This window comes from Pseudonocardia sp. KRD291 (assembly GCF_019263595.1).
In the GTDB taxonomy this organism is placed as follows: Bacteria; Actinomycetota; Actinomycetes; order Mycobacteriales; family Pseudonocardiaceae; genus Pseudonocardia.
Genome location: NZ_JADQDD010000016.1, coordinates 1 through 42,300, shown reverse-complemented (window position 1 = coordinate 42,300; position 42,300 = coordinate 1). Strand labels below are relative to the sequence as shown.

At 73.5% G+C, this 42,300-nt stretch carries 39 protein-coding genes and 1 riboswitch; of the genes, 28 read left to right on the top strand and 11 right to left on the bottom strand.

The genetic code is table 11. The features are described from left to right. Positions 1 to 39: 39 nt before the first annotated feature. Positions 40 to 555, bottom strand: coding sequence for a GtrA family protein (locus I4I78_RS04615; RefSeq protein ID WP_218609915.1), 516 nt, complete (start codon positions 553 to 555; stop codon positions 40 to 42). Positions 556 to 743: 188 nt separating this feature from the next. Here I4I78_RS04615 and I4I78_RS04610 point away from each other — a divergent pair, with 188 nt between their 5' ends. Then, positions 744 to 1,949, top strand: a complete 1,206-nt coding sequence (locus tag I4I78_RS04610; protein ID WP_218609924.1) for a 5-(carboxyamino)imidazole ribonucleotide synthase — start codon at positions 744 to 746, stop codon at positions 1,947 to 1,949. Further along, positions 1,942 to 2,454 carry a 5-(carboxyamino)imidazole ribonucleotide mutase gene (gene purE / locus I4I78_RS04605; protein ID WP_308251897.1) on the top strand — a complete coding sequence of 171 codons (513 nt, stop codon included), beginning with the start codon at positions 1,942 to 1,944 and terminating at the stop codon, positions 2,452 to 2,454. Before I4I78_RS04610 ends, purE begins: the two co-directional genes overlap by 8 nt. Before the next feature lie 337 nt (positions 2,455 to 2,791). Here the strand turns inward: purE and I4I78_RS04600 are convergent, their stop codons facing one another. Beyond that, positions 2,792 to 3,502 (bottom strand): TetR family transcriptional regulator, encoded by a 711-nt coding sequence (locus tag I4I78_RS04600; RefSeq protein WP_218609914.1) that lies wholly within the window; start codon positions 3,500 to 3,502, stop codon positions 2,792 to 2,794. Between the two features lie 101 nt (positions 3,503 to 3,603). Between I4I78_RS04600 and I4I78_RS04595 the strand changes: the two genes are divergently transcribed. Beyond that, positions 3,604 to 4,758, top strand: a complete 1,155-nt coding sequence (locus tag I4I78_RS04595; RefSeq protein WP_218609913.1) for an acyl-CoA dehydrogenase family protein — start codon at positions 3,604 to 3,606, stop codon at positions 4,756 to 4,758. Positions 4,759 to 4,862: 104 nt separating this feature from the next. Here the strand turns inward: I4I78_RS04595 and ilvA are convergent, their stop codons facing one another. The 3 genes from ilvA to I4I78_RS04580 form a co-directional block, all read right to left on the bottom strand. Next, positions 4,863 to 6,098, bottom strand: a complete 1,236-nt coding sequence (gene ilvA, locus I4I78_RS04590; protein ID WP_218609922.1) for a threonine ammonia-lyase IlvA — start codon at positions 6,096 to 6,098, stop codon at positions 4,863 to 4,865. A gap of 75 nt (positions 6,099 to 6,173) precedes the next feature. Beyond that, entirely contained in the window at positions 6,174 to 6,896 is a 723-nt protein-coding gene (locus tag I4I78_RS04585) for a TIGR03089 family protein (protein WP_218609912.1), read from the bottom strand. Between the two features lie 30 nt (positions 6,897 to 6,926). Continuing rightward, positions 6,927 to 8,570 carry an LCP family protein gene (locus I4I78_RS04580; protein WP_218609911.1) on the bottom strand — a complete coding sequence of 548 codons (1,644 nt, stop codon included), beginning with the start codon at positions 8,568 to 8,570 and terminating at the stop codon, positions 6,927 to 6,929. Positions 8,571 to 8,881: 311 nt separating this feature from the next. Here I4I78_RS04580 and I4I78_RS04575 point away from each other — a divergent pair, with 311 nt between their 5' ends. The 6 genes from I4I78_RS04575 (at position 8,882) to I4I78_RS04550 (ending at position 14,867) form a co-directional block, all read left to right on the top strand. Further along, a complete protein-coding gene (locus tag I4I78_RS04575) occupies positions 8,882 to 9,775 on the top strand; it encodes a glycosyltransferase family 2 protein (RefSeq protein ID WP_308251896.1) in 894 nt (297 codons plus the stop codon). 82 nt (positions 9,776 to 9,857) lie between these two features. Continuing rightward, entirely contained in the window at positions 9,858 to 10,928 is a 1,071-nt protein-coding gene (locus I4I78_RS04570) for a sugar phosphate nucleotidyltransferase (RefSeq protein WP_218609910.1), read from the top strand. Then, positions 10,928 to 11,881, top strand: coding sequence for a DNA-3-methyladenine glycosylase (locus I4I78_RS04565; RefSeq protein WP_218609909.1), 954 nt, complete (start codon positions 10,928 to 10,930; stop codon positions 11,879 to 11,881). The genes I4I78_RS04570 and I4I78_RS04565 overlap by 1 nt, the downstream gene beginning before the upstream one ends. A 55-nt stretch (positions 11,882 to 11,936) precedes the next feature. Further along, complete coding sequence (gene cofD, locus I4I78_RS04560) at positions 11,937 to 12,941, top strand: 2-phospho-L-lactate transferase (protein WP_218609908.1); 1,005 nt, start codon at positions 11,937 to 11,939, stop codon at positions 12,939 to 12,941. Further along, on the top strand, positions 12,938 to 14,314 hold the full coding sequence (locus I4I78_RS04555; RefSeq protein ID WP_374225835.1) for a coenzyme F420-0:L-glutamate ligase: 1,377 nt from the start codon (positions 12,938 to 12,940) through the stop codon (positions 14,312 to 14,314). The genes cofD and I4I78_RS04555 overlap by 4 nt, the downstream gene beginning before the upstream one ends. Before the next feature lie 19 nt (positions 14,315 to 14,333). Further along, positions 14,334 to 14,867 carry an NUDIX hydrolase gene (locus tag I4I78_RS04550; protein ID WP_218609907.1) on the top strand — a complete coding sequence of 178 codons (534 nt, stop codon included), beginning with the start codon at positions 14,334 to 14,336 and terminating at the stop codon, positions 14,865 to 14,867. 1 nt (position 14,868) lies between these two features. On the opposite strand, the gene I4I78_RS04545 is transcribed toward I4I78_RS04550, so the two are convergent. After that, positions 14,869 to 15,630, bottom strand: coding sequence for a site-2 protease family protein (locus tag I4I78_RS04545; protein WP_218609906.1), 762 nt, complete (start codon positions 15,628 to 15,630; stop codon positions 14,869 to 14,871). Positions 15,631 to 15,830: 200 nt separating this feature from the next. Between I4I78_RS04545 and I4I78_RS04540 the strand changes: the two genes are divergently transcribed. After that, positions 15,831 to 16,127, top strand: coding sequence for a WhiB family transcriptional regulator (locus tag I4I78_RS04540; RefSeq protein WP_226379093.1), 297 nt, complete (start codon positions 15,831 to 15,833; stop codon positions 16,125 to 16,127). A gap of 102 nt (positions 16,128 to 16,229) precedes the next feature. On the opposite strand, the gene I4I78_RS04535 is transcribed toward I4I78_RS04540, so the two are convergent. Continuing rightward, positions 16,230 to 16,709 carry a metallopeptidase family protein gene (locus tag I4I78_RS04535; RefSeq protein WP_374225834.1) on the bottom strand — a complete coding sequence of 160 codons (480 nt, stop codon included), beginning with the start codon at positions 16,707 to 16,709 and terminating at the stop codon, positions 16,230 to 16,232. A 111-nt stretch (positions 16,710 to 16,820) separates the two neighbouring features. Here I4I78_RS04535 and I4I78_RS04530 point away from each other — a divergent pair, with 111 nt between their 5' ends. The 6 genes from I4I78_RS04530 (at position 16,821) to I4I78_RS04505 (ending at position 22,279) form a co-directional block, all read left to right on the top strand. Beyond that, entirely contained in the window at positions 16,821 to 17,174 is a 354-nt protein-coding gene (locus I4I78_RS04530; RefSeq protein ID WP_218609917.1) for a DUF3499 domain-containing protein, read from the top strand. Positions 17,175 to 17,217: 43 nt separating this feature from the next. Further along, positions 17,218 to 18,609, top strand: a complete 1,392-nt coding sequence (locus tag I4I78_RS04525) for a phosphomannomutase/phosphoglucomutase (RefSeq protein WP_218609905.1) — start codon at positions 17,218 to 17,220, stop codon at positions 18,607 to 18,609. Positions 18,610 to 18,754: 145 nt separating this feature from the next. Further along, positions 18,755 to 18,970, top strand: coding sequence for a Trm112 family protein (locus I4I78_RS04520; RefSeq protein WP_218609904.1), 216 nt, complete (start codon positions 18,755 to 18,757; stop codon positions 18,968 to 18,970). Between the two features lie 5 nt (positions 18,971 to 18,975). Next, positions 18,976 to 20,067, top strand: coding sequence for an SIS domain-containing protein (locus I4I78_RS04515; protein ID WP_218609903.1), 1,092 nt, complete (start codon positions 18,976 to 18,978; stop codon positions 20,065 to 20,067). 3 nt (positions 20,068 to 20,070) lie between these two features. After that, complete coding sequence (manA, locus tag I4I78_RS04510; protein WP_218609902.1) at positions 20,071 to 21,279, top strand: mannose-6-phosphate isomerase, class I; 1,209 nt, start codon at positions 20,071 to 20,073, stop codon at positions 21,277 to 21,279. A gap of 79 nt (positions 21,280 to 21,358) precedes the next feature. Continuing rightward, positions 21,359 to 22,279: a cation diffusion facilitator family transporter gene (locus I4I78_RS04505; protein ID WP_218609901.1), complete on the top strand. Its 921-nt coding sequence runs from the start codon at positions 21,359 to 21,361 to the stop codon at positions 22,277 to 22,279. A gap of 71 nt (positions 22,280 to 22,350) precedes the next feature. Here I4I78_RS04505 and I4I78_RS04500 read toward each other — a convergent pair whose 3' ends face one another. Next, positions 22,351 to 22,806, bottom strand: a complete 456-nt coding sequence (locus I4I78_RS04500; protein ID WP_308251895.1) for an Lrp/AsnC family transcriptional regulator — start codon at positions 22,804 to 22,806, stop codon at positions 22,351 to 22,353. A gap of 161 nt (positions 22,807 to 22,967) precedes the next feature. Here I4I78_RS04500 and ald point away from each other — a divergent pair, with 161 nt between their 5' ends. Both ald and I4I78_RS04490 read left to right on the top strand, forming a co-directional pair. Further along, the gene (gene ald / locus I4I78_RS04495) at positions 22,968 to 24,083 is read left to right on the top strand and encodes an alanine dehydrogenase (RefSeq protein ID WP_218609899.1); all 1,116 of its coding nucleotides are present in this window, start codon (positions 22,968 to 22,970) and stop codon (positions 24,081 to 24,083) included. A gap of 94 nt (positions 24,084 to 24,177) precedes the next feature. After that, the gene (locus I4I78_RS04490; protein ID WP_218609898.1) at positions 24,178 to 25,731 is read left to right on the top strand and encodes an amino acid permease; all 1,554 of its coding nucleotides are present in this window, start codon (positions 24,178 to 24,180) and stop codon (positions 25,729 to 25,731) included. 63 nt (positions 25,732 to 25,794) lie between these two features. Here I4I78_RS04490 and I4I78_RS04485 read toward each other — a convergent pair whose 3' ends face one another. Continuing rightward, positions 25,795 to 27,447: a long-chain fatty acid--CoA ligase gene (locus I4I78_RS04485; RefSeq protein ID WP_218609897.1), complete on the bottom strand. Its 1,653-nt coding sequence runs from the start codon at positions 27,445 to 27,447 to the stop codon at positions 25,795 to 25,797. Positions 27,448 to 27,678: 231 nt separating this feature from the next. Here I4I78_RS04485 and I4I78_RS04480 point away from each other — a divergent pair, with 231 nt between their 5' ends. Both I4I78_RS04480 and ahcY read left to right on the top strand, forming a co-directional pair. Next, complete coding sequence (locus tag I4I78_RS04480; protein WP_218609896.1) at positions 27,679 to 29,028, top strand: glutamate mutase L; 1,350 nt, start codon at positions 27,679 to 27,681, stop codon at positions 29,026 to 29,028. 64 nt (positions 29,029 to 29,092) lie between these two features. After that, positions 29,093 to 29,170: riboswitch (S-adenosyl-L-homocysteine riboswitch) on the top strand. 256 nt (positions 29,171 to 29,426) lie between these two features. Further along, positions 29,427 to 30,929: an adenosylhomocysteinase gene (ahcY, locus tag I4I78_RS04475; protein WP_218609895.1), complete on the top strand. Its 1,503-nt coding sequence runs from the start codon at positions 29,427 to 29,429 to the stop codon at positions 30,927 to 30,929. Between the two features lie 74 nt (positions 30,930 to 31,003). Here ahcY and I4I78_RS32580 read toward each other — a convergent pair whose 3' ends face one another. Together I4I78_RS32580 and I4I78_RS32575 are read right to left on the bottom strand one after the other, a co-directional pair. Continuing rightward, on the bottom strand, positions 31,004 to 31,603 hold the full coding sequence (locus I4I78_RS32580; RefSeq protein WP_226379082.1) for a DUF1330 domain-containing protein: 600 nt from the start codon (positions 31,601 to 31,603) through the stop codon (positions 31,004 to 31,006). After that, positions 31,600 to 31,845 carry a hypothetical protein gene (locus I4I78_RS32575; protein WP_226379103.1) on the bottom strand — a complete coding sequence of 82 codons (246 nt, stop codon included), beginning with the start codon at positions 31,843 to 31,845 and terminating at the stop codon, positions 31,600 to 31,602. The genes I4I78_RS32580 and I4I78_RS32575 overlap by 4 nt, the downstream gene beginning before the upstream one ends. Positions 31,846 to 31,890: 45 nt before the next feature. Between I4I78_RS32575 and I4I78_RS04460 the strand changes: the two genes are divergently transcribed. The 8 genes from I4I78_RS04460 (at position 31,891) to secA (ending at position 42,206) form a co-directional block, all read left to right on the top strand. Beyond that, positions 31,891 to 32,361 carry an NUDIX hydrolase gene (locus tag I4I78_RS04460; protein WP_308251894.1) on the top strand — a complete coding sequence of 157 codons (471 nt, stop codon included), beginning with the start codon at positions 31,891 to 31,893 and terminating at the stop codon, positions 32,359 to 32,361. A gap of 117 nt (positions 32,362 to 32,478) precedes the next feature. Continuing rightward, positions 32,479 to 33,120: a dTMP kinase gene (locus tag I4I78_RS04455; RefSeq protein WP_218609893.1), complete on the top strand. Its 642-nt coding sequence runs from the start codon at positions 32,479 to 32,481 to the stop codon at positions 33,118 to 33,120. Between the two features lie 26 nt (positions 33,121 to 33,146). Continuing rightward, the gene (mtrA, locus tag I4I78_RS04450; RefSeq protein WP_218609892.1) at positions 33,147 to 33,824 is read left to right on the top strand and encodes an MtrAB system response regulator MtrA; all 678 of its coding nucleotides are present in this window, start codon (positions 33,147 to 33,149) and stop codon (positions 33,822 to 33,824) included. A 19-nt stretch (positions 33,825 to 33,843) separates the two neighbouring features. Beyond that, a complete protein-coding gene (gene mtrB / locus I4I78_RS04445) occupies positions 33,844 to 35,616 on the top strand; it encodes an MtrAB system histidine kinase MtrB (protein ID WP_218609891.1) in 1,773 nt (590 codons plus the stop codon). Beyond that, positions 35,613 to 37,340 (top strand): LpqB family beta-propeller domain-containing protein, encoded by a 1,728-nt coding sequence (locus tag I4I78_RS04440; protein ID WP_218609890.1) that lies wholly within the window; start codon positions 35,613 to 35,615, stop codon positions 37,338 to 37,340. Before mtrB ends, I4I78_RS04440 begins: the two co-directional genes overlap by 4 nt. A gap of 85 nt (positions 37,341 to 37,425) precedes the next feature. Beyond that, positions 37,426 to 38,121 (top strand): ComF family protein, encoded by a 696-nt coding sequence (locus I4I78_RS04435; protein WP_218609889.1) that lies wholly within the window; start codon positions 37,426 to 37,428, stop codon positions 38,119 to 38,121. A 249-nt stretch (positions 38,122 to 38,370) separates the two neighbouring features. Continuing rightward, a complete protein-coding gene (hpf, locus tag I4I78_RS04430; protein ID WP_218609888.1) occupies positions 38,371 to 38,997 on the top strand; it encodes a ribosome hibernation-promoting factor, HPF/YfiA family in 627 nt (208 codons plus the stop codon). A 200-nt stretch (positions 38,998 to 39,197) separates the two neighbouring features. Next, positions 39,198 to 42,206: a preprotein translocase subunit SecA gene (secA, locus tag I4I78_RS04425; RefSeq protein WP_218609887.1), complete on the top strand. Its 3,009-nt coding sequence runs from the start codon at positions 39,198 to 39,200 to the stop codon at positions 42,204 to 42,206. Positions 42,207 to 42,300 lie beyond the last annotated feature (94 nt).

Genomic DNA, 42,300 nt, shown 5'->3' with positions numbered 1-42,300 from the left:
TCGCGTCAGGGCTCCACAACGCGGATGGTGGGGTGGGGGTCAGTCCGGTGGCGGTGGGATCTGGCGGCGGACGTTCTGGTCCGGGAAGACGTAGCGGCGGAACGCCCACCAGCGGAACGCCATCCCGACCAGCGTGCCCAGGATCTGGCCGGACAGGAAGTCCGCGACCTCCTGGGTGAACAGGCTGACGAACGGCTCCTGCAGATCGAACAGGTAGCGCGATGCGGCGAGCGGCGCGGTGTAGGCGGCCACCCCGAGACCGCTGATCACGAAGAACAGCAGCGCCTCGTGATGGCGCTCGCGACCACCGCGGGTCCGGAACGACCACTCGCGGTTGAGCACATAGGACACCATGGTCGCCACCAGCACCGCGATGATCTTCGCGGTGAGCGGCTTGGTGTCCAGTACGGTCGTCTTGAGCAGCACGAACACGACGGTGTCGATGATCCACGTGGTGCCACCGACGAACAGGAACTTGACGAGCTCGCGGTGCTTGATCGCGACGTCGCGGTACGGCTGAGGGATGCGCGCGAGCGCCGTCTCCACCACCGTCACCCGATCGATCGTGCCAGAGCGCCGGGCGCCGACCTCGCCCGACCCGGGGTCGGCCGGGTGCGCAGAGCGTGCTCGGCGCGGCGCACTAGGCTGGCCGTCTTGTGAGCAGCGTGAGTGGCAGCAGCCCGACGCCCGAGGGCGTTCCCGAGCCCCCCGGCGCACCGGGAGCGGTGCGCGATCCCGGCTCGATGCCGGTCGTCGGCATGGTCGGCGGCGGGCAGCTGGCCCGGATGACGGCCCAGGCGGCCGTCGCGCTCGGGCAGACGTTGCGGGTGCTGGCCGCGGGCCCGGGCGACCCGGCCGCGCGGGTCACCCCGGACGTCGTGTCCGGGGACCCCGACGACGTCGCCGCGCTGCGCCGGCTGGCCCGCGGCTGCTCGGCCGTCACGTTCGACCACGAGGGCGTCCCGCAGGCCGCGCTCGCCGCGCTCGAGGCGGCCGGGGTGCCGCTGCGGCCGTCGCCGTCGGCGCTCGAGCACGCCCAGGACAAGCTCGTGATGCGACGGCGCCTGGCCGCGATGGGGGTGCCGGTGCCGGCGTTCGCACCGGTGCAGGACCCGGCCGACGTCGAGGCGTTCGCGGCCGAGCAGGGCTGGCCGGTGGTGCTCAAGGCCGCCCGCGGCGGCTACGACGGCCGCGGCGTCTGGTTCCTGCGCGAGCCGGACCCGGACCTGGTGACGCGGCTGGTCGAGGCCGGCACGCCGCTGCTGGTCGAGCAGGCCGTGCCGATGCGCCGCGAGCTGGCCGCGCAGGTCGCCCGCTCGCCGTTCGGGCAGGCTGCGGTGTGGCCGGTGGTCGAGACGGTGCAGGTCGAGGGCCAGTGCGCGACCGTCCTGGCCCCGGCGCCGGGGCTCGACGAGGACACCGCACTGCAGGCGCAGGCGCTGGCGCTGCGGGTGGCCCGGGAGCTGGACGTGACGGGGCTGCTGACGGTCGAGCTGTTCGAGACCGACAGCGGTCTCTCGGTCAACGAGCTGGCGATGCGCCCGCACAACTCCGGGCACTGGACGATCGAGGGCGCCCGGACCTCGCAGTTCGAGCAGCACCTGCGCGCGGTGCTGGACTACCCGTTGGGCTCGACCGCCCCGACCGCCCCGGCCGTGGTGATGGCCAACGTGCTCGGGGCCGCGGCGGCGCCGTCGATGTCGATGGACGAGCGGCTGCACCACTGCTTCGCCCGCTTCCCGGACGCCCGGGTGCACCTCTACGACAAGGGCGAGCGCCCGGCCCGCAAGATCGGGCACGTGACCGTGCTGGGGACCGACCCCGCCACCGTGCGCACCCGCGCGGAGCTGGCCGCGACCTGGCTGGCCACCGCGACCTGGGCCGACGGCTGGTCGGTGCACGACGGCGATCTGCCCGGTGGAGACCCCGAGGAGGCCGACCGTGGCTGAGCGGAGCGCACCCCGGGTCGGGGTGATCATGGGCAGCGACTCGGACTGGCCGGTGATGGGTGCCGCCGCCGAGGCGCTGGACGAGTTCGGGGTGGCCTACGAGGTGGGCGTCTACTCCGCGCACCGCACGCCGCAGCGGATGCTCGACTACGCGAGCACGGCCGTGGACCGGGGCCTGTCGGTGATCGTGGCCGGGGCAGGCGGGGCGGCGCACCTGCCCGGCATGGTCGCCGCGGCCACGCCGCTGCCGGTGATCGGCGTGCCGGTCCCGCTGAAGACCCTCGACGGCCTGGACTCGCTGCTCTCGATCGTGCAGATGCCGGCCGGGGTGCCGGTGGCGACGGTCGCGGTCGGCGGCGCGCGCAACGCCGGTCTGCTGGCGGTGCGGATCCTCGCCGCGACCGAGCCGGCCCTGCGCGAACGGATGACGGCGTTCCAGGCCGAGCTCGAACGGTCGGTCCTGGAGAAGGACGCGGCGTTGCGCGACAAGGCTTCCGGCGCCTGACGCGGTGAGCGGATCGGCCGTTCCGGTGATCTCCGATCGGCGCCGGATTTCTCGTGGCGCGCACGCCGGATCCGGTCGTAGGCTGGCCGTACACAGGAGAGGAGGTGGTCCCGCGTTGAATAGCTGCAGGACGTGTGAGGTGGCTGTCCGCTAGCACCACGTTTGCTCCGGGGCCCTGCCGACGTACTGCGCAGCCCCGGCGACGGTCGTGGAAACCGGTGTGGTGCCGGTGAGTTCCAGGCGGTCACCCGTGATCCCCGGGTCCGAGCCCGTCCAGCTCGGTGACGCACCGATGGTGCGGCCCGGGGATCACGCATGTCCGGACCCGGTTGATCGCTCAGCCGGTCCGTCGCTCCGACCGGCCGTCCTGCCGGCCCTCCAGGGCGTTCGCCGCGCGCTCGAGCCGTCGGGTCACGTCCTCGAGCCCGGCGTCGTCGGGCTCGAGGGGCAGCATCGGCGCGACCCGGCGGAAGTGCCCCCGGCAGGCGTCGACGTCGGCCAGCCGGCCGCCGTCGGCCAGCCAGCGGCGCAGCGCCTGGTTGTGCGCGGCGACGATCGCCGCGGCGCTGACCGCGGCGCGCAGCTCCCCGTCCGGCACCCCGGCCAGGCGGGCCGTCAGCTCCCGGGTGAACAGCCGCCGGTAGTGGTGCACCGACGCGGCCTCCCGGTCGCGCAGCGCCGGGACGTCGCGGACCAGCCGGAACCGGCTCCGGGCGACCTCGACGTCGTCGAGGTAGAGGTCGAACACCGTCTCCGCGGCGCGCAGCACCAGCGGCAGCAGCGGCTCGGTGGGGTGCGCGCCGGCGAACACCTCGGCGATCCGGGCCAGGCCGAGCTCGTGGTCCGGGGAGAGCGCGTCCTCCTTGCCGCGGAAGTAGCGGAAGAACGTGCGGCGCCCGACGCCGGCCGCGGTCGCGATGTCGTCGACCGTCGTCTCGTCGTAGCCGTGGTCGGCGAACAACCCGGCCGCCGCCGCGACGAGCTCACGGCGCACCTCGGCGCGGCCCTCGGCGGACCGTCCCCGTCGCGTACCGGCCGCATCGGACATGGCACGCAGGGTAGCAAGTCGTCTTGCTTGTGGCACGCAGTGCCGTTACGGTGAACGCAGACGGACTACACGAGGTCAGCACCGATGAAGGAACAGGGCAGATGAACAGCGAGTTCGACAGCTACCGGCTCAGCGACGAGCACGAGGCCCTGCGCGAGGCCGTGCGTGACCTGGCGGAGAAGGACATCGCACCGCACGCGGCCGAGGTCGACGAGGAGGCCCGCTACCCCGTCGAGGCCCGCACCGCCCTGGTCAAGGCCGGTTTCCACGCCATCACGATCCCGGAGGAGTACGGCGGCGAGGGTGCCGACGAGCTCGCCGGCTGCATCGTGATCGAGGAGGTCGCCCGCGTCTGCGCGTCGTCCTCGCTGATCCCCGGCGTCAACGGCCTCGGGCTCACCCCGATCCTGCTCTCGGCCTCCCCGGAGCTGAAGAAGCAGGTGTTCCCGTCGATCGCCTCCGGCGAGTCGATGATCAGCTACGCGCTCTCGGAGCGGGAGGCGGGCTCGGACGCCGCCTCGATGAAGACCCGCGCCCGCCGCGACGGCGACGAGTGGGTCCTCGACGGCACCAAGTGCTGGATCACCAACGCCGGCGAGTCGGACTGGTACACGGTGATGGCCGTGACCGACCCGGAGAAGAAGGCCAGCGGCATCTCGGCGTTCGTCGTGCACAAGGACGACCCGGGCTTCGAGGTCGGGCCGAAGGAGCGCAAGCTCGGCATCCACGGCTCGCCGACCCGCGAGATCTACTTCCAGGGCTGCCGCATCCCGGAGGACCGCATCATCGGCGCCGAGGGCACCGGTTTCAAGACCGCCCTCGCGACGCTCGACCACACCCGCCCGACGATCGGCGCGCAGGCCGTCGGCATCGCCCAGGGCGCCCTCGACGTGGCGATCGACTACGTCAAGGAGCGCTCGCAGTTCGGCAAGAAGATCGCCGAGTTCCAGGGCCTGCAGTTCATGCTCGCCGACATGGCGATGAAGGTCGAGGCCGCGCGCCAGCTCGTCTACGTCGCCACCTCGCGCGCCGAGCGTGGTGAGAAGGACCTGGGCTTCATCTCCTCTGCCGCGAAGTGCCTCGCCTCGGACACCGCGATGAGCGTGACCACCGACGCCGTCCAGCTGCTCGGCGGCGCCGGCTACACCCGCGACTTCCCGGTCGAGCGGATGATGCGCGACGCGAAGATCACCCAGATCTACGAGGGCACCAACCAGATCCAGCGCATGGTGATGGCCCGCAGCCTGCTGAAGTAGCACGCCGCCCGGCCCGCCCGGCCTCGCACCGCCGCCGCGAGGGGGCCCTTCGGGACGATATGCGCCCCCAAGGGCCCCCTCGCGTTCGTCCGGGTGTCCCGGGCTCAGAGCAGGAAGCCGAACAGGGGGCTGTCCGGGGGGATGGGCTCGATGTGCGGCGGGGCCTCGTGCATGCGCTTGAGCAGGGCCGGGAGGTCGTCCGGCGACCCGAGCTCCACCCCGACCAGGGCCGGGCCGGTCTCGCGGTTGCTGCGCTTGACGTACTCGAACAGCGTGATGTCGTCGTCCGGGCCGAGGACGTCGTCGAGGAAGCGGCGCAGGGCACCGGGCTCCTGGGGGAACTCGACCAGGAAGTAGTGCTTTCGGCCTTCGTGCACCAAGGCGCGCTCGACGATGTCGGCGTATCGGCTGACGTCGTTGTTGCCGCCGGAGAGCAGGCATACCGTCGTCGCGTCGCGGGGGATGTCGAGGGCGTCCGCGGCCGCGGGGGACAGGGCCCCCGCGGGCTCGGCGATGATCCCGTCGGACTGGTAGAGCTCGAGCATCTCCACGCAGATCCGGCCCTCGGGCACCGAGACGATCTCGATGCCGGAGCCGTTCACCACGTCGAACGTGGCCCGGCCGACCTTGCGCACCGCGGCGCCGTCGACGAACGGGTCCAGCTTCTCCAGCTCCACCGGCTCCCCGGCGACCAGCGCCGCGGCCATGCTCGCCGCGCCGGCCGGCTCCACCCCGATCACCCGGACGCCCGGGGCGTGCTCGCCGAAGTACGTCAGCGCCCCGGCGAGCAGCCCTCCGCCGCCGACCGGGACGACGAGCACGTCCGGCGGGTCGGCCAGCTGGGAGAGGATCTCGCGGGCGATGGTGCCCTGGCCGGCGACGGTGCGCGGGTCGTCGAACGCCGGGACCTGGGTCGCGCCGGAGGACGCGGCGTGCTCGCGGGCCGCGGCGGCGGCCTCGTCGTAGGTGTTGCCGACCACCCGGACCTCGACGGCGTCGCCACCCAGGCGGGCCACCCGGTCACGCTTCTGGCGCGGCGTCGTGCCCGGCAGGTAGACCCGCCCGCGCACACCCAGGCGCTGGCAGGCGAACGCGACGCCCTGCGCGTGGTTGCCGGCGCTCGCGCAGACCACCCCGGCGGCGCGGTCGGCGTCGCCGAGCTGGGCGATCAGGTTGTAGGCCCCGCGGATCTTGTAGGAGCGGACCGGCTGCAGGTCCTCGCGCTTGACCCAGACCTGCCCGCCCAGCCGGTCGGAGAGCCGGGGGTTGAGCTGCAGCGGCGTCGGGCCGATCACGGTGCGCAGACGGCCGGCGGCCTCGTCGACGTCGCGGGCGGTCACCGTGTGCGGAGCGGGTGTAGCGGTCACGACCACTTACGGTGCCACGCGGCCTCGCGATGGCCACGACCAGGGGCGTCAGGCCGACAGGCGGAGTGTGCAACGTTCGGTCTCGGCCCGGTGGTCCAGGCGTGCAGGGTCGGGGTGGCGGCACTGCACCAGCGACGCCCCGGCCACGAGCACGGCGAGCAGCCCCTCGCGCAGGCCCTCCGGGGTGTTCCACTCCCGCGTCGAGAGCACCCGGTCGCCCGCGCCGATGTCGAGCACGCCTGCGGCCTCCCGGGCGGCGGTCAGCACGTCGTCGCCGGTCGCGCCGTCCCACACGAGGGCGTCGGTGGGCACCGGCTCCCACGGCACGAACTCGTCGCCGTGCAGGCGCACCTCGGTCGCGAAGTCGATGACGCCCGAAGGCAGGCCGGACAGAGCCTTGCCGAACGCGTCCAGCGACAGCGCCACCACCCCGCCCTCGGCCCCGGCGCCCATCGCGGTGTCGAGGTGCTCGGCGTCGGTGAGCACCCACTGTGCGGTGGCCGGGTCGGTGACCAGCTCGGCGCCGCAGGACCACAGCGCGAGCAGCACGCTGGCGGTCTGCCAGTGCGCGGGCAGCAGCACCGCGACCCGGGTGCCGGGCTCGACGTCGCACTCGTCGCGCAGCAGGTTGGCGGCCTTGGCCGCCCAGTTCGCCGTCGTGGTGCCGGAGAGCTCCATCCGCTCGCCGGTCGCGTCGTCGTAGTGGGTGAGCAGCGGCTTGGCGGCGTTCGCGCCGAGCGCGGGGGCCAGCAGGGCGTCGGTCAGGGACACGCGCCGCAGGCTACGTGCCCGTGACCCCGCTCAGTCGATGCAGGGCACCCCGCCCGCGGTGATCGGCGGGGCGACCGGTGCGGCGGCGGGCGCCGACGCCGCGGACGCTCCGGCCGACCCGGACGGCCCGGACGACGAGGCAGCGGTGGCACCGGCGCCCCCGTCGTCGAAGTCGGTGCCGATCAGCACCTGCACCCGGCCGGGCGCGACCCCGTCGGACTGCTCCACACCGATCCCGCCGAGCGCGCCGGCCACCTGGCGGGCGGCCGCGTCGCCGTCGGCCCCGGCGTAGCGCACCACCGAGGTGACCCGGTCCGGGGCGTTGCCGACCGTGCCCGGGGTGATCCCGTTCTGGCTCAGCGTGCCCGCGACCTGCGCGGCCAGGCCGGTCGTCCCGGACCCGTTGCCGACGTCGGCGGTCACCGGGGCCGGTGCCGGGGCGTCCGCGGGCTCGGGTTCGGGCTCCGGCTCGGTCTGGCGGGCGACGAAGTCGCGGACCTCGTTCTCGTCGATCGCGAGGACGTCGCCGCGGGCGTTGTCCTCGGTACCGCCGGTGGGGATGGTCAGGAAGTCCATCTTGCCGGCCGCGATGTCCGAGGCCTGCCGGGCGAACGAGAGCACGTCCCACCCGGAGTCGATCACGACCGACTGCTGCACGACGCCGACCAGCGCGGAGAGCTTGTCCGAGTCGGTGAGCGTGCCGCCGGAGAGGATCTTGTTCGCGACCGCGGCCATGAACACCTGCTGGCGCTTGATCCGCGACAGGTCGCCGCCTGCCAGCCCGTGGCGCTGGCGGACGAACGCCAGCGCGTCGGCGCCGGCGATCGTCTGCGGACCCGCGGCGAAGTCGGCGCCGGAGAGCGGGTCGTTCGCCGGGGCCTTGAGGCAGACGTCGACGCCGCCGATCGCGTTGGTCAGGTTGTAGAAGCCGAGCAGGTTGACCTCGGCGTAGTGGTCGACGCTGAGCCCGGTGAGGTCCTGGACGGTCCGGATCAGGGCGCTGCGCCCGGTCGCCGACGACTGCTGGTCGATCTGCTTCGGGTCCTTCACCCCGTCGGCGACGAGCTTCGACGCGGCCTCGGCCTTCGTCGCCGGGTACGCGGCGTTGATCTTGTCCTGGCGGTAGCCGGGGATGTTCACGTAACTGTCGCGCGGGATCGAGAACGCGGTCGCGCTGCCGCCGTCGGCGGGCACGTGCACCAGGATGATCGTGTCCGAGTTCAGCACCCCGGAGTCGGCGCCGCTGCGCAGCTGGGCCAGGACCTCCGGGGGCAGCGGGTTGCCCTGGGCGTCGGTCCGGCTGTCCACCCCGACGAGCAGGATGTTCTGGTCCCCGCCGGAGGAGCCCCCGGTGATCACGTTCGTGGTGGTGATCCCGCTGGTCACGTCGTGGTAGAGCGACCACACGGCACCGGTCACGGCGACGACGACGGCGGAGAGCACGGCGACGGCCACCCGCAGCCGCTGCGACCAGCGGTCCCAGCCCCGCCCGGTGCCGGTCCGCGGCGGCACCGGGGTGCGGCCGCGCGCCTCGCGGCGGGCGGCGGCCCGCGCGGCGGCGGGCCCGGTGGAGGCCGAGCGCGACGGTGCGGTCGGCGCGGCCCGGGGCGGAGCCGGTGAGCGGTCGGTCCAGCGATCGGTGGAGCGCAACCACGGGTCGCGGATGTCGGTCACGGCGGCATCCGCCCCCTCTGCTGCGTCGTGGTCCGGCCGGTCGCGTCCTCAGGGTGCAGCATCGGTGCGTGCCCCGTGGGCCGTCCGGTCCGCGTGTCGGGGCCACTCGCCCGGTCGCGGGAGTGGCCCGGGACTTGAGAGTGATCATCGGCGCCGGGCCCGCCGGCCGGATCTGCCCTGGTCACGGCCGGTGCGCGGCCGGACGTTCGAAGAACCCGACACGGATCGGTGTCACCGTGTGTGATCTTCACGAAGGTGATCGGCCACGGCCGCGGGGGGCCGCACGGCCGGCGTCGCTAGGGTCCCCGGACGTGAACCCCTCAGCCGTCGACGGCCCGGTGCGGACCTACGGCGACGAGCTCGCCGTCGTCACCGTCACCTACTCCCCGGGCAGGACCCTGGACGCGTTCCTGGACTCGCTGCCCGCCGCGACCGGCCGTCCGGTACGGGTCGTGCTGGCCGACAACGGTTCCGTCGACGGCGCCCCGGAACGCGCCGCGGAGTCCCGGGAGAACGTGACGCTGCTGCGGATCGGGGAGAACGTCGGCTACGGCGCCGGGGCCAACCGGGGCGTGGCCGAGCTCGGCCCGGAGGTCGGCTGGGTCGTCGTGGCCAACCCGGACCTGGAGTGGGGCCCCGGCTCGATCGACGCCCTGCTCGCCGCCGCCGCGCGGCACCCGCGGGCCGGTGCACTGGGCCCGCTGATCCGCGAGCCCTCCGGTGAGGTCTACCCGTCGGCCCGCGCGCTGCCCTCGCTCGGTGCCGGGGCCGGACACGCGGTGATCGGCGCGGTGTGGCCGGGCAACCCGTTCACCCGCGCCTACCGCCGGGCCGACGACGAGCCGACCGAGCGCACCGCCGGCTGGCTGTCCGGGTCCTGCCTGCTGCTGCGCCGCGCCGCGTTCGACTCGGTCGACGGGTTCGACCCGCGCTACTTCATGTACTTCGAGGACGTCGATCTGGGCGAACGGATCGCCACGGCCGGCTGGCACAACGTCTACGTGCCCTCGGCCGAGGTCGTGCACCTGGGCGGGGTCTCCACCGGCAAGCCGGAGGTGTCGGCGCGGATGCTGGCCGAGCACCACCGCAGCGCCTACCGCTACCTGGCCGACCGGCACCCCGGCCCGCGGTGGGCCCCGCTGCGGGCGGCACTGCGCGCGGGCCTCGAGGTGCGGTCCCGGCTGGCCACACGCTCGGCCGCCTGACACACCCGTCCGGGCGGGTAGGACAATCTGGGCACGAACACGTCACGGCCTGGAGCAGCCGGGCCGCCGGGAGGGGAACCGCGTGCAGGACGTCGAAGCGGTCGTGCTGGTCGGGGGCAAGGGAACGCGGCTACGGCCGCTGACGCTGTCCGCGCCGAAGCCGATGCTGCCCACCGCCGGGGTGCCGTTCCTGGCCCATCTGCTGTCCCGGATCCGGGAGGCCGGCATCCGCCGTGCGGTGCTGGGCACCTCCTACCTGGCCGAGACGTTCGAGAAGCACTTCGGGGACGGCTCCGCGCTCGGCCTGGAGCTGACCTACGTGGTCGAGGACGAGCCACTGGGCACCGGCGGCGGCATCCGCAACGTCGCCGAGCACCTGACCACCGAACACGTGATGATCTTCAACGGTGACGTGCTGGCGGGCACCGACCTGCGCGCGGTCGCCGACACCCACCGCGCGGCCGAGGCGGACGTGACGCTGCACCTGGTGCGGGTGCAGAACCCGCGCGCGTTCGGCTGTGTCCCGACCGACCGCGACGGCCGGGTGACGGAGTTCCTGGAGAAGACCGAGGATCCTCCCACGGACCAGATCAACGCCGGTTGCTACGTGTTCCGCCGCTCGGTGCTCGACACCATCCCGGCCGGTCGTCCGGTGTCGGTGGAACGGGAGACGTTCCCCGGCCTGCTCGAGGCCGGGGCCCGGGTGCAGGGCCACGTCGACGTCGCCTACTGGCGCGACATGGGCACCCCGGCCGATCTGGTGCACGGGTCGGCGGACCTGGTCCGCGGGGTGGCCCCGTCCGCGGCGCTGCCCGGGCCCTCGGGTGAGTACCTGCAGCTCGACGGGGCCGAGGTGGCGCACGACGCGTTCGTGTTCGGCGGCTCGACGGTCGGGGCCGGTGCGAAGGTCGGCTCCGGGGCCAAGATCGAGGGCTCGATGCTGTTCGACGGCGCGGTCGTGGCCGACGGCGCGGTCGTGGAGGACTCGGTGATCGGTGCGGGTGCGGTGGTCGAGGAGGGCGCACACGTGCGCGACGCCGTCGTCGGGGACCGCGCGGTGGTCGGCGCGCACTGCGAGCTGCGGCACGGCATGCGGATCTGGCCGGACGTGGCGCTGCCCCCGCACGGCGTGCGGTTCTCGCCGGACGTCTAGTGGCCGCGGTCGCCCACGGGCCGCCCTCGCCCGGCCCGGTCGAGCGCGAGTGGCTCCCGCCGTTCACCCTCGACCTGTACGGGGTGCTGTCCCCGCTGCGTCGCGGTCGCGGCGACCCGACCTGGCGCACGGTCGCCGACGGCGCCGCGATCTGGCGGGTCTGCACCACGCCCGAGGGTCCGGCGACGCTGGCGATCCGCCGCCGCGCCGACGGCACCGTGCGGGCCACCGGGTGGGGCCCCGGCGCGGCCCGGGAGATCGACGGCCTGCCGTCGCTGCTCGGCGCCGACGACGACCCGTCGGCGTTCACCGCGCACCACCCGCTGGTCGCCGACGCCCGGCGGCGGATGCCCGGCCTGCGGCTGGGCTCGACGCGGCGGGTCTGGGACACCCTGCTGCCCGCGATCCTGGAGCAGAAGGTCACCGGCACCGAGGCGCACCGCTCGTTCCGGGAGCTGTGCCGGCGCTTCGGTGCCCCGGCCCCCGGCCCCGAGGGTGTCGTCCCGGCGGGGATGCGGGTCCCGCCGACCCCCGCCCGGATCCGGGCGGTGCCGGAGTGGGAGTGGCACCGCGCCGGCGTCGACCACGCGCGGCGGCGCGCGATCCTGCACTGCGCCGTCGTCGCGCACCGCCTGGAACGGGCCGCGGAGCTGCGCGGCGAGGAGGGACGGCAGCTGCTGCGCCGGGTCCCGGGCATCGGGGTCTGGACCGCGGCCGAGGTCGCGCAGCGTGCCTGGGGCGACCCGGACGCCGTCAGCTTCGGCGACTTCCACGTCCCGAACACGGTCGGGCACGCCCTTCTCGGGCACGACCTCGACGACGTCGGGATGCTGGAGGTCCTCGCCCCCTACGCCGGGCAGCGCCAGCGCGCCGTGCGCTACATCGAGGCGTCCGGATTCCGGCGCCCGCGGTTCGGGCCGCGCTTGTCCCCGCGCGACTACCGCGACATGTGACCTGCACCGATGCCCTGCACGATGGCCTGCGGGGGATCGACGTAGGGTGCTGCGGGTGAAGGTCACCGTACTGGTCGGCGGGGTCGGCGGGGCCCGCTTCCTGATGGGCGTCAAGTCCGCGCTCGGCCTGCCCCCTGTGGGTGCCGGGCCCGCGGACCACCCGCACTCGGTCGACGCCGTGGTCAACGTCGGCGACGACATCTGGCTGCACGGCCTCCGGGTCTGCCCCGACCTCGACACCTGCATGTACACCCTCGGCGGCGGCATCGACACCGAGAAGGGCTGGGGCCGGTCGGGCGAGACGTGGTCGGTGAGCGAGGAGCTCGCCGCCTACGGCGCCGACCCGCAGTGGTTCGGGCTCGGCGACCGCGACGTCGCCACGCACCTGGTGCGGACCCGGATGCTGCGCGCCGGCTACCCGCTCTCCCAGGTCACCGAGGCCCTGTGTCACCGCTGGGAGCCCGGCGTGCGGCTGCTGCCGGCCACCGACGACCGGGTCGAGACGCACGTGGTGATCGACAACCCGGCGCCCGAGGATCCGGAGGCACCGCCGCAGGTCGCAATCCACTTCCAGGAGTGGTGGATCCGGCACAAGGCCGGCCCGCCCGCGCACCGGTTCGCCTCGGTCGGCGCGGACGCCGCGAACATCCTCCCGGATGCCCGCGCCGCCATCACCGACGCCGACGTCGTGCTCGTCGCGCCGTCCAACCCGGTCGTGTCGATCGGCACGATCATCGCCGTGCCGGGCGTGGCGCAGGCACTGGTCGCGACGCCCGCGAAGATCGTCGGGCTGTCGCCGATCGTCGGCGGGCGTCCGGTCCGCGGGATGGCCGACGCGTGCCTGTCCGCACTCGGTGTGGAGACCAGTGCGCAGGGCGTCGGGCGGCACTACGGCGGGCGCGGCGAGGGCGGCCTGCTCGACGGCTGGCTCGTGCACACCGGTGACACCGCCGAGGTCCCGGGCGCGCAGGTCCGCGAGGTGCCGCTGCTGATGACCGACACCGACGCGACCGCCGAGATGGCGCGACGCGCGTTCGAGCTGGCCGGGGTATCGGTGTGACCGAGCCGCCGGCTCCCGCCCCGCTCGACATCCCCGATCACGCCAGCACCGGCGGGTTGACGATCCTGCCCGTCCCCGGGCTGCCCGAGTTCCGCCCCGGCGACGACCTGGCCGCCGCCCTGGCCGAGGCGGCGCCCTGGCTCGCCGACGGTGACGTCCTCGTCGTCACCAGCAAGATCGTGTCCAAGGTGGAGGACCGTCTGGTCGTCGCGCCGGAGGACCCGGAGGAACGCGACGTCCTGCGCCGCAAGCTGGTCGACTCCGAGACCGAGCGGATCCTGGCCCGGCGGGGCAAGACGCTGATCGTGGCCGGCAAGCTCGGCATCGTGCAGGCCGCGGCCGGCATCGACGGCTCCAACGTGCGCCGCGACGAGTTGGCCCTGCTCCCCGAGAACCCCGACGCCAGCGCGTCGGCCCTGCGCGGGGCGCTGCGCGACCGGCTCGGGATCGACGTCGCGGTCGTCGTCACCGACACCATGGGCCGGACCTGGCGGATCGGGCAGACCGACATGGCGATCGGCTCGTCCGGCGTGCCGGTGCTGCACCGATACGGCGGTGCCGTCGACGCCCAGGGCAACGACCTGCTCGTCACCGAGATCGCCCTGGCCGACGAGCTGGCCGCGGCCGCGGACCTGGTCAAGGGCAAGCTCGGCGGCGTGCCGGTGGCCGTGGTGCGCGGCATGAACCCCGCCGACGACGGCTCCGGCGCGCGCGAGCTGGTCCGCCCGGTCGACGAGGACATGTTCTGGCTCGGGACCGAGGAGGCGATCGGGCGCGGCCGCCGGGAGGCGGTGCTGCTGCGCCGCAGCACCCGCGACTTCGACGCCGGGACCCCGGTCGACCCGGACGCGCTGCGCCGCGCCGTCGGCGTCGCGCTGACCGCGCCGGCTCCGCACCACTCGACGCCGTTCCGCTTCGTCTGGCTGCGCGACCCCGCGCGGCGAGCGGTGTTGCTGGACGCCATGCGCGAACGCTGGACGGCGGACCTGACCGCCGACGGTCGCCCCGCCGACGAGATCGAGCGCCGGCTGGCCCGCGGTGACCTCCTGCGCCGGGCCCCCGAGCTGGTGCTCGCGTTCCGCACCGGCGACGGCACCCACAACTACCCGGACGCGGCCCGCTCGGCCGCCGAGCGGGACATGTTCACCGTCGCCGGGGGAGCGGCCGTGCAGTCGCTGCTGGTCGCGCTCGCCGCGGAGGGCCTGGCGTCGTGCTGGGTCGGGTCGACGATCTTCGCCCCGGACCTCGTCCGGGAGGCGCTCGGCGTCGGCGACGACTGGCAGCCGCTCGGCGCCGTCGCCGTCGGGACGCCGGTGGATCCGCTCGTGCCCCGTCCGGCGCGGGATCCCGGCGACGGGCTGCTGGAGTGGTGACCGCAGAGGTGGCGTCGCCGTGGTAGCCCCGGGCACCGCGGCGGCCGAGCTGTCCGCCTGGCAGCCCGCCGGGGAGGCCCAGCTCGCCCTGCGCGAGGCGCTGCTCGCGTTCCTGGCCGCCCGCCCGGACGACGGCTGCGACCGCTCGTGCGTGCCCGGGCACCTGACCGCGTCGGCACTCGTGCTCGACGCGACCGGCGAGCACACACTGCTGACCCTGCACCCGCGCGTCGGGCGCTGGATCCAGCTCGGTGGGCACTGCGAGACCGGCGACGCGACGCTGCGCGACGCGGCCCTGCGCGAGGCCCGTGAGGAGTCCGGGATCCACGACCTGACGATCTCCGAGCACCCGCTGCACGTCGACGTGCACCCGGTGACGTGCTCGCTCGGAGTCCCGACCCGCCACCTCGACGTCCGGTACATGGTGCGGGCCCCGGCCGGGGCGCAGGCGACGATCAGCGACGAGTCGCTGGACCTGGCCTGGTGGCCCGTGGACGCCCTGCCCACCGACAGCGACACCGTCGCCGCCATGGTCGCCGCTGCCGGCGCATGAGTCAGCGCCAGAAGAACAGGGCGCTGTAGCCGGTCCCGGCGGACAGGGTGTCGCCGCCGACCGCGCCGAACACGCTCAGCGCTCCGGAGAAGAACGCCGAGCCCACGCCCGGCACCACCAGGATCAGCAGGAGCAACACGATCGGGGCCCACGGACGCACCTGCTGGCCCAGCTTCTGCGCTGCGGGTGGCAGGTAGGGCTCCAGCGCGCCGTACCCGTCGAGGCCGGGGATCGGCAGGATGTTCAACACGAACGCGATCACCTGGAACAGGGCCAGCGCGGAGAGCCCGGCCGCGAGCGCGATCGGCATCGGCACGGCGCCGACCAGGACCGTCAGCACGATCCCGAGCGCCAGGTTCATCGCCGGTCCGGCCACCGACATCGCCGAGCGCCAGGCCCGCGACCGGATCGCCCAGTGATTGATCCACACCGCGCCACCGGGCAGCGGGATGCCGCCGATCAGCAGGATGACCAACGGGAGCACGAACGAGTAGCCCACGTCGGTGTAGCGCCGGAAGTCGAGGGTGAGATATCCCTTCGCCGCGACCGAGGTGTCCCCACCCCGGTAGGCGACGATCGCGTGGCCGAACTCGTGCAGGCACAGCGACACGGCCCACCCGCCCAGCACCAGCAACACGATCCCGGTGATCGCCAGCGCCTCCGAGGTCAGGCTCGTGGCGACTACGCAGAGCACGCCGCCGATCACCGCAATGCCGACTAGCAGGAAGAACCAGGGGCTGACGCGACGTGTGAGGGCGGGCATGTACCCAGTCTGCCGAACGCCCTAAACACGTCGCGCCACCCCGTCACTCGTTCGGCAGAGCCGGCTTGCTTTCAGGGAACCTCAGCGCTGTACTTACAGCGGTGTCATTCGCCGGTGCGTTGCGGGGAGGTGGGCGAGTGGACGACGTCGAGCTGTTCATGCGGGGGCTCGGGCCGAGTGGGTCCGTCGGTCCGGCCGTCATGGACGAAGCGGCCCGGGACCAGGACGCGCAGGTGCTGCAGCTGCGCGATCTCCTGGACGACGCGTCGGGGGAGGAGATCCCGGACTGGCAGGAGCGTGCGCTCTGCGCCCAGACCGACCCCGAGGCGTTCTTCCCGGAGAAGGGTGGTTCCACCCGGGAGGCCAAGCGCATCTGCTCCGGTTGCGAGGTCCGGGCCGAGTGCCTGGAGTACGCGCTGGCGCAGGACGAGCGCTTCGGGATCTGGGGCGGGCTGTCCGAGCGGGAACGCCGCCGCCTGCGCCGCGCCGCCGTCTGAGCGGAGCGGGAGAAGAGAATCAGGTCCGGGCCGCCGTGCGGTCCGGACCTCGCCGTATCCGGCGGCGCCGGACGTCGCGGACCGTCCTGCGGGGCGGACGGGCTAGTCGCCGCCGCCGTCGACGGCGTCCGGCTCGATGTTGAGGTACTCGGCGACCTGCTCGACGAGCACCTCGTGCACCAGGTCGGCGAGGTCCTCGCCGTCGCGCGCCCGGGCCTCGAGCGGGCGGCGGTAGAGCACGATCCGGGCCCGCGTCGGCATCCCGGCGTGGTCCACGCCCGCCGGCACGAGATGCGCCAGTGGCACGCCGACGTCGGCCAGCACGCCCGAGCCCCACACGACCTCGTCCGGGGAGGTGTTCTCCACCGCGGGCACGTCGTCCACGGCGAGGTCGAGCTCGGTGAGCTCCGGGCCCCAGCGCGACTCGATCGGTTCGAGTGCCTCGAGCACCTTCGCGTCGAACCGCTCGGCCCTGGTCCGGAACGCCGGCGTGGTCACCGGGAACATCATTCCGCGGAGCCCCCGGCCGCGGCGATCCCGGCGACGAGGGGCACGGCGGAGCACGCGGTGCGCAGTGGACACCGGTCCAGTCTAGAGCGGTCCCCCGCGTGGTGGGTCGGCGCGCGCGGAACCACAGCGAGTCGCAGTGCGGTCCCGCGCCGTGCAGGGACTATCGTCGGGCGCGTGCTGAGTGTGCGGAGATGTTCACGGACGGGCTGCACCGAGCTCGCCGTCGCCACGCTCACCTATGTCTACGCCGACTCCACGGCCGTGGTCGGGCCTCTCGCCACGCAGGCCGAGCCGCACTCCTACGACCTCTGCACCCCGCACGCGCACAACCTGACCGCGCCGCGCGGCTGGGAGGTCGTCCGGTTCGAGGGCGAGTTCGCGCCGCCGCAGCACGCGGCCGAGGACCTCACCGCGCTCGCCGACGCCGTGCGCGAGGCGGGACGGGTGGACCGGCCGGTGGAGATCGTCGCCGGCGCCGGGGCGACCGGCCGGCGCGGGCACCTGCGGGTCCTGCCCACCCCGGCCGACGACCAGTAGCCCTCACCCGCCCGGGGTACGGCTACCGGTAGGGTTCGGCGCCGTGCCTGACCTGTCGGCGATCGTGAAGGCCTACGACATCCGTGGTGTCGTGGGCGAGCAGCTCGACGAGGCCACCGTGCGTGCGCTGGGTGGTGCGATGGCCCGCCTGGTGGCCGAGGACGACCCGGCCCCCCGGGCGGTCGTCGTCGGACGGGACATGCGCGACTCGTCCCCGTCGCTGGCCGCCGCGTTCTCCGAGGGCGTCACCGGGCAGGGTCTCGACGTCGTCGACATCGGCCTGGCCAGCACGGACATGCTCTACTACGCGGCCGGGTCGCTCGACCTGCCCGGCGCGATGTTCACCGCCAGCCACAACCCGGCGAAGTACAACGGGATCAAGCTCTGCCGCGCGGGCGCGACCCCGATCGGGCAGGACACCGGCCTGGTGACGATCCGGGAGGCCTGCGAGCGGGGCGTGCCGCAGGGCGCGGGCGGCGGCTCGGTCGAGAGCCGCGACATGCTCGCCGGTTACGCGGGGTACCTGCGGTCGCTGGTCGACCTGTCCGGGCTGCGCGACCTCACGGTCGTCGTCGACGCGGGCAACGGGATGGGCGGGCACACCGTGCCGACCGTGTTCGAGGGCCTACCGGTGCGCGTGGTCCCGCTGTACTTCGAGCTGGACGGCAACTTCCCGAACCACGAGGCCAACCCGCTGGACCCGGCGAACCTGGTGGACCTGCAGAAGGCCGTCGTGGCCGAGGGGGCCGACCTGGGTCTGGCCTTCGACGGCGACGCCGACCGCTGCTTCGTCGTCGACGAGCGCGGCGAGGCGGTGAGCCCGAGCGCGATCACCGGGCTGGTCGCCGCCCGTGAGCTGGCCCGGGTGGCCTCCGACGGCGAGCGCGACGTCGCGGTGATCCACAACCTGATCACCTCGCGGGCCGTGCCGGAGATCGTCGCCGAGCGCGGCGGGCGCGCGGTGCGCACCCGGGTCGGGCACTCGTTCATCAAGGCGACGATGGCCGAGACCGGCGCCGTGTTCGGCGGCGAGCACTCCGCGCACTACTACTTCCGCGACTTCTGGAAGGCCGACTCCGGGATGCTGGCCGCACTGCACGTGCTGGCCGCCCTGGGCGAGCACCGGGCCGACGACGCGTCGGCGCCGCTGTCGGGCCTGATGGCCGCCTACGAGCGCTACGCGGCCTCCGGCGAGATCAACTCGACGGTGGCCGACCAGGCGGGCCGGGTGGTCGAGATCGAGCGGGTGTTCGGTGCCCGCGACGGCGTCACCCTGGACACCCTGGACGGGCTGACGGTCTCGATGCCGGACGGCTCGTGGTTCAACCTGCGCGCCTCGAACACCGAGCCGCTGCTGCGGCTGAACGTGGAGGCACCCGACGCCGACGCCGTCGCCGCGCTGCGCGACGAGGTCCTGGCCGTCGTCCGGGCGTGAACCCACGCGCGAGTGAGCCCGCCCGGCGGTGCGCCGTGGTGCGCGGGATCCCCGAGCGCGGGTAGACAGGGCCGTACCCGGTCGGCTGCCGCGCGCCCGCGCGTGGCGGTGGCAGCATCGGGTGGAGCAACGAACGAGGAGAACCGTGGCCGTACAGCTCGACCCCCAGCTGCTCGAGATCCTGGCGTGTCCGTGTGACGAGCACGCCCCGCTGCGGGTGGGCAGTCCGGACGACCCGTCGGCGGACGTGCTGACCTGCACCTCGTGCGGGCTCCGCTTCCCGGTGGTGGACGGCATCCCGGTGCTGTTGCTCGAGGAGGCCCTGCCGGCAGGCGGCACGGCCTCCGGGAACCTCGGGTGAGCCCGGTGCTCGACGACACCCTGCTGGCCGATCCCGGAGAGCTGGCCTCGCGCGACACCACCGGTGTGCTGCGCGCCGCCGCGACGGCCGGGGCGCAGGTCCGCTCGACGGTGCACGCCGCCGCCGAGGCGGGGCTCGACGCGCTGCGCGGGCACCGTCCGCGCGCGCTGGTGCTGCTGCGCCGTCCGGGCGTCTCCGGTGCGGTCGCCGACCTGGTGACGGCGCTGCTCGGCCCGCGCTGCCCGGTGCCGGTCGTGCTGGCCGACGCCGTCCCGGGCTGGGTCGGCCCGCTGGACGTGGTCATCGCCCACACCGCATCCGACAGCGACCCCGAGCTCGCCGAGTCCGTCGCCGTGGCCGTGCGCCGGGGCGCCGAGGTGGTGCTCTCCGCGCCGGACACCGGCCCGGTCGCCGCGGCCGGGGCCGGGCGGGCCCGTCTGGTGCAGCCGCGGATCCCGGTGCCCGACGGGCTGGGGTTCGCCCACGTGCTGACCACGATGCTGGTCGCGGTGACCGAGATGGAGCTGCTGGAGCCGTCCCCGGCGGCCGGGCTGGAGGCCCTGGCCGACGCGATGGACGCCGAGGCGGAGCGCTGCCAGCCCGGGTACGAGCCGTTCGTGAACCCGGCGAAGTCGCTGGCCCTGCGGCTGGGCGAGCACACCCCTCTGCTGTGGGGCACCGACCCGGTGGCCACCGCGGTGGCGCGGCACGGCGCGGTCGCGCTGAGCACCCAGGCCGGCGTCGTCGCGCACGCGGCGGACCTGGTCCAGGCCGGTACGGAGAGCGGCCTGTGCCGTGCGGTCGACCTGGGCGAGGCCGGGCACGACGTGTTCCGCGACCCGTTCGACGACCCGGCGGGCGGCGAGGCCCCGCCCCCGCGGCTGGTGCTGCTGGGCACCGGCGAGGAGGACCCGCAGCAGGTCAGCACGCGTCGTCTGGGCCGGGGATGGCCCGGAGCCGATCTCGCGCACCCGATCGAGGAGGTGCCGCGCGGCACCCGGGACGCCCCGCTGCTGCGCGCCGCCGTGCTCGCGGCGCGCTTCGACATCGCCGCGGTGTATCTCGGCCTCGCCACGAACGCGACCGAACGGACCTGAGCCGTGGAACTGTTGGACAACCCGGTGCGGACCTACGCGTGGGGGTCGCGGACGGTGATCGCCGAGCTGCTCGGGCAGCCGGTGCCCTCGCCGCACCCGCAGGCCGAGCTGTGGCTCGGGGCGCACCCGGCCGCCTCGTCGACGGTGCGGCGGGACTCCGGGGACGGCGAACGGCTCAGTGACCTGGTCTCCGCCGACCCGGCCGGGGTGCTCGGCGCCGACCGCGACCGGCGCTGGTCGGGAAAGCTCCCGTTCCTGCTCAAGGTGCTGGCCGCGGAGGAGCCGTTGAGCCTGCAGGCCCATCCCAGCCTGGCCCAGGCCGTCGACGGCTACGCCCGCGAGGACGCCGCCGGGATCGCGGTCGACGCCGCCGACCGCAACTACCGCGACGCCAACCACAAGCCGGAGCTGATCTGCGCGCTCACCGAGTTCGCGGCGCTGGTCGGGTTCCGGGAGCCGGAGCGGACGCTGGAGCTGCTGCGCGCACTCGACGTGCCGGAACTGGCCGGTTACGCCGAGCTGCTGGACGGGCAGCCCTGCCCGGACGGGTTGCGGGCGTTGTTCACCACCTGGATCACCCTGCCGCAGTCGTTGCTGGACACGCTGGTTCCGGCGCTGCAGGACGGCGCGGTGCGCCTGGCGTCGTCGGACACGCCGTTCCGGGACGAGGCCCGGACCCTTCTCGAGCTCTCCGAGCGCTACCCGGGCGACGCAGGGGTGCTCGCCGCGCTGCTGCTCAACCGGGTGACCCTCGCCCCGGGCGAGGCGATGTACCTGCCGGCCGGGAACCTGCACGCCTACCTGTCCGGCGCCGGTATCGAGGTGATGGCGAACTCGGACAACGTGCTGCGCGGTGGGCTGACCCCCAAGCACGTCGACGTCCCGGAGCTCCTGCGGGTGCTGGACTTCGCGGCGCCCCCGCCCCCGGTCCGCTCCGGCGAGCCGGAGGGTGACTGGGTCCGCTACGACACCCCGGCCGAGGAGTTCCTGCTGCGCCGCTGGGAGGTGGGGGAGCGGGCGAAGGTCCCGGTGCCCGGCCGCGGGGCCCGGATCATGCTGTGCACGGCCGGCAGCGCCGTCGCGACGTCGCCGTCGGGCTCGCTGGCCCTGGACCGCGGGGGCGCGGTGTTCCTGGGCGACGCCGACACCGGCGTCGAGATCAGCGCGGGCGAGACCGGCGCGCACGTCTTCCTGGCCGGCGACGGGCTGTAGCCGCTGCGCCCGTCGGGCGTCACCCGGGCCGGTTCGGCGATAGTGTCACCGCGAAATCGGACGACGCGGGGAGATTCGGGTGTCGGCAGGCGGCGGAACCAAGGCGATCATCGCGGCGTTGCTGGCCAACGCCGGCATCGCGGTCGCGAAGTTCATCGGGTACCTGATCACCGGGGCCTCGTCGATGCTGGCCGAGGCGGTGCACTCGGTCGCCGACACGGCGAACCAGGGCCTGCTGCTGCTCGGTGGCAAGCGCGCCCGGCGGGAGGCCACCGAGGAGCACCCGTTCGGCTACGGTCGCGACCGCTACTTCTACTCGTTCGTCGTCGCGCTGATGCTGTTCACGCTCGGGTCGGCGTTCGCGATCTACGAGGGCATTCACAAGCTGGAGGAGCCCGAGCCGCTGACCAGCCCGATCGTCGCGGTCGTCATCCTGCTGGTGGCGATCGTGCTGGAGGGTTTCTCGTTCCGCACCGCGGTCGGCGAGTCGCGCCCGCTCAAGGGCTCGCGGAGCTGGTGGCAGTTCATCCGCCAGTCCAAGGTGCCGGAGCTGCCGGTGGTGCTGCTGGAGGACTTCGGCGCGCTGATCGGCCTGGTGCTCGCCCTCGGCGGCGTCGGCCTGACCGTACTCACCGACGACCCGGTCTGGGACGCGATCGGGACCCTGTGCATCGGCACCCTGCTCGGGATCATCGCGGTCATCCTGGTGGTCGAGATGAAGTCCCTGCTGATCGGCGAGGGCGCGCTGCGTCCGGTGATCGGCCGGATCGTCTCCGAGCTGGAGGCGGGCGACGACGTCGTGCGCTGCATCCACCTCAAGACCCAGTACCTGGGCCCGGAGGAGCTGCTGGTCGCGGCCAAGATCGCGTTCCGTCCGGCGCTGCCGCTGGAGCGCGTCGCGGTCGCGATCGACGAGGCCGAGGCCCGCGTCCGGGCCGCCGTCCCCGAGGCCCGAGTCATCTACCTGGAACCCGACCTGGACCGCACCCCCGTGGGCTGAGCCCGCTCCCGTCGCACGAGCGGAGCTCTGGTCCACCCCGGGCGCACGAGCGGAGCTCTCGTGCACCCCGCTCAGTAGGTGTGCGGCGGGCGATGGTGTTCGAAGATCAGGCTGGTGCGGGTGCCCGCGACGTCGCGGTGCTCGTTCAGGGTCGTGACCAGGTCGCGCAGGGATCCGGTGTCGGCCGTCGCCACACGGAGCAGGTAGTCGTCCTCGCCGGCCAGGAAGTAGACGTCGCGCACCTCGGGCAGCCGTCCCACCCGTTCCACGAACTCGCCGAGACGGCTGCGCGCGTCGGCCTGCAGCCGGACCGAGATCATCGCCTGCAGCGGGTGTCCGGTGGCCGCCGGCTCGACATCGGCGTGGTAGCCGCGGATCACCCCGCTCTCGCGCAGGGCCCGGACCCGGCCCGAGCAGGTCGACGGTGCGATGCCGACCTGCTCGGCCAGGGCGCTGTTCGGGGTGCGGGCGTCGCGTTCGAGCAGCCGCAGCAGGGCGCGGTCGGTGACGTCGAGGGGCGGTCGCACATCCTTCGGATCGACACCTCGTCGCTGCGTGGATCTCGCATCATCGTCGACCAATGCCGGTCTCCTGAGAATTTTCGACGGATCGGTTGGCTCAGACCGAGCATATCTTCATTCTGATAGGGCGGGAGAAGGTCGACGCGTCGCGAGAGTGGGGAGCGGTCATGCGGGTCTCGGTGCCGAAGGAGATCAAGGACAACGAGTTCCGGGTGGCGATCACCCCGGCCGGTGTCCACGAGCTGGTCGAGCGCGGTCACGAGGTCCTCGTCGAGCACGACGCCGGTGCCGGTTCGGCGATCTCCGACGCCGACTTCAAGGCCGCCGGTGCGCAGGTGCTCGGCGACCCGGCCGAGGTCTGGGCCTCGGCCGAGCTGCTGCTCAAGGTCAAGGAGCCGGTCGAGGCCGAGTACGGCTACCAGCGGCCCGACCTGACGCTGTTCACCTACCTGCACCTCGCGGCATCGCGGCCCTGCACCGACGCGCTGCTCGCCGGCGGCACCACCGCGATCGCCTACGAGACCGTGCGCACCGCGGACGGGCGTCTGCCGCTGCTGGCGCCGATGAGCGAGGTCGCCGGTCGGCTGGCCCCGCAGGCCGGCGCCTACCATCTGATGCGCAACGCCGGTGGGCGCGGGGTGCTGATGGGCGGGGTGCCCGGGACGCCGGGGGCCGACGTCGTCGTGCTGGGTGCCGGGGTCGCGGGACAGAACGCCGTCGCGATCGCGGCCGGGATGGCGGCCCAGGTCACGGTGCTCGACATCGACGTGGACAAGCTGCGGGCGATCGACGACCGCTACGCGGGCCGGGTCCGGACCGTCTACTCCACGACGCTCGCGGTGCGCGAGGCCGTCGAGCAGGCCGACCTGGTGGTCGGCGCCGTCCTGGTACCCGGTGCGAAGGCGCCGACGCTGGTCGGCAACGACCTGGTGGCGCGGATGCGCCCGGGCGCGGTGCTCGTCGACGTCGCGATCGACCAGGGCGGGTGCTTCGCCGACTCGCGCCCGACCACGCACGCCGACCCGACCTACCGGGTGCACGACACGGTCTTCTACTGCGTGGCCAACATGCCCGGCGCCGTACCGCACACCTCCACCCGTGCCCTGACCAACGCGACGCTGCCCTACGTGCTGCGCCTGGCCGACGCCGGCTGGCGCGACGCCCTGGCCGCCGACCCGGCCCTGGCGCACGGCCTCAACGCGCACCGCGGGGAGTTGTACTCGGCCGAGGTGGGCGCGGCGCACGGCCTGCCGCACACCGGGACCGCGACCACGGAGGGCTGAGAACGCGGTCCCGCGAGACCGAAACCTTATCGTTGGCTCAGTTCCGGCTCTGTGTCCTTCCGCACCGCCGGCGGGGGCCGTAGGTTTCCGAGCCATGACGGACACGCGCCGCAACAGCGGCATCTTCCGCACCAAGTCGGTGGAGCAGGCGATCCGGGACACCGAAGAACCGGAGTTCCAGCTCAAGAAAGCTCTCGGCCCGGTCCAGCTGACGGTGATGGGCATCGGTGTGCTCATCGGCACCGGCGTGTTCGTCCTGGCCGGTGAGGCCGCCGCCCTGTACTCGGGGCCCGCGGTCTCGCTGTCGTTCCTGATCAGCGGCGTGGTGTGTGCGCTCGCGGCGCTCTGCTACGCCGAGTTCGCCTCGACGGTCCCGGTCGCCGGTAGCGCCTACACGTTCTCCTACGCCTCGATGGGCGAGATCGTGGCCTGGATGATCGGCTGGGACCTGATCCTGGAGTTCACCCTGGGCGCCGCGACGGTGGCCAAGGGCTGGAGCGGCTACTTCGACAGCGTGCTGGGCAGCCTCGGGGTCACCGTCCCGGAGGCGATCTCCGGCGGTCCCGGCAGCGGCGGCATCATCGACCTGCCGGCGGTGTTCGTCTCGCTGCTGATGATGGTCGTCCTGATCATCGGGATCCGGCTCAGTGCCTGGGTGAACGCCACCATCACCTCGCTCAAGCTGCTGATCGTCGCGGCCATCATCGTGATCGGTGCGTTCTACGTGTCCGGGTCGAACTGGACGCCGTTCATCCCGCCGTCGCAGCCCGCCGACTACAGCACCGACGCCGGCGTGCCGCTGCTGCTGCAGATCTTCGGCATCGACACCGGGTTCGGGCTCACCGGCGTGTTCACCGGCGCGGCGATCGTGTTCTTCGCCTACCTCGGCTTCGACATCGTGGCGACGCTGTCCGAGGAGGTGAAGAACCCGCAGAAGACGATGCCGATCGGCATCCTGGCGTCGCTGACGATCGCCACCGTGCTCTACATCGTCGTCTCGCTGATCTACACCGGGATCCTGCCCTACGACCAGCTCGGCGTGGAGGCGCCCGCGGCCGCGGCGATGGCGGCCACCGGCATCCCGGCGGCCGAGCTCATCATCTCGTTCGGCATCCTGATCGGGCTCACCGTGGTGATCATGACGCTGATGCTGGGCCAGACCCGGGTCGCGTTCGCGATGAGCCGCGACCACCTGCTCCCGCCGGGACTGGCGAAGGTGCACCCGAAGTTCCGTACGCCCTACCGGCTCACGATCATCACCGGTGTGGTGGCCGCGGTGCTGGGTGGCTTCCTGGAGCTGACCGAGCTCAGCGCGCTGGTCAACATCGGCACGCTGGCCGCGTTCGTGCTCGTCTCGATCGGCGTGATCGTGCTGCGCCGTACCCGGCCGGACCTGCCCCGGGCGTTCCGGACCCCGTTCGTCCCGGTCCTGCCGATCGTCTCGGCGATCCTGTGCTTCGGGGTGGCCCTGTTCCTGCCCGCAGGCACCTGGATCCGGTTCATCGTCTGGATGCTGATCGGCGCCGTCGTCTACTACTTCTACGGTCGCCACCGCAGCCGTCTGGTGACCGGCGAGTCGGCCGGTGGCGTGGTCGGCGGCAGCGGTCAGACCACCGCGCGCCACCGCAGCGACGACACCGACGGCTGAGCAGCACCTCCGACGACGACAGGGCCCGGCGGGAGATCCGCCGGGCCCTGTCGTCGTGTGCTCTCAGCCGCCGTCGGGTGCGGCGACCTGGTAGCCGCCGAACTTCTCGCGCAGGGTCTTCTTGGAGAACTTGCCGACGCTGGTCTTGGGGACCTCGTCGATGAACTCCACGGCGTCGGGCAGCCACCACTTCGCGACCCGGGGCTCGAGGAAGTCCAGGATGTCCTGCGCGGTGACGCTGTGACCCTCCTTGACCACCACGCAGGCGATCGGGCGCTCCACCCACTTCTCGTGCGGGATCGCGATCACCGCGGCCTCGGCGACGGCCGGGTGCGCCATGATCTCGTTCTCCAGCTCCACCGAGCTGATCCACTCTCCGCCGGACTTCACCAGGTCCTTCGTGCGGTCCACCAGCCGGAACGAGCCGTACCGGTCGACCGTGGCGACGTCGCCGGTGCGCAGCCAGCCGTCGGCGGTGTACTGCTCGCCGCCGCCCTCGCCGCGGTAGTACTCCTTCGCGATCCACGGCCCGGCGGCCTGGATCTCGCCGGTCGCGGTGTCGTCCCAGGGCTGCTCCTGCCCGGTCTCCGGATCGGCGATGCGCAGCTCCACCAGCGGCGACGGGAAGCCCTGCCGTGCACGGGCGTCGGCCGTGGCGTCGTCGGACCAGTCGTCCATGTGCGAGTTGATCGACGAGACGGTCGCGATCGGCGAGGTCTCGGTCATGCCCCACGCCTGCAGCATCGGGACGCCGAGCTTCTCCCGGTAGGCCTCGGACAGCGACCTCGGGACCGCCGACCCGCCGCAGAGCACGGAGCGGATCGACGAGAGGTCGGTTCCCTCCGGGAAGGGCCCGTCCAGCAGCGGGATCATTCCCATCCAGATCGTCGGCACGCCGCCGGTGACGGTCACCCTGTGCTCGGCGAGCAGGTCCACGATCGCCTGCGGGGTCATGTTCGGGCCGGGGAACACGACGTCGGCCCCGGCCAGCAGGCAGCCGTAGGGCAGGCCCCAGGCGTTCGCGTGGAACATCGGCACCACCGGCAGCACCACGTCGCGCTCGGAGAGCCCGATCCCGTCGGTGACCAGCGTGATCAGCGAGTGCAGCAGCGCCGAGCGGTGGCTGTAGACCACGCCCTTCGGGTTCCCGGTGGTCCCGGACGTGTAGCACATGGCGGCGGCGCGGTTCTCGTCGTCGACGGAGAAACGCCCGGTGAACGGCTCGGCCGCGGCGAGGAGCTCCTCGTAGTCGTGGATCCGGGGGTCGTCCGGGATCTCGGCGGTGGCGCCGTCGTCGATCACGATGAAGTGCCGGACGGTCTCCATCTTCGCCACGTTCGGCCACAGCAGCGGCAGCAGCGAACGGTCGACGAACACGACCTCGTCCTCGGCGTGGTTGGCGATGTAGACGAGCTGCTCGGGGAAGAGCCGGATGTTGAGCGTGTGCAGCACCCGCCCGGTGCACGGTGCGGCGAGGTAGAGCTCGAGGTGGCGCGAGGTGTTCCAGCAGAACGTCGCGACGCGGCCCTCGGCGCCCACCCCGAGCGTGTCGAGCACGGTGGCCAGCCGGCGTACCCGGACCGCCCAGTCGGCGATCGTGATCGTGTCCTGACCGGTCGCGGTGGCGGTCACGATCTTCTTGTGCCCGAACAGCTGCTCGGCGCGGTGGAAGACGTGGGGCAGCGTGAGCGGCCGGTCCTGCATGAGGCCCAGCATGGGAGTACCTCCGAGCGAAGCGTGCGTGGCGAGGGTCGAGACCGGAGCGGGTCCACGACGTGTCGTGGATCACCGCGAAACTACCGTCTCGGGGCCCCGGAATCACCGCCCGAATCGCCCAGTTTGCGGCTCCCGGGCCTCCGTTGCGCTCCCGAGGCACCCGGGTGTGTCGCAGAACTGGCCGGCTCGGCTACTCACGGCGACGGCCCGGCGGCAGTACGCTCGCTGCCCATGACCGATCCGCGTCCGGCCGACCCGAGCGCCCCCGCGGTGTGCGTGGACGTCGGCTCGTGCTGGACGAAGGCCGTGCTGGTGCACCCGGACGGCTCCCTGGCCGGTTCCGCCGAACACCCGACGACCGCCGAGGACGTCCTGGCCGGCGTCGACGCCGCGGTGGCCGGGGCCGCCGCGGCGTCCGGGCGACCCGGGGCGCCCGCGCCGGAGGTGCTGGCCTGCTCGTCGGCAGGCGGCTCGCTGCGCCTGGCGGTGGTCGGGGTGGAGCGCCTGGCCGCGGTCGAGGCCGCGCACCAGGTCTGCCGTTCGGCCGGGGCGCGGGTCGTGCACGTGCACGCCGGACCGCTGGAGGGCGGCGCGGTGCGCGAGCTGCGCAGCAACCGCCCGGGCGTCGTGCTGCTCCTCGGCGGCTCGGACGGCGACGACCCCGAGGTGCTGCTGCACAACGCGAGCCGCCTGGCCCGGGCCCGGGGCCGCTACCCGGTCGTGCTGGCCGGCAACGCCGAGGCCCGCGACGACGCGCTGGGCCTGCTGCGCTCCACCGGTCGCACCGTCACCGCCTGCCCCAACGTGGCCCCGCGACCCGGCGAGATCGCCCCGGACGCGGCCCGCGCGGCGGTCGCCGAGCTGTACTCGAACCACGTGCTGGGCCTCGCCGTCGGTCCGGGCGGGCCCCGGTTCCGGCGGCTGGTGAGCACCCGTACCCCGGTCGCCGTCGGCGACGGTGTCGTGGCTCTGGCCCGTGCGGCCGGGACCCGGGTGGTCGTGGTCGACGTCGGGTCGGCCACCACCGACGTGCACTCCGCGGGGCCCTACGACGCGGTCGCGCTGGCGACCGTGGAGGGCGACCTCGGCGTGCGCTCGAGCGCCACCGGGGTGCTCGTGGAGGCCCAGACCGAGGGGGTGGTCGACCCGGTGGAGGCCGACCTGCTCGCCCCGTCGGTCGAGGCACTGGCCGCGTCCGGGCCGTCGGCGCCCGCGGACCGCGGCAGCGCGGCCGAGGACCGGCGCCTGGCCGCGCTCGCGTCGGTGGTGGCGCTGCGCAGGCACCTGCGCAGGCGGGACGCCGACGCCGGCTCCGGCAGCGGAAGGCCCTCCGGCGGGGGCTCCGGCGGGGGTGAGATCGGTCTCGTCGTGCTCACCGGCGGGGTGTTCCGTCAGCGCGATGCGGCGGGGCTGGCCGCCGTCGCCGAGACGGTCCGGCACGACCCGGTGCTGATGGGCCCGCTGGCCGGGGTACCGGTCCGGGTCGACAGCGGGTCCGTGCTGGCCCCGGCGGGGTTGCTGGCAGCACACGGGCGGGCCCCGGCGGCCGAGACGCTCCTGCGCGACCACCTGCTGGACTGAGCCCCGGCCCCGGTTGACAGCACCCGGCGCGTCTCGCGATCCTGGAGTGGCAATCGCGTAGTCGACGGTCGAGAGGCGCTGCAGCGGGCATCAGGTCCGCCACGCTCGACCGATGGCCATTGCACAAGGGCGCCTGACTCGAAGGAGGAGGCTGCCCTGTTCGTCCCGGGACCGTCGCCGGAGGCGATGACGGACGTGCGGCACCGCCGCGCGGACCCGCTCGCCGCGACGCTCTCCCGATCGATGTCCCGGCCGGCCGGTCCGCACCGGCCGCCGCCGCGGAACCAGGTACCGCCCCGGGGCACGCCCCCGGAGAGCGGGCCCGCTTCAGGGCCGGACGGGCACCGCACACGGTGCCGCCGGCCGACGTTTGCCCTACGAGGAGGCGCACCAACCCCATGACCGCATCCGAGACGACCACCCATCCGAAGCTGCAGCACGCGGGTGGTCTGGACTTCGCCGTCGCCGACCTGCTCGGCCACGAGGCCGGGCGCAAGGACATCCGCCTGGCCGAGAACGAGATGCCGGGCCTGATGGACCTGCGCCGCGAGTACGCCGAGGCCAAGCCGCTGCACGGCGCCCGGATCGCCGGTTCGCTGCACATGACCACGCAGACCGCCGTGCTGATCGAGACCCTGGTCAGCCTGGGCGCCCAGGTCCGCTGGGTCTCCTGCAACATCTTCTCGACGCAGGACGACTCGGCCGCCGCGGCCGTCGTCGGCCCGCACGGGACGCCCGAGGACCCGAAGGGCGTCCCGGTCTTCGCCTGGAAGGGCGAGACCCTCGAGGACTACTGGTGGTGCACCGAGCAGCTGTTCAAGTTCACCGACGACGCGGGCAACATCGTCGGGCCGAACATGATCCTCGACGACGGCGGTGACGCCACCCTGCTCGTGCACAAGGGTGTCGAGTTCGAGAAGGCCGGCGTCGTGCCGACCGTCGACGACGACGACCTGACCGTCCCGGACGAGGAGCGGGTCATCCTGGCCACGCTGCGCCGCAGCCTGGCCGAGGACCCCCGGCGCTGGACGACGATCAACTCCGACATCCGCGGTGTCACCGAGGAGACCACCACCGGCGTGAACCGCCTCTACCAGCTGGCCGAGCAGGGCAAGCTGCTGTTCCCGGCGATCAACGTCAACGACTCGGTCACCAAGTCGAAGTTCGACAACAAGTACGGCATCCGGCACTCGCTGCTCGACGGGCTCAACCGCGCCACCGACGTCCTGATCGGCGGCAAGGTCGCGGTCGTGGCCGGCTACGGCGACGTCGGCAAGGGCTGCGCCGAGGCGCTGGCCGGTCAGGGCGCCCGCGTCCTGGTCTCCGAGGTGGACCCGATCTGCGCCCTGCAGGCCATGCTCGAGGGCTTCCAGATCGCGCGGGTCGAGGATGTCATCGGTCAGGCGGACGTGGTCATCACCACGACCGGCAACAAGGACATCATCACCACCGAGCTGATGCAGAAGATGAAGCACCAGGCGATCCTGGCCAACGTCGGTCACTTCGACAACGAGATCGACATGGCCGGCCTGGGCCGCATCCAGGGCATCAAGAAGATCAACATCAAGCCGCAGGTCGACGAGTGGATCTTCCCGGACGGGCACACCATCCTGGTGCTCTCCGAGGGCCGCCTGATGAACCTGGGCAACGCGACCGGCCACCCGTCGTTCGTGATGAGCAACAGCTTCGCGAACCAGACGATCGCGCAGATCGAGCTGTTCACCAAGCACGACGAGTACAACAACGAGGTCTACCGCCTGCCCAAGCACCTCGACGAGAAGGTCGCGCGCGTGCACGTCCTCGCGCTCGGCGGCGAGCTGACCAAGCTCACGAAGGACCAGGCCGAGTACATCGGCGTGGACGTCGAGGGCCCGTACAAGCCGGAGCACTACCGCTACTGAGGTAGTTCCCGGCAGCAGTCCCCCGTCCGGAGCGGCGGTCGCGATCCGCGGCCGCCGCTCCGGCGTGTCCGGGGTCAGACGATCGGCGCGACGACCCGGATGTCGCGCTCGGCGCCGTTGTCGAAGGCGTCCAGGGCCTCGCGGTAGCCCGGGCTCGCGTAGGCGGCGACGGCCGCGTCCACGTCGTCGAACTCGACGACCACGACGCGGTCGCGCAGCCCGGCCTCGTACGCCGCGGACGCCGTCGCGCGGGCCACGAACCGCCCGCCCGCGGCCTGCAGCGCCGGCCCGGCGAGCTCCCGGTACGCGGCGAGCTTGTCCTCGTCGTGCGTGGCCCGGTAGATCGACAGGAAGTGCGCGGCGCCCGGCGTCGCGGACGTGCCCTCGATCGCCTCGACGATCCGGAGGTCGCGCTCGGCGCCGTCGCCCAGCGCGGCGAGGGCGGCCTGGTAGTCCGCGCTGTCGTGCGCGGCGACGGCCGCGTCCACGTCGTCGAACTCGATCAGCGTGGTGCGCTCGCGCAGTCCGGCCTCGTAGGCGGCGGCCGCCGGCCCGCGGGCCAGGAACCGTCCCCCGGCGGACTCCATCGCCGGTCCGCCGAGCGCCACGTAGGCCGCCAGCTTCTCCTCGTCGTGCACCGCGCGGAACGCGTTCACCCAGTACGCCCTGGTCATTCGTGCATCCTCTCGTCGACGTGCGTCACCCTCACTCCGAGATGATCGTCGCACCCGCGGTTCTCGGCCGTCGTCGGCGAGCCGGTCCAGTGCGTCGCGGTGCGGTGCACCCGGTCGGCGAGCTCGCCGAACGTCCAGCCGCCGTCGGCGTGGGTCAGGGCCGTGCGGTCGTGGTGGCGGGCGTACTGCTCCAGCGTCACCGCGATCGCGGTGCGGTCCCCGGTCGCCGTCATGATCTCCATGCCGGTACCCGACCGCGAGCCGTGCGCCGGGTTACGGTGGCCTGTGTGAACGGCTCGGGGGACGGCTGGGTCCGGTGCGACCTCGGGCACAAGCACTGGGGGCTCTTCGGCGCGGCCGGGCTGCTGGTGCGCCACCGCGACCCGGACTCCGGCAGCGAGTGGGTGCTGCTGCAGCACCGCGCGAGCTGGAGCCACCACGGCAGCACCTGGGGAGTGCCCGGCGGCGCCCGCGATGCCGGCGAGACCGCCCGCGAGGCGGCGCTGCGCGAGGGCGCCGAGGAGAGCGACCTCGACCTCGACGTGCTGCGCGAGGCGGACACGTTCGTCGACGACCACGGCGGCTGGAGCTACACGACGGTCGTGCTGCGCGCGTCCGCCGCACCACCGGTGTCGGTGCGGGGGCTGGAGAGCACCGAGCTGCGCTGGGTGCGCGCCGACCGTCTGGACGAGCTCGAGCTGCACCCGGGCTTCGCGGTGACCTGGCCCCGGGTGCGCGAGCTGGGAACGCGTCCATGATCGGCGTGCCGGCAGCGGAGGGCGCCGGATCCGGTGCGGATCGCTGCCCGGACGACGATCACCGGGGCGGGGCGGTCAGCCCGCAACACGTGCCCGGGCTCGGGTAGTTTCCCGCCCGTGGGGCGGCTGGTCGTGATCGAGGGTCTGGACGGGGCCGGCAAACGCACGTTCGCGGGTGCGCTGACCGGCGAGCTCGAGGGCCTCGGCGCGCGCACGGCGTCGCTCGCGTTCCCCCGCTACGACGACGACGTGCACGCCGAGCTGGCCCGCGACGCCCTCTACGGCCGGATGGGCGACCTCGGCTCCTCGGTGCACGCCATGGCCGTGCTGTTCGCCCTGGACCGCCGGGCCGCGGCCCCCGCGCTGCGCGCCGCGCTCGCCGAGCACGACGTGGTGCTGGTGGACCGCTACGTCGCCTCGAACGCCGCCTACAACGCCGCCCGGCTCGGCCAGGACGCCGGCGGCGAGGTGGTGGCGTGGGTGCGGGCGCTGGAGATCGACCGGTTCGACGTCCCGATGCCGGACCACCAGCTGCTGCTCGCGGTGCCGCGGGAGCTCGCCGCGCAGCGCGCCCGCTCGCGCGAGCTCGCCGAGCCGGGGCGGGCGCGCGACGCCTACGAGAGCGACGACGCCCTGCAGGAGCGCACCGACGCCGTCTACCGGCAGCTGGCCGGCGCGTCCTGGCTGAGCCCGTGGACCGTGCTGGACGGTGCCGGGGATCCGGACACGGCGGCCCTGGCCGGGCGTCTGCTGGCCTGAGCGCGGAGGGTGGGATGCTTGTCGGCATGAAGTCGCGCGTGCTGGTGGTCGACGACGACCCGGCCCTGGCCGAGATGCTCACCATCGTGCTGCGGGGCGAGGGTTTCGAGACGGCGGTCGTCGCCGACGGCACCCGGGCCCTGCCCGCGGTGCGCGAGGTCGACCCGGACGTCGTCCTGCTCGACCTGATGCTGCCCGGGATGAACGGGATCGACGTCTGCCGGGCCATCCGCGCCGAGTCCGGCGTCCCGATCGTCATGCTGACCGCGAAGAGCGACACCGTGGACGTCGTCCTCGGGCTCGAGTCCGGCGCCGACGACTACGTGGTCAAGCCGTTCAAGCCCAAGGAGCTCGTCGCGCGGATCCGCGCGCGGGTCCGGCGCAACGAGTCCGAGCCCGCCGAGCAGCTGACGATCGGCGAGATCTCGATCGACGTGCCGGCCCACCAGGTGATCCGCGAGGGCCACCCGATCGCGCTGACCCCGCTGGAGTTCGACCTGCTGGTCGCGCTCGCCCGCAAGCCGCGCCAGGTGTTCACCCGCGAGGTGCTGCTCGAACAGGTCTGGGGCTACCGGCACGCGGCCGACACCCGGCTGGTGAACGTGCACGTGCAGCGCCTGCGGTCGAAGGTGGAGCGCGACCCGGAGCGCCCCGAGGTGGTGCTCACCGTGCGCGGGGTGGGGTACAAGGCCGGCCCGCCGTGACCGGGTCGGCGCGTCGGTGATGCGCCGGCTGCTCCGCCGGCTGGCGCGGCTCCCGGTGCTGCGCCGGCTGGTCCGTGCGCTGGCCCCGGTGCGGGTGCAGGCACTCGAGCTGGGAGCGGTGCTCTCGGCGTCCTGGCGGCGCTCGCTGCAGCTGCGCGTCGTCGTGTCCACGCTGGCGCTGTCCTCGGCCGTGGTCCTCGTGCTGGGCCTGGTGCTGCAGAGCGAGATCGCCGAGCGGCTGCTGCAGGGCAAGCTGGCCGGCGCGCTGGCGCAGGCCGAGGCCGGCCGCGTGGTGCTCGACAGCGACCTGTCCGGGGTCGACCCGGACCGGGAGGGCGCCCAGGACACGCTGGCCAACGCGCTGCAGCGGCTGACCAACTCCGACGGGGCCAACCCCGGCTCGGCCGGGGCGGGGGAGTTCCGGGCCACGCTGACCACCGGCGCGGGCAACGGGCCGGAGGTCTCCGCGGGCCCGATCGGCGACGTCACCCGCGAGCAGCGCGAGACCGTCGCCGAGGGCGGGGTGAGCCGCCAGTACACGACCGTCAACGGCGTCCCCACCCTGGTGATCGGTCAGCCGGTCGGCACCGCGGGCCGGGAGCTGCAGTTCTACCTGCTGTTCCCGCTGGACGCCGAGCAGAACACCCTGAACCTGGTCAAGTCCACGCTGATCGTCGGCGGGCTGGTGCTGATGGTGCTCCTGGCCGCGATCGCCAGCCTGGTCACCCGCCAGGTGGTGCGCCCGGTCCGGCAGGCCGCGGAGGTCGCCGAACGCTTCGCCGGCGGGCATCTGGACGAACGTATGCCCACCCGCGGAGAGGACGAGGTCGCGCGGCTGGCCGAGTCCTACAACGAGATGGCCGGCAGCCTGGCCGCCCAGATCAAGCAGCTGGAGGACTTCGGCGCGCTGCAGCGCCGGTTCACCTCCGACGTCAGCCACGAGCTGCGCACGCCGCTGACCACCGTCCGGATGGCCGCCGACGTCCTCTACGCCTCCCGGGACGAGCTCCTCCCGGCACTGCGCCGCAGCTCCGAGCTGCTGGTCACCGAGCTGGACCGGTTCGAGGCGCTGCTCGCCGACCTGCTCGAGATCAGCCGCCTGGACGCCGGCGTCGCCGAGCTCGGCGCCGAGCGGGTGGACCTGGCCGGGGTCGTCGACAACGCCGTGGACACGGTGCGCGGGCTGGCCGACGAGACCGGGACGCCGCTGGTGCTGATGCTGCCGGTCGGGCAGTACGTGGAGGCCGACCCCCGGCGGGTGGAGCGGATCGTGCGCAACCTGGTGGCCAACGCCGTCGACCACGGCGAGGGGTACCCGGTCGAGGTCACGGTGGCCGGGGACGCGTCGGCGGTCGCGGTCCTGGTGCGCGACCACGGCGTGGGCCTGCGCCCGGGCGAGGCAGACCTGGTGTTCAACCGGTTCTGGCGGGCCGAGGAGAGCCGGGCCCGGCGCAGCGGTGGCACCGGGCTGGGGCTGTCGATCAGCATCGAGGACGCCCGCCTGCACGGGGGCTGGCTGCAGGCGTGGGGCGAGCCCGGGCGCGGGTCGGCGTTCCGGCTGACGCTGCCGCGCCACGTGGGCGCGCACATCTCGGCCAGCCCGTTGCCGCTGGGCCCACCGGACTCCGAGGACGGGATGCCGCTCACCGACCCCGGCGCGGTCTCCTCGGTCCCGACGCCGCCGTGGGGGACGCCCATCCCGGATCGGGATCGGGACCGGGACCGCCTCCGCGACGACGACCGGCTGCAACCCGCCGAGCGCGCGATCATGGACCCGGGGGAGGACCGATGAGGCGCAGGGTCGTGGGCGCGGTCGCCGCCGTGCTGGCCGCGGGGATGCTGGCCGGCTGCGCGAGCGTGCCCGGACACTCCTCGGTGCAGGTGCTGCGCCAGATCGGCGACAACGGCGCCGCGGCCGTGCCGGCCGGCCCGATCGACGACCGGGACCCGCTGGGACTTGTCCGCGGCTTCGTCTACGCCTCCGGGCAACCGGACGACCGCCACGCCTCCGCGCGGCGCTTCCTGGCCCCGCAGGCGTCGAACTGGGACGACGGCGCGTCCCTGACCATCCTCGACGAGCGCTTCGACACGGTGTTCTCCCCGGACGGGGTCACCGGCGACCCGAACCGGGCCACCGTCCGGATCCGCGGCACCCGGCTGGGCACGCTGGACCCGTTCGGCGCGTTCGAGGCCTCCCCGGCACCGGTCGACCTGGACGTCGGGGTGGTCAACCGGGACGGGCAGTGGCGGATCGACGGGCTGCCCCCGGGCGCGCTGGTGCGCGGCTCGGACTTCCGGGCCAACTACCGCTCGCTCAAGGCATGGTTCGTCGACCCGGTGCACCGCACGGTGCTGGCCGACCCGCACTACATCCCCGGCGCCCGGACCACGGCGCTGGCGACCCGCGCGGTCGAGGTGCTGCTGCACGGGCCCTCGGCCGGTCTGCAGGGCGCGGCGACGACCGCGTTCCCGCCCGGTGCGAAGCTGCGGTCCAACCTCACCGAGTCCGCGGACGGGGTGGTCGTGCTCGACCTGGCCGGCGTGGACGGGCTCGCCGACGCCGACCGGCGGCTGCTGGCCGCCCAGCTCGCGCTCACCCTGGCCGAGGTCAGCATCCCGCGGGTGCGGATCCTCTCCGACGGCGAACCGCTGCTGCCCGGGCGCCCGGACGTCGGCCGCGAGGACGTCGTCGACCTGGTGGCCGGGCCGCCGGCCAGCGCGCCGCTGGCCGCGATGGTGATCGAGAACGGGCGGGTGCGCGCGCTCGGGGAGGCCGGGCAGGACACGCCGCTGTCGGGTCAGGCGGGGAACGGGTCGTTCTTCGTGACCGACGCCGCGAGCTCGTCGCGGACGAACCGGATCGCCGTGGTGTCCCGCGAGGAGAGCGGCACCCAGCGCCTGCTGACCGGCCCGGTCGACGGGCAGCTGACCGCCACCCCGGTCTCCGGGGGCTCGTTGACCTCGACCACCTGGAACGCGGCCGGCGACGAGGTCTGGGTCCTCGCCGACGGCGTCCCGCAGCGGGTCGTCGTGCCGGGCGCGGGCCCGGCCCGGCAGGCGCCGCTCGACGCCGGGGAGATCACTTCGCGGGGCCCGGTCCGTGATCTGGTGCTCTCCCGCGACGGGACCCGGGTCGCGGCCGTGGCGGGGGGACGGGCGCTGGTCGGTGCGGTGGTCACGTTGCCCGGTGGCGCGGTGTCGGTGCGCCAGGTGCGCGAGCTGCGCCCGGCCGAGCTGGACGGCGTGGTGGCGATCGACTGGCGGGCGGGCGACCAGCTGGTGGTGGCCGCGAACTCGGACCGCCCGGTGTCGCTGGTGTCGGTGGACGGCCTGACCCTGGACCCGATGCCGAGCGTCAACCTGACCTCGCCGCTGCGCACCGTGGCCGCCGCGCCCGGCCGGGCGATGTACGTGGCCGACCGGACCGGGGTGTGGAGCTTCGCGGGCGGCGACCTCGACGCCTGGCGGCAGGCGCTGGGGGCGACCTCGGACGCGCGGCCCTTCTACCCCAGCTGAGGTTACCGGCGGGTTGTGGACAACTCGCCGGTCGGCGCGCCCGGTCCGCCGGGAACGGTCGGACCGCGCGCGCATGCTCTCCCGCATGACCGCACGTGAGCTCCTCTCCGGGCTGGCCGACCTCGTCCTGCCCAGTTCCTGCGGCGGATGCGGCGGACCCGGCGGCGGATGGTGCCCGGCCTGTGCCGACGCCACCGGCGGGCCGCTGCCGGTGACCCTGCCCCGGGCCGGCCCGACGGCGGCGGCCGGGCGCTACCGGGGCCCGTTGCGCCGGGCGCTGCTCGGCTACAAGGAACGGGGCCGCCGCGATCTCGCGCCGGCCCTGGCCGGGCTGCTCGTGCCGCCCGTCGCGGCGGTGCTGCCGGTGTCGCCGCCGGGCCCGGTGTGGCTGGTGCCGGCGCCGTCGCGTCCCGGGGCGGCGCGGATGCGCGGCGGCGACCACGTGGCCCGGCTGGCCCGCGGCCTGGCGGCGCGCCTCGGCGCCGCCGGGCTGCCGGCGCGGGTCGCCCCGGTGCTCGCGCTCGACCGCCGGGCCCGGGACTCGGTCGGGCTGGACCCGGCGCAGCGGGCGGCGAACCTCGCCGGGGCGATGACGATCCGGGCGCCGGGGCCCGGCGGCGGCCCCGAGCCGGACGCGGTCGTCGTGCTGGTCGACGACGTCGTCACCACCGGCGCCACGCTGCGGACCTGCCGGAACATACTGCGCCGCAACGAGATCAGTGTGTCCGCAGCGGTCGTGTTGTGCGACGCGACCGGAGGGTCGAGGGACGGCCCACGGTGATCACCCGGGTGCCGGGTGCCGCTCACCGTGTGCGTTCACACCCATCCCGGGATCCCCCCAGCGGGTCGGTGACCGGTATGTCCCGCGGGCGGACGAACCGCTAACGTCGTCTGAACTTCGAGCCCATAGCACATGAGGAGGAGTCGCCGATCGCGCGCCCCGGGCAGCCGGGTCCCCGGCCCCCGACCGACCGACAAGATCTAGAACGACCAGACCTGCGACCGACGCACGAGAGCGAGGGATGTCCGAATGGAGATCACCGTAACCGGCCGGAACGTTGAGGTACCGGATCACTTCCGGGGTCACGTCGAGGAGAAGCTCAGCCGCCTCGAACGCTACGACCACAAGATCGTCGGGATGGAGGTCGAGCTCTTCCACGAGCCGAACCCCCGTCAACAGAAGAGCTGCCAGCGCCTGGAGATCACCGGCCGCGGCGGATGCGGGGCGGTGGCCCGTGCAGAGGCCGCCGCCGGGGACTTCTACGCCGCGCTCGACCTCGCGGCCAGCAAACTGGCGAGCCGGCTGAGCCGCTCGCACGACCGGCGCAAGCCCAGCCGTCGGGACAAGGTGGTCGCCGGTCGCGCCGCGGCCCAGCCCGGCGGGGTGGCCCTGCTCGAGGAGGCGCCCCCGGCCGAGGACCTGGTGCCCGGTCCCCGCGGGCACGACGAGCATCTCGACGACGACGAGCCGCGCCCCGGCCGGATCGTCCGGGACAAGGTGCACGACGCCCGGCCGATGTCGGTGGACGAGGCGCTGTCGCGGATGGAGCTCGTCGGGCACGACTTCTACCTGTTCGCCGATATCGAGTCCGGCCACCCGTCCGTGGTCTACCGGCGGAAGGGCTACGACTACGGCGTCATCCGGCTGAACGGCTGACCCCGTGCGGTGGGGGGTCGGTGACGGCCGCCCCCCACCGCCCGCGGGGTGTCGCGACCGCCCCCGGGGTGACGTTCCGGCCGGTCCCGGTGTGGGGGCTGCGTACGATGGAGGCTTGGCGGTGTCGTGGTGTCGCGTCGAGCGGTGTCCGGCGGTGCTGCCTGCGATGACCTGACCGCGATCGTGAATGAGGTCGTGCAGTGCCCTTCCTGAGTCGTCTCCTCCGAGCCGGCGAGACCAAGCTGGTGAAACGGCTCGGCAAGATCGCCGCCCACATCGACGAGCTCGAGCCGGAGGTCCAGGCGCTCTCGGACGCCGAGCTGCAGGCCAAGACGGCCGAGTTCCGCTCCCGCTACGCCGAGGGCGAGTCGCTCGACGACCTGCTCCCCGAGGCGTTCGCCGTCGTCCGCGAGGCGTCGCAACGCACGCTCGGTCAGCGCCCCTTCACCGTGCAGCTGATGGGTGGCGCGGCCCTGCACCTGGGCAACGTCGCCGAGATGCGCACCGGTGAGGGCAAGACGCTGACGTCGGTGCTCCCGTGCTACCTCAACGCGATCGCGGGCAAGGGCGTCCACGTCGTCACGACGAACGACTACCTGGCCAAGCGCGACTCCGAGACCATGGGCCGGATCCACCGCTGGCTCGGTCTCACGGTCGGGGTGATCCTGGCCGAGATGCCGCCGGCCACCCGGCGCGAGCAGTACGCCGCGGACATCACCTACGGCACGAACAACGAGTTCGGCTTCGACTACCTGCGCGACAACATGGCGTGGAACGCCACCGACATGGTCCAGCGCGGGCACAACTTCGCCATCGTCGACGAGGCGGACTCGATCCTGATCGACGAGGCCCGGACCCCGCTGATCATCTCCGGGCCGGCCGAGCAGAGCGCCCGCTGGTACCAGGAGTTCGCCCGGCTCGCCCCGATGCTGACCAAGGACATCCACTACGAGGTGGACGAGCGCAAGCGCATGGTCGGCATCACCGAGGAGGGCGTCACGCTGGTCGAGGACCAGCTGGGCATCGACAACCTCTACGAGTCCGCGAACACGCCCCTGGTCGGCTACCTGAACAACGCGGTCAAGGCCAAGGAGCTGTTCAAGAAGGACAAGGACTACATCGTCAACGACGGTGAGGTCCTGATCGTCGACGAGTTCACCGGCCGCGTGCTGGCCGGGCGCCGCTACAACGAGGGCATGCACCAGGCCATCGAGGCCAAGGAGGACGTCGAGGTCAAGGCGGAGAACCAGACGCTGGCCACGATCACCCTGCAGAACTTCTTCCGGCTCTACGACAAGCTCGCCGGCATGACCGGTACGGCCCAGACCGAGGCCTCCGAGCTGAACGAGATCTACAAGATGTCCGTGGTCACGATCCCCACGAACAAGGACATGATCCGCGCCGACCAGCCGGACCTGATCTACAAGACCGAGCCGGCCAAGTTCGACGCCCTCGCCGACGAGATCGCCGAGAAGCACCGCGCGGGCCAGCCGGTGCTGGTCGGCACGACGAGCGTCGAGAAGTCCGAGTACCTGGCCCAGCTGCTGCTCAAGCGCAGCATCCCGCACGAGGTCCTGAACGCGAAGAACCACGCGCGCGAGGCGACGATCATCGCGCAGGCCGGGCACGCCGGGTCGGTCACGGTGGCCACGAACATGGCAGGCCGCGGTACCGACATCATGCTCGGCGGCAACCCGGAGTTCCTGGCCGACCTGGAGCTGCGCAGCCAGGGCCTGGACCCGGTGGAGACCCGCGAGGAGTACGAGCTGGCCTGGGACGCGGTGCTGTCCCGGATGCGCAAGCAGGTCCAGGCCGAGGCCGAAGAGGTCAAGAACGCCGGTGGGCTCTACGTCCTGGGTACCGAGCGTCACGAGTCGCGGCGGATCGACAACCAGCTGCGCGGCCGTTCGGGGCGTCAGGGCGACCCGGGCGAGTCCCGGTTCTACCTCTCGCTCGGTGACGACCTGATGCGCCGGTTCAACGGCCAGGTCGTCGAGTCGATCATGAACCGGTTCAACCTGCCGGACGACGTGCCGATCGAGGCGGGCATGGTCACCCGCGCCATCCGCAGCGCGCAGACCCAGGTCGAGCAGCAGAACTTCGAGATCCGCAAGAACGTCCTCAAGTACGACGAGGTGCTCAACCAGCAGCGCAAGATCATCTACGACGAGCGGCGCCGGGTCCTCGACGGCGAGGACGTGCAGAGCCAGACCCGCAACATGCTCGCCGACGTCGTGCACGACTACGTGAAGGCCGCGACGTCCGAGGGCTACTCCGAGGACTGGGACCTGGACAAGCTCTGGACCGCGATCGGCGGGCTCTACCCGGTCTCGACGAGCTGGCGCGAGATCGCCGACTCCGAGGACGGGCTCGAGGACCTCTCCGCGGAGGCGTTGGAGACGGCGATCCTGGCCGACGCCGAGGCCGCCTACGCCCGGCGCGAGGCCGAGATGGACGCGCTGATCGGCGCCCAGGGCGGCATGCGTGAGCTGGAACGCCAGGTCCTGATGCAGGTCATCGACCGCAAGTGGCGCGAGCACCTCTACGAGATGGACTACCTCAAGGAGGGCATCGGGCTGCGCGCGATGGCCCAGCGCGACCCGGTGATCGAGTACCAGCGCGAGGGTTTCGACATGTTCTCCGCGATGCTCGAGGGCATCAAGGAGGAGACGATCGGGCACCTGTTCAACGTCACCGTGCAGGTGGCCGAGCAGCCGCCGGTCGAGGCCGAGGCCGAGGGGACCGCCGCCGTGGCCGAGGCTCCCGGGCCGCCCCGGGAGGACGACACCACCGAGATCCCGGTCGTCCCGGCTCGGCCGGCGATGGGCGGTGTCCGCCGCCAGGTGCCCGACGAGGACCCGAACGAGCAGACGGCCGTTCTGCCGAACCTGTTCCGCTCCGCGCCGCAGAACCTGCAGTACAGCGGCCCGACCGAGGACGGCGAGGTGGCCCGGCGGGGCGGTGCCGCGAACGGGAACGGCCGCGCGTCCGGAAACGGGGCCCCGGGTAACGGCGCAGGGGCCAACGGTGCTGCGGGTAACCGCGCCGGGGGCAACGGCGCCGGGGGCAACGGCGCCGGAAACAACGCTGCAGGCGGCGACGGCGCCGGAGGCAACGGTGCGGGCGCCGACGGCGACGCGGGCGTCAACCGCGCCGAGCGCCGCCGGCAGCAGCGTGCCGCCGAGAAGGCGAACCGCCGCCGGCGCTGACCCGCCACGATCCACGACGCCCCCGGCCGGCCACGGCTGCCGGGGTCGTCGTCGTGGTCGGGGCCGGGGACGGACGGGTGTCGGGGCTCAGAGC

Bases quoted from the DNA above. Each gene is read 5' to 3' on its own strand.
- ahcY (WP_218609895.1), top strand. From the start codon at position 29,427: ATGACCGCATCCGAGACGACCACCCATCCGAAGCTGCAGCACGCGGGT.
- I4I78_RS04595 (WP_218609913.1), top strand. From the start codon at position 3,604: ATGAACAGCGAGTTCGACAGCTACCGGCTCAGCGACGAGCACGAGGCC.
- I4I78_RS32575 (WP_226379103.1), bottom strand. From the start codon at position 31,845: ATGGAGATCATGACGGCGACCGGGGACCGCACCGCGATCGCGGTGACG.
- mtrA (WP_218609892.1), top strand. From the start codon at position 33,147: ATGAAGTCGCGCGTGCTGGTGGTCGACGACGACCCGGCCCTGGCCGAG.
- I4I78_RS04480 (WP_218609896.1), top strand. From the start codon at position 27,679: ATGACCGATCCGCGTCCGGCCGACCCGAGCGCCCCCGCGGTGTGCGTG.
- I4I78_RS04600 (WP_218609914.1), bottom strand. From the start codon at position 3,502: ATGTCCGATGCGGCCGGTACGCGACGGGGACGGTCCGCCGAGGGCCGC.
- I4I78_RS04485 (WP_218609897.1), bottom strand. From the start codon at position 27,447: ATGCTGGGCCTCATGCAGGACCGGCCGCTCACGCTGCCCCACGTCTTC.
- I4I78_RS04545 (WP_218609906.1), bottom strand. From the start codon at position 15,630: ATGCCCGCCCTCACACGTCGCGTCAGCCCCTGGTTCTTCCTGCTAGTC.
- I4I78_RS32580 (WP_226379082.1), bottom strand. From the start codon at position 31,603: ATGACCAGGGCGTACTGGGTGAACGCGTTCCGCGCGGTGCACGACGAG.
- mtrB (WP_218609891.1), top strand. From the start codon at position 33,844: ATGCGCCGGCTGCTCCGCCGGCTGGCGCGGCTCCCGGTGCTGCGCCGG.
- ald (WP_218609899.1), top strand. From the start codon at position 22,968: ATGCGGGTCTCGGTGCCGAAGGAGATCAAGGACAACGAGTTCCGGGTG.
- I4I78_RS04440 (WP_218609890.1), top strand. From the start codon at position 35,613: ATGAGGCGCAGGGTCGTGGGCGCGGTCGCCGCCGTGCTGGCCGCGGGG.
- hpf (WP_218609888.1), top strand. From the start codon at position 38,371: ATGGAGATCACCGTAACCGGCCGGAACGTTGAGGTACCGGATCACTTC.
- I4I78_RS04490 (WP_218609898.1), top strand. From the start codon at position 24,178: ATGACGGACACGCGCCGCAACAGCGGCATCTTCCGCACCAAGTCGGTG.
- I4I78_RS04610 (WP_218609924.1), top strand. From the start codon at position 744: ATGCCGGTCGTCGGCATGGTCGGCGGCGGGCAGCTGGCCCGGATGACG.
- I4I78_RS04540 (WP_226379093.1), top strand. From the start codon at position 15,831: ATGGACGAAGCGGCCCGGGACCAGGACGCGCAGGTGCTGCAGCTGCGC.
- I4I78_RS04435 (WP_218609889.1), top strand. From the start codon at position 37,426: ATGACCGCACGTGAGCTCCTCTCCGGGCTGGCCGACCTCGTCCTGCCC.